At 61.9% G+C, this 53,644-nt stretch carries 62 protein-coding genes and 1 tRNA gene (2 of these 63 running past the window's edge); 25 read left to right on the top strand and 38 right to left on the bottom strand.

Annotated elements, in window-relative coordinates:
* Positions 1–1,169, bottom strand: partial view of an extracellular solute-binding protein gene (locus tag AC0J5Z_RS02520; RefSeq protein ID WP_475037248.1) — the 5' portion only. It extends 124 nt beyond the left edge of the window; the window shows 1,169 of its 1,293 coding nt (coding positions 1–1,169); its start codon is at positions 1,167–1,169; its stop codon lies off the left edge, out of view.
* A 279-nt stretch (positions 1,170–1,448) separates the two neighbouring features.
* On the opposite strand from AC0J5Z_RS02520, the gene AC0J5Z_RS02515 reads away from it, so the two are divergent.
* Genes AC0J5Z_RS02515 through AC0J5Z_RS02505 form a run of 3 tightly spaced genes read left to right on the top strand, consistent with a single transcriptional unit; the run spans position 1,449 to position 4,628 of the window.
* Entirely contained in the window at positions 1,449–1,814 is a 366-nt protein-coding gene (locus AC0J5Z_RS02515) for a metal-sensitive transcriptional regulator (RefSeq protein ID WP_475037247.1), read from the top strand.
* Positions 1,815–1,863: 49 nt separating this feature from the next.
* Complete coding sequence (locus AC0J5Z_RS02510; protein ID WP_475039503.1) at positions 1,864–2,097, top strand: heavy-metal-associated domain-containing protein; 234 nt, start codon at positions 1,864–1,866, stop codon at positions 2,095–2,097.
* An 8-nt stretch (positions 2,098–2,105) separates the two neighbouring features.
* Positions 2,106–4,628: a heavy metal translocating P-type ATPase gene (locus AC0J5Z_RS02505; protein ID WP_475037244.1), complete on the top strand. Its 2,523-nt coding sequence runs from the start codon at positions 2,106–2,108 to the stop codon at positions 4,626–4,628.
* A gap of 29 nt (positions 4,629–4,657) precedes the next feature.
* On the opposite strand, the gene AC0J5Z_RS02500 is transcribed toward AC0J5Z_RS02505, so the two are convergent.
* Entirely contained in the window at positions 4,658–4,930 is a 273-nt protein-coding gene (locus AC0J5Z_RS02500) for a DUF2277 domain-containing protein (protein WP_216924537.1), read from the bottom strand.
* 158 nt (positions 4,931–5,088) lie between these two features.
* On the opposite strand from AC0J5Z_RS02500, the gene AC0J5Z_RS02495 reads away from it, so the two are divergent.
* Positions 5,089–5,352, top strand: coding sequence for a WXG100 family type VII secretion target (locus AC0J5Z_RS02495; protein WP_011776688.1), 264 nt, complete (start codon positions 5,089–5,091; stop codon positions 5,350–5,352).
* Between the two features lie 58 nt (positions 5,353–5,410).
* On the opposite strand, the gene AC0J5Z_RS02490 is transcribed toward AC0J5Z_RS02495, so the two are convergent.
* Complete coding sequence (locus AC0J5Z_RS02490; RefSeq protein WP_475037242.1) at positions 5,411–6,451, bottom strand: EamA family transporter; 1,041 nt, start codon at positions 6,449–6,451, stop codon at positions 5,411–5,413.
* A 71-nt stretch (positions 6,452–6,522) separates the two neighbouring features.
* Between AC0J5Z_RS02490 and AC0J5Z_RS02485 the strand changes: the two genes are divergently transcribed.
* Both AC0J5Z_RS02485 and AC0J5Z_RS02480 read left to right on the top strand, forming a co-directional pair.
* Positions 6,523–7,068, top strand: coding sequence for a CGNR zinc finger domain-containing protein (locus AC0J5Z_RS02485; RefSeq protein WP_475037240.1), 546 nt, complete (start codon positions 6,523–6,525; stop codon positions 7,066–7,068).
* Between the two features lie 20 nt (positions 7,069–7,088).
* Positions 7,089–7,601 carry a hypothetical protein gene (locus tag AC0J5Z_RS02480; RefSeq protein WP_475037238.1) on the top strand — a complete coding sequence of 171 codons (513 nt, stop codon included), beginning with the start codon at positions 7,089–7,091 and terminating at the stop codon, positions 7,599–7,601.
* A 41-nt stretch (positions 7,602–7,642) separates the two neighbouring features.
* Here the strand turns inward: AC0J5Z_RS02480 and AC0J5Z_RS02475 are convergent, their stop codons facing one another.
* The 3 genes from AC0J5Z_RS02475 to AC0J5Z_RS02465 all read right to left on the bottom strand — a co-directional run bounded on the left by AC0J5Z_RS02475 (position 7,643) and on the right by AC0J5Z_RS02465 (position 9,990).
* Positions 7,643–7,987 (bottom strand): hypothetical protein, encoded by a 345-nt coding sequence (locus tag AC0J5Z_RS02475; RefSeq protein WP_475037237.1) that lies wholly within the window; start codon positions 7,985–7,987, stop codon positions 7,643–7,645.
* A gap of 68 nt (positions 7,988–8,055) precedes the next feature.
* A complete protein-coding gene (locus AC0J5Z_RS02470; RefSeq protein ID WP_475037236.1) occupies positions 8,056–8,640 on the bottom strand; it encodes a hypothetical protein in 585 nt (194 codons plus the stop codon).
* Between the two features lie 9 nt (positions 8,641–8,649).
* A complete protein-coding gene (locus tag AC0J5Z_RS02465) occupies positions 8,650–9,990 on the bottom strand; it encodes an MATE family efflux transporter (protein WP_475037235.1) in 1,341 nt (446 codons plus the stop codon).
* 41 nt (positions 9,991–10,031) lie between these two features.
* Here AC0J5Z_RS02465 and AC0J5Z_RS02460 point away from each other — a divergent pair, with 41 nt between their 5' ends.
* The 5 genes from AC0J5Z_RS02460 (at position 10,032) to AC0J5Z_RS02440 (ending at position 12,962) form a co-directional block, all read left to right on the top strand.
* Positions 10,032–10,622 (top strand): antibiotic biosynthesis monooxygenase, encoded by a 591-nt coding sequence (locus AC0J5Z_RS02460; RefSeq protein ID WP_475037234.1) that lies wholly within the window; start codon positions 10,032–10,034, stop codon positions 10,620–10,622.
* A gap of 64 nt (positions 10,623–10,686) precedes the next feature.
* Positions 10,687–11,121, top strand: a complete 435-nt coding sequence (locus AC0J5Z_RS02455; RefSeq protein ID WP_475037233.1) for a DoxX family protein — start codon at positions 10,687–10,689, stop codon at positions 11,119–11,121.
* A 207-nt stretch (positions 11,122–11,328) separates the two neighbouring features.
* On the top strand, positions 11,329–11,658 hold the full coding sequence (locus tag AC0J5Z_RS02450; protein WP_475039501.1) for a PEP-utilizing enzyme: 330 nt from the start codon (positions 11,329–11,331) through the stop codon (positions 11,656–11,658).
* Positions 11,655–11,936, top strand: a complete 282-nt coding sequence (locus tag AC0J5Z_RS02445) for a hypothetical protein (protein WP_475037232.1) — start codon at positions 11,655–11,657, stop codon at positions 11,934–11,936. Before AC0J5Z_RS02450 ends, AC0J5Z_RS02445 begins: the two co-directional genes overlap by 4 nt.
* 48 nt (positions 11,937–11,984) lie before the next feature.
* Positions 11,985–12,962 carry an acyl-CoA thioesterase gene (locus AC0J5Z_RS02440; RefSeq protein ID WP_475037231.1) on the top strand — a complete coding sequence of 326 codons (978 nt, stop codon included), beginning with the start codon at positions 11,985–11,987 and terminating at the stop codon, positions 12,960–12,962.
* A gap of 252 nt (positions 12,963–13,214) precedes the next feature.
* Here AC0J5Z_RS02440 and AC0J5Z_RS02435 read toward each other — a convergent pair whose 3' ends face one another.
* Entirely contained in the window at positions 13,215–13,952 is a 738-nt protein-coding gene (locus tag AC0J5Z_RS02435) for a VOC family protein (RefSeq protein WP_475037230.1), read from the bottom strand.
* Between the two features lie 176 nt (positions 13,953–14,128).
* Between AC0J5Z_RS02435 and AC0J5Z_RS02430 the strand changes: the two genes are divergently transcribed.
* Complete coding sequence (locus tag AC0J5Z_RS02430) at positions 14,129–14,692, top strand: P-loop nucleotide/nucleoside kinase family protein (protein ID WP_475037229.1); 564 nt, start codon at positions 14,129–14,131, stop codon at positions 14,690–14,692.
* 52 nt (positions 14,693–14,744) lie between these two features.
* On the opposite strand, the gene AC0J5Z_RS02425 is transcribed toward AC0J5Z_RS02430, so the two are convergent.
* Together AC0J5Z_RS02425 and dnaB are read right to left on the bottom strand one after the other, a co-directional pair.
* Positions 14,745–15,470: a hypothetical protein gene (locus tag AC0J5Z_RS02425; RefSeq protein WP_475037228.1), complete on the bottom strand. Its 726-nt coding sequence runs from the start codon at positions 15,468–15,470 to the stop codon at positions 14,745–14,747.
* A 93-nt stretch (positions 15,471–15,563) separates the two neighbouring features.
* Positions 15,564–16,952 carry a replicative DNA helicase gene (dnaB, locus tag AC0J5Z_RS02420; protein ID WP_017197290.1) on the bottom strand — a complete coding sequence of 463 codons (1,389 nt, stop codon included), beginning with the start codon at positions 16,950–16,952 and terminating at the stop codon, positions 15,564–15,566.
* A 590-nt stretch (positions 16,953–17,542) separates the two neighbouring features.
* Here dnaB and AC0J5Z_RS02415 point away from each other — a divergent pair.
* A complete protein-coding gene (locus AC0J5Z_RS02415; RefSeq protein ID WP_475039499.1) occupies positions 17,543–18,016 on the top strand; it encodes a hypothetical protein in 474 nt (157 codons plus the stop codon).
* A gap of 7 nt (positions 18,017–18,023) precedes the next feature.
* Positions 18,024–18,599: a hypothetical protein gene (locus AC0J5Z_RS02410; protein WP_475037227.1), complete on the top strand. Its 576-nt coding sequence runs from the start codon at positions 18,024–18,026 to the stop codon at positions 18,597–18,599.
* Between the two features lie 6 nt (positions 18,600–18,605).
* Here AC0J5Z_RS02410 and AC0J5Z_RS02405 read toward each other — a convergent pair whose 3' ends face one another.
* The 4 genes from AC0J5Z_RS02405 to AC0J5Z_RS02390 form a co-directional block, all read right to left on the bottom strand.
* Entirely contained in the window at positions 18,606–18,962 is a 357-nt protein-coding gene (locus tag AC0J5Z_RS02405; RefSeq protein ID WP_475037226.1) for a TFIIB-type zinc ribbon-containing protein, read from the bottom strand.
* Between the two features lie 49 nt (positions 18,963–19,011).
* Positions 19,012–19,638: an FMN reductase gene (locus AC0J5Z_RS02400; protein ID WP_475039497.1), complete on the bottom strand. Its 627-nt coding sequence runs from the start codon at positions 19,636–19,638 to the stop codon at positions 19,012–19,014.
* Positions 19,639–19,728: 90 nt separating this feature from the next.
* Positions 19,729–20,694, bottom strand: a complete 966-nt coding sequence (locus AC0J5Z_RS02395) for an alpha/beta hydrolase (RefSeq protein ID WP_475037225.1) — start codon at positions 20,692–20,694, stop codon at positions 19,729–19,731.
* Positions 20,695–20,953: 259 nt separating this feature from the next.
* Positions 20,954–21,271: a GNAT family N-acetyltransferase gene (locus AC0J5Z_RS02390; RefSeq protein WP_475037224.1), complete on the bottom strand. Its 318-nt coding sequence runs from the start codon at positions 21,269–21,271 to the stop codon at positions 20,954–20,956.
* A gap of 144 nt (positions 21,272–21,415) precedes the next feature.
* Here AC0J5Z_RS02390 and AC0J5Z_RS02385 point away from each other — a divergent pair, with 144 nt between their 5' ends.
* Entirely contained in the window at positions 21,416–22,666 is a 1,251-nt protein-coding gene (locus tag AC0J5Z_RS02385) for a CaiB/BaiF CoA transferase family protein (protein ID WP_475037223.1), read from the top strand.
* Complete coding sequence (locus tag AC0J5Z_RS02380; RefSeq protein WP_475037222.1) at positions 22,663–23,658, top strand: beta/alpha barrel domain-containing protein; 996 nt, start codon at positions 22,663–22,665, stop codon at positions 23,656–23,658. Before AC0J5Z_RS02385 ends, AC0J5Z_RS02380 begins: the two co-directional genes overlap by 4 nt.
* 71 nt (positions 23,659–23,729) lie before the next feature.
* Here AC0J5Z_RS02380 and AC0J5Z_RS02375 read toward each other — a convergent pair whose 3' ends face one another.
* Both AC0J5Z_RS02375 and AC0J5Z_RS02370 read right to left on the bottom strand, forming a co-directional pair.
* A complete protein-coding gene (locus tag AC0J5Z_RS02375) occupies positions 23,730–24,179 on the bottom strand; it encodes an SRPBCC family protein (RefSeq protein WP_475037221.1) in 450 nt (149 codons plus the stop codon).
* 79 nt (positions 24,180–24,258) lie between these two features.
* Positions 24,259–24,552 (bottom strand): DUF4287 domain-containing protein, encoded by a 294-nt coding sequence (locus AC0J5Z_RS02370; protein ID WP_475037219.1) that lies wholly within the window; start codon positions 24,550–24,552, stop codon positions 24,259–24,261.
* Positions 24,553–25,198: 646 nt separating this feature from the next.
* Between AC0J5Z_RS02370 and AC0J5Z_RS02365 the strand changes: the two genes are divergently transcribed.
* Complete coding sequence (locus AC0J5Z_RS02365; protein WP_475037218.1) at positions 25,199–26,044, top strand: hypothetical protein; 846 nt, start codon at positions 25,199–25,201, stop codon at positions 26,042–26,044.
* Between the two features lie 5 nt (positions 26,045–26,049).
* On the opposite strand, the gene AC0J5Z_RS02360 is transcribed toward AC0J5Z_RS02365, so the two are convergent.
* From AC0J5Z_RS02360 to AC0J5Z_RS02345, 4 genes are read right to left on the bottom strand one after another with little or no spacing between them, the layout of a single operon-like run.
* Positions 26,050–26,949, bottom strand: coding sequence for a diacylglycerol/lipid kinase family protein (locus AC0J5Z_RS02360; protein WP_475037216.1), 900 nt, complete (start codon positions 26,947–26,949; stop codon positions 26,050–26,052).
* Between the two features lie 32 nt (positions 26,950–26,981).
* A complete protein-coding gene (locus AC0J5Z_RS02355) occupies positions 26,982–27,737 on the bottom strand; it encodes a class I SAM-dependent methyltransferase (RefSeq protein ID WP_475037214.1) in 756 nt (251 codons plus the stop codon).
* Complete coding sequence (locus AC0J5Z_RS02350) at positions 27,737–28,096, bottom strand: iron chaperone (RefSeq protein WP_475037211.1); 360 nt, start codon at positions 28,094–28,096, stop codon at positions 27,737–27,739. Before AC0J5Z_RS02350 ends, AC0J5Z_RS02355 begins: the two co-directional genes overlap by 1 nt.
* A 25-nt stretch (positions 28,097–28,121) precedes the next feature.
* On the bottom strand, positions 28,122–28,913 hold the full coding sequence (locus AC0J5Z_RS02345) for an IclR family transcriptional regulator (RefSeq protein ID WP_475037209.1): 792 nt from the start codon (positions 28,911–28,913) through the stop codon (positions 28,122–28,124).
* Between the two features lie 58 nt (positions 28,914–28,971).
* Here AC0J5Z_RS02345 and AC0J5Z_RS02340 point away from each other — a divergent pair, with 58 nt between their 5' ends.
* Positions 28,972–29,649 carry an ABC transporter ATP-binding protein gene (locus AC0J5Z_RS02340; RefSeq protein ID WP_475037208.1) on the top strand — a complete coding sequence of 226 codons (678 nt, stop codon included), beginning with the start codon at positions 28,972–28,974 and terminating at the stop codon, positions 29,647–29,649.
* Between the two features lies 1 nt (position 29,650).
* Complete coding sequence (locus AC0J5Z_RS02335) at positions 29,651–31,183, top strand: DUF6297 family protein (RefSeq protein ID WP_475037207.1); 1,533 nt, start codon at positions 29,651–29,653, stop codon at positions 31,181–31,183.
* A gap of 57 nt (positions 31,184–31,240) precedes the next feature.
* Here the strand turns inward: AC0J5Z_RS02335 and AC0J5Z_RS02330 are convergent, their stop codons facing one another.
* The gene (locus tag AC0J5Z_RS02330; RefSeq protein WP_475037206.1) at positions 31,241–32,092 is read right to left on the bottom strand and encodes a PhzF family phenazine biosynthesis protein; all 852 of its coding nucleotides are present in this window, start codon (positions 32,090–32,092) and stop codon (positions 31,241–31,243) included.
* Between the two features lie 73 nt (positions 32,093–32,165).
* Between AC0J5Z_RS02330 and AC0J5Z_RS02325 the strand changes: the two genes are divergently transcribed.
* Positions 32,166–32,588 carry a DUF1801 domain-containing protein gene (locus AC0J5Z_RS02325; RefSeq protein WP_475037204.1) on the top strand — a complete coding sequence of 141 codons (423 nt, stop codon included), beginning with the start codon at positions 32,166–32,168 and terminating at the stop codon, positions 32,586–32,588.
* 137 nt (positions 32,589–32,725) lie between these two features.
* Here AC0J5Z_RS02325 and rplI read toward each other — a convergent pair whose 3' ends face one another.
* The 4 genes from rplI to rpsF all read right to left on the bottom strand — a co-directional run bounded on the left by rplI (position 32,726) and on the right by rpsF (position 34,502).
* Positions 32,726–33,178, bottom strand: a complete 453-nt coding sequence (rplI, locus tag AC0J5Z_RS02320; RefSeq protein WP_011776753.1) for a 50S ribosomal protein L9 — start codon at positions 33,176–33,178, stop codon at positions 32,726–32,728.
* A gap of 18 nt (positions 33,179–33,196) precedes the next feature.
* Complete coding sequence (gene rpsR / locus AC0J5Z_RS02315) at positions 33,197–33,436, bottom strand: 30S ribosomal protein S18 (protein WP_003800144.1); 240 nt, start codon at positions 33,434–33,436, stop codon at positions 33,197–33,199.
* A 128-nt stretch (positions 33,437–33,564) separates the two neighbouring features.
* The gene (locus AC0J5Z_RS02310; RefSeq protein WP_011776754.1) at positions 33,565–34,146 is read right to left on the bottom strand and encodes a single-stranded DNA-binding protein; all 582 of its coding nucleotides are present in this window, start codon (positions 34,144–34,146) and stop codon (positions 33,565–33,567) included.
* Positions 34,147–34,196: 50 nt separating this feature from the next.
* A complete protein-coding gene (gene rpsF, locus AC0J5Z_RS02305; protein ID WP_011776755.1) occupies positions 34,197–34,502 on the bottom strand; it encodes a 30S ribosomal protein S6 in 306 nt (101 codons plus the stop codon).
* 232 nt (positions 34,503–34,734) lie between these two features.
* Between rpsF and AC0J5Z_RS02300 the strand changes: the two genes are divergently transcribed.
* Positions 34,735–35,073, top strand: a complete 339-nt coding sequence (locus AC0J5Z_RS02300) for a YnfA family protein (RefSeq protein ID WP_475037203.1) — start codon at positions 34,735–34,737, stop codon at positions 35,071–35,073.
* Between the two features lie 63 nt (positions 35,074–35,136).
* Here the strand turns inward: AC0J5Z_RS02300 and AC0J5Z_RS02295 are convergent.
* Positions 35,137–35,219, bottom strand: a tRNA-Leu gene (locus tag AC0J5Z_RS02295).
* Between the two features lie 119 nt (positions 35,220–35,338).
* Here AC0J5Z_RS02295 and AC0J5Z_RS02290 point away from each other — a divergent pair.
* Positions 35,339–35,488 (top strand): hypothetical protein, encoded by a 150-nt coding sequence (locus AC0J5Z_RS02290; protein WP_475037202.1) that lies wholly within the window; start codon positions 35,339–35,341, stop codon positions 35,486–35,488.
* Between the two features lie 67 nt (positions 35,489–35,555).
* On the opposite strand, the gene AC0J5Z_RS02285 is transcribed toward AC0J5Z_RS02290, so the two are convergent.
* The 8 genes from AC0J5Z_RS02285 to AC0J5Z_RS02250 all read right to left on the bottom strand — a co-directional run bounded on the left by AC0J5Z_RS02285 (position 35,556) and on the right by AC0J5Z_RS02250 (position 45,035).
* Positions 35,556–36,962 carry an amino acid permease gene (locus tag AC0J5Z_RS02285; RefSeq protein WP_475037201.1) on the bottom strand — a complete coding sequence of 469 codons (1,407 nt, stop codon included), beginning with the start codon at positions 36,960–36,962 and terminating at the stop codon, positions 35,556–35,558.
* Positions 36,963–37,184: 222 nt separating this feature from the next.
* Positions 37,185–38,492 (bottom strand): M18 family aminopeptidase, encoded by a 1,308-nt coding sequence (locus AC0J5Z_RS02280; RefSeq protein ID WP_475037200.1) that lies wholly within the window; start codon positions 38,490–38,492, stop codon positions 37,185–37,187.
* 27 nt (positions 38,493–38,519) lie between these two features.
* Positions 38,520–39,452, bottom strand: a complete 933-nt coding sequence (locus AC0J5Z_RS02275) for an intradiol ring-cleavage dioxygenase (protein ID WP_475037199.1) — start codon at positions 39,450–39,452, stop codon at positions 38,520–38,522.
* A gap of 109 nt (positions 39,453–39,561) precedes the next feature.
* Positions 39,562–40,254 (bottom strand): response regulator, encoded by a 693-nt coding sequence (locus AC0J5Z_RS02270; RefSeq protein WP_475037198.1) that lies wholly within the window; start codon positions 40,252–40,254, stop codon positions 39,562–39,564.
* Positions 40,251–41,540, bottom strand: coding sequence for a histidine kinase (locus tag AC0J5Z_RS02265; RefSeq protein WP_475037196.1), 1,290 nt, complete (start codon positions 41,538–41,540; stop codon positions 40,251–40,253). The genes AC0J5Z_RS02270 and AC0J5Z_RS02265 overlap by 4 nt, the downstream gene beginning before the upstream one ends.
* Positions 41,541–41,567: 27 nt before the next feature.
* Positions 41,568–42,419, bottom strand: coding sequence for an ABC transporter permease (locus AC0J5Z_RS02260; RefSeq protein ID WP_475037195.1), 852 nt, complete (start codon positions 42,417–42,419; stop codon positions 41,568–41,570).
* A 2-nt stretch (positions 42,420–42,421) separates the two neighbouring features.
* Positions 42,422–43,366, bottom strand: coding sequence for an ABC transporter ATP-binding protein (locus AC0J5Z_RS02255; RefSeq protein ID WP_475037194.1), 945 nt, complete (start codon positions 43,364–43,366; stop codon positions 42,422–42,424).
* 166 nt (positions 43,367–43,532) lie between these two features.
* Entirely contained in the window at positions 43,533–45,035 is a 1,503-nt protein-coding gene (locus tag AC0J5Z_RS02250; protein ID WP_475037192.1) for a phosphatase PAP2 family protein, read from the bottom strand.
* A gap of 55 nt (positions 45,036–45,090) precedes the next feature.
* Here AC0J5Z_RS02250 and AC0J5Z_RS02245 point away from each other — a divergent pair, with 55 nt between their 5' ends.
* Positions 45,091–45,795, top strand: a complete 705-nt coding sequence (locus AC0J5Z_RS02245; RefSeq protein ID WP_475037191.1) for a phosphatase PAP2 family protein — start codon at positions 45,091–45,093, stop codon at positions 45,793–45,795.
* Here AC0J5Z_RS02245 and AC0J5Z_RS02240 read toward each other — a convergent pair.
* The 5 genes from AC0J5Z_RS02240 to AC0J5Z_RS02220 form a co-directional block, all read right to left on the bottom strand.
* Positions 45,740–46,927 carry an MFS transporter gene (locus AC0J5Z_RS02240; protein ID WP_475037189.1) on the bottom strand — a complete coding sequence of 396 codons (1,188 nt, stop codon included), beginning with the start codon at positions 46,925–46,927 and terminating at the stop codon, positions 45,740–45,742. The genes AC0J5Z_RS02245 and AC0J5Z_RS02240 overlap by 56 nt on opposite strands.
* The gene (locus tag AC0J5Z_RS02235) at positions 46,924–47,691 is read right to left on the bottom strand and encodes a DeoR/GlpR family DNA-binding transcription regulator (RefSeq protein WP_475037187.1); all 768 of its coding nucleotides are present in this window, start codon (positions 47,689–47,691) and stop codon (positions 46,924–46,926) included. Before AC0J5Z_RS02235 ends, AC0J5Z_RS02240 begins: the two co-directional genes overlap by 4 nt.
* A 496-nt stretch (positions 47,692–48,187) precedes the next feature.
* A complete protein-coding gene (locus AC0J5Z_RS02230; RefSeq protein WP_475037185.1) occupies positions 48,188–49,420 on the bottom strand; it encodes an FG-GAP repeat domain-containing protein in 1,233 nt (410 codons plus the stop codon).
* Positions 49,421–49,625: 205 nt separating this feature from the next.
* On the bottom strand, positions 49,626–50,654 hold the full coding sequence (locus AC0J5Z_RS02225; protein WP_475037184.1) for an FG-GAP repeat domain-containing protein: 1,029 nt from the start codon (positions 50,652–50,654) through the stop codon (positions 49,626–49,628).
* 541 nt (positions 50,655–51,195) lie between these two features.
* Entirely contained in the window at positions 51,196–51,792 is a 597-nt protein-coding gene (locus tag AC0J5Z_RS02220) for a TetR/AcrR family transcriptional regulator (RefSeq protein ID WP_475037183.1), read from the bottom strand.
* 161 nt (positions 51,793–51,953) lie between these two features.
* Between AC0J5Z_RS02220 and AC0J5Z_RS02215 the strand changes: the two genes are divergently transcribed.
* Together AC0J5Z_RS02215 and AC0J5Z_RS02210 are read left to right on the top strand one after the other, a co-directional pair.
* On the top strand, positions 51,954–52,727 hold the full coding sequence (locus AC0J5Z_RS02215) for an SDR family oxidoreductase (protein WP_475037182.1): 774 nt from the start codon (positions 51,954–51,956) through the stop codon (positions 52,725–52,727).
* Between the two features lie 483 nt (positions 52,728–53,210).
* Positions 53,211–53,644, top strand: the 5' portion of a protein-coding gene (locus tag AC0J5Z_RS02210) for an N-acetyltransferase family protein (protein ID WP_475037181.1). Its footprint extends 4 nt past the window's final position; only the first 434 of its 438 coding nucleotides appear in the window; it begins with the start codon at positions 53,211–53,213; its stop codon lies off the right edge, out of view.

The raw sequence follows: 53,644 nt of genomic DNA, 5'->3' as shown, positions 1-53,644 counted from the left end.
GACCAGTTTTCCGTGACCGGGACGAACTTGGTGCCGGCACCCAGGGTGTTGATGAAGGGTTCAACCTGCTTGTTGTTCTCCGCCACTGACTTCTGGACATCGCTGAACGTGGGGAGGTTGCCCATGGAGTCGAACATCTTCTGCTGGTACTTCTTGCTGGCCAACAACTTCACGAAGTCAGTTGCGAGGGTGCGGCGTTCGCTGCTGTTGAAGACACCCAGGTTGTTGCCGCCGGCAAAAGCCGGCGCAATGGAGCCGGCAGTCTTGCCGGGAACCGGAACCACGGCGAACTTGTCCTTGATGGCGCTGGCGGCAACCGCCTTGTAGTTGAAGTCGCCGCCGATGGTCATGGCCGACTTACCGGCGATGAACTGCTGGACGCTGGCGTTCCCACCGAACTCCGCGCAGGTCTGGGCCGGGCAGATGTCGTCCTTAAGGAGGCGCGTGTAGGCTGCGACGCCTTCGCGTGACGCCGGGGAGTCCAAGCCGGAAACGAACGTGTCGCCTTCCTTCGTGGCGATCTCGCCGCCGTTGGCCCACAGGTACGGCATGGCGGAGAACTGCGCGGCGCCACCCACGGAGATACCCAGCAGGTCCGGGTTTGCTGCGCGGACGGCGCGGGCAACGGTTTCTACCTCATCCAGGGTCTTGGGGACCTCAAGGCCAAGCTGCTGCAGGAGGTCCGTGCGGTAGTAGAGGGCGCGAACGCCGACGAACCACGGGACGCCGTAATTCTTGCCGTCGATCTCGGTGGTGTCCAGGATCTTCTCATCCAGGTCCTTGGCCTCGTCCCAGGACTTGATGTCCTCGGTGACATCAGCCAGCCCGCCGGATGCCACGTAGCTCGCCAGGTCCGTGTTGCCGAACTCAGCTACGTCCGGTGCGCTGGAAGGATCGTTGAAGGCGGCCTTGAATCGTTCGGCACGGCTGTCGACGGGAATGTACTGGACATCGATCTTGGCACCACTGTGTGCCGCTTCGAATTCAGTAACGGCTTCCTTGACCACTGCGGACTTGGGATCCTGGTTGACCTCGGAGAAGAGCCAGACGCGGACAGTGCCGGTCTGCTCGTCCGAGCTGGAGGCTGCGTTGTTTGAGGTTGGCGGAGCGCAAGCGGTCAAGGCGAGCGCTGCGATGGCTATGGCCGCTGCGGAGCGTGCGAGTTTCAAGTGTCCTCCATGGAGAAAAGATGGGTTCCGCGGGAATCCCCCTCCGCGGCTATGAGACCAAACACTATGAACGCGCGGGTGTGGGCGGAAGCACATATCCAAAAAGGTTTGCATTGCAAAACAAGAATCCAGTTTTTTGGCATTTTGGTCTATACCTACTGCGATCCTTTGGTCTAGTCCATTCGCTCTTCTCGAAGAGTCTCCGGCGGGCAAGACGGTGACAGAAATACCCCACGGGGGTACTTGACGAAATACCCCCTCTGGGTATATCTTCGACCTATGAGCACGTCAGACCTGAGCATGAGCCATCCGGATGCACCCGTCACCGAGGTGGATCACGGGCACGCCGCACCCCACGGGTACACCAACAACAAGGATGCGTACCTCAGGCGCTTAAAGCGGATTGAGGGGCAGGTCCGCGGCATCGCGCGGATGGTGGAGGACGACAAATACTGCATCGACATCCTCACCCAAGTAGCCGCTGCCACCAAGGCCCTCCATGCGGTCAGCCTGGGACTCGTAGAGGAGCACATCGGCCACTGCGTCGTGGGGGCTGCCTCCGAGCCCAACCCCGAAGCCCGTGCCGAACAGATCGACGCCAAAGTGAAGGAGGCCACCGATGCCATCGGGCGCCTGCTGCGGTAACTCCGCCACCAACCACCACACCATTCAACTCATCACCAAGGAGAACGCCATGAGCCAGACCATCCAGACCAACGTCAACGTTTCGGGTATGACCTGCGGCCACTGCGTCTCAAGCGTGAGCGAAGAAATTGAGTCGCTCAACGGCGTCGAAAATGTGGCAGTGGACCTCAACCCCGGTGGCCTGTCCACCGTGACCATCACATCAACCAACGAGCTGTCGCCGTCGGAAATTGGCGAGGCCGTGGCAGAAGCCGGCTATCTGATGGTAGCCAACGAAGCTTAGGAGTCCTCTTGAGTAGCCAGGAGACTTTCAACCAACCCGCACAGAGGGTCATCGAGTTGGACATCGAGGGCATGACCTGCGCCTCATGCGTCAATCGAGTGGAACGAAAGCTGGGCAAACTCGAGGGTGTAGAGGCCAGCGTCAACCTCCCCCTCGAATCGGCCCACGTCACAGTCCCGGCAACCGTGACAGATCAGCAGATTGTGGACACCGTCAACGCGACGGGTTACAAAGCCACCGTCCGCCAAACCCCAGCGCCGCACACCCGAGAAGCCCGCCCCCAAACCGCCGCCCACGACCACACCGCCCACCCCACGGACGACGAGGGCCACGGACACACCACCACTAAAGAACCCCAGGAGCATAACGACGCTGCACTAACGCCGGAAACCGCACCAAGCGGCGAAGCCGGCGGCGTGCGGCAGCATGCGTCTAAGCGAGGCACGAGCGAGCATGCAGAGCACGGCGGCGGTTTCGCCGCCCAAGCCGACCATGCAGAGCACGGGCACGAAGACCACGCAGAGCACGGGCACACAGACCACATGGCTCACGGCCCAGCTGCCTCAACCCTGCGCCCCCGCCTGATTGTCGCGGCGCTGCTGACCGTTCCGGTGTTCGCAATCTCCATGATCCCCGCCCTGCAGTTCGCCAACTGGGGATGGGTTGCGGGCGCACTGGCCTTACCGGTGGTGAGCTGGGCGGCTTGGCCCTTCCATCGGGCGGCTGCCATCAACGCTCGGCACTTCGCCTCCACCATGGACACGCTCGTTTCCATTGGCGTCATCGCTGCTTACCTCTACTCGGCGTGGCAACTCTTTGTGGATCCTCGCATGACCGAACACCCTGGAATGGAAAACATGTCCGGCGGCGGCCTCTATTTCGAGGTCGCAGCGGTAGTCACGACGTTCCTGCTTCTGGGCCGTTACCTTGAAGCGAACGCGAAGGCCAAAGCCGGCAATGCACTCAAGGCGCTGCTGAACCTGGGCGCCAAGGATGCAACGATCCTGGTGGACGGCGTCGAGCAGAAGATTCCGGCCGATCAACTCCTCGTAGATGACGTCATTGTTGTCCGCCCGGGCGAGAAAATTGCCACCGACGGCGTAGTCACGGACGGTGCTTCCGCCGTCGACGCCTCACTGGTCACCGGCGAATCGGTGCCAGTGGAGGTTGGACCGGGCAGTCTGGTGACGGGCGCTACGATCAACACCTCCGGCCGGCTGCTGGTCAGGGCCACCCGCGTGGGCTCCGACACGACGCTCGCTCAAATGGGGCGCCTGGTCAGCCAGGCGCAGACCGGCAAGGCACCCATTGCGCGGCTCGCTGACAGGATCAGCTCCGTCTTTGTCCCGATCGTGCTGGCCATCGCCTTGCTCACGTTCATCCTTTGGCTGTTCTTCTCGGGCGACCTCAACGCAGCCTTCACCGCCGCCGTTGCTGTCCTGGTGATCGCCTGCCCCTGCGCCTTGGGTTTGGCAACTCCCGTCGGGCTGCTGACAGGGACGGGTCGCGGAGCCCAGCTGGGCATCCTTATCAAGGGCCCCCAGGTTCTTGAGGACACCCGCCATGTGGACACCATCCTGCTGGACAAGACCGGCACTGTGACCAGCGGCAAGCTCGCTGTGGACCACGCTGTGGGCCTCAACGGCTACGTCCCGTCCACCGTCCTAACCCTGGCCGGAGCTGTTGAAGCGGCCTCTGAGCATCCGATCGCGCACGCGATTGCCGCCGCGGCAAAGGACGCCATGCCCGACGCCGGCACTCTGCCTGGTGTTGACGGCTTCAGTTCCGCTCCCGGCGGCGGCGTGAGGGGAACCGTTGTACTGGACGGATCTCCCAAGGCCGTGGTCGTCGGACGTTCCGGCTGGCTCGAGGAGAACGGCATACCGCTCGATTCAAACCAACGGGAAGCGCTGGCGGCAGAGGAAAACGGCGGTGCCACAGCCATTTGGGTTGCCGTGGACGGTAAGGCTGCAGGAATCGTGAGCCTGCGCGACACCATCAAGCCCGGCTCGGCAGCAGCAATAAAGAAGCTGAAGGGCATGGGGATCCGACCCATCCTGCTGACCGGCGACAACGCCGCAGTAGCCGCCCAGGTGGCCGCCGCCGTCGGGATTTCACCGGACGACGTGTTCGCCGGCGTCCTCCCGGAAGGGAAAGTTGAGGCGGTCCGGAAGCTGCAGGCGTCCGGTGCCACGGTTGCCATGGCCGGTGACGGCGTGAACGACGCCGCAGCCTTGGCTCAGTCGGACCTTGGTATCGCGATGGGTTCGGGAACCGACGTTGCTATCGAGGCTTCGGACCTGACCGTGATGGGCAGTGATCTAGGTCAGCTGGTTCAGGCGATTGAACTCTCCCGCAAGACCCTGTCCACCATCAAGACCAACCTGTTCTGGGCGTTCTTCTACAACGCGATTGGCATCCCGGTGGCAGCACTTGGATTCCTGAACCCAATGATCGCCGGCGCAGCAATGGCAGCCAGCTCGGTGCTGGTGGTTGCGAACTCGCTGAGGCTGCGCTCGTTCGGGAAGTAAACCCGACCGGCCGGCGGTTGTGGCCTGGGCTACGCGGTTCCAAAACGGACTGCGGCCCGGGCCTTCGCTTTGGCGGCTTCCTCGTCACGGTTCTTCGCCGGGGCGTGGCTCACCAAGGAGTCCAAGAGATGCTGCGTAATGTGGGCGATCTCGTGGACAGCCTCCGCAAAGGCTTCCTCGTTGGCCTTGGAGGGCTTGGTGGATCCGCTGATTTTGCGCACATATTGCAGGGCAGCAGCCTCCACTTCTGCGCTCGTAGCGTGCGGTTCGAAGTTATGCAGGGTCCTGATATTGCGGCACATAACCCCATGCTAACTATGGGCAGTGCTGCATGGGGAGGGGTGCCCATCGACCGGTTTGCGAATCCCGGGATAGGTTTTAGCTATTGGATCTTCCGGATGAGCCGGAGGCCGCTGGGGATGCCGAAGAGCTCGGGTCCGAACAAATGAAGGAGAATCTCATGGCTATTTGGGGTGCAGATGTTGATCAGCTTCGTCAGCTCGGTAACAAGCTGAAGGCCGGTGCCGAGAACATCGAGCAGCAGCGTTCACAGCTCAAGGGTGCACTTGACGGCACCGACTGGAAGGGCCCGGACGCTGACAAGTTCCGCGGCGAATGGGACAGCCAGCACGCTTCCAACCTGAAGAAGGTTGCAGACGCACTTCGCGAAGCCGGCGATCGCGCTCAGAAGAACGCTGAGCAGCAGCAGCAGGCTTCCAACTAAGACAGTTGGAAAAACCCTGGACGCAGCAGCGTCCAGGGTTTTCGTCGTTAAAGGAAGCTTAGTTGTGGGGCGCCTTCGCGGACCGCCCGGAGGGGACGGGTTCCACGTCGTTCGGGTGATCAAGAACGCGGGCCGCTTCTTGGGCGGTTCGAGCGGCCGTGCGATCTCCCCGCAGCTCATCGACCCGGACCAGGACCACGCCGCCCACAATGAGGAGGCCGCCCAGCAGCTGAATGGGGCCGGGGAGTTCCCCCAGGAGCAGCCATGCCCAGATCACGGCGAACAGCACTTCGGTGAGAGACACGAAGGACGCTACCTTCGAGCCCAGGCTGCGGGCAGCCATGATGCCGGAAACGTACGCGAGGACAGTAGCCAGGATGATGAGCCCGACCGCGGAGACCCACCACGGAGTGGTCCACGGCCCAAGCGTTGTGTCCGCGGTGCTAAAGGTCATGGGCAGCAGTCCCAGCAACCCGACGAGCCACATGACCAGCGCGCCCACTAAGAGACCCCCGGAAGCGAGCACCAGCGGAGGGAGGCTGTCATTCTCCTTGGCTGTGATGAAGAAGTAGATCACCAGGCAGACGGCGGCGGCCATACCCCAAAGGACACCAATGAAGTCCACCTTCACGGCACCTGTCAGATCAAACACCAAAACCAGGCCACCCAAGGAAAGCAGGGCGCCGGAAGCAGTGAGCGCACGGGGCCGCCGTCGGCTGGCGATCCAGAGCCAGAGGACAATCATCACCGGAGCCAGATACTCAAGCAGCAGCGCGACGCCCACGGACAGTCGGGCCACGGCATTGAAGTAGAAGAGCTGGCACCCTGCCACTCCAATGAGCCCGAACAGCAGGATAGTGAGCCAGTTGTCCTTGAGCTGGTGCCATCGGCCGCGAAGAACCACGACACCGGGAATCGCCAGGATCAGCGCGGCACCGGTGAGTCGTACGGCAACAGCAGCGCCGGGTGACCAGCCGGTTTCCAGCATGGACTTGGCGAATGAGCCGGAGGTACCGAAAACGGCGGAAGAAAAGAGTGCGATGCCGAGTCCTGATGCCAGGAAACTCTTTGCATCAGCCTTCGTCGTTGGAGCTGACACAGCAGCCTCCTGTCAGGAGTAAAGTGGGCTTATGGTCATGACAGTACTCCCGAAACATGTAAGGAGTCAAAGTGCTTTTTGCGCCTGACACCGAGGTTGCCCTTCGTAGCGTCGTCAATCTGATCAACACGGCCGCCAACGGCGGGGAGTCACTGGTCACCGTGGAAGACCTTGACTCATTCCTGGACACCGAAGAGTTCACGGGCTCACGGGTGAACTCTGCTGCGGAATTGAGCAGCATCAAGCGTCTCCGCAGCGAACTGGCAGCACTCTGGAGCGCCGACGAGGACACGGCAGCCAAGTCCGTCAACAAGCTCCTCGCCGATGCCAAGGCACTCCCCCAACTCGTGAAACATGACCACTGGGACTGGCACCTCCACGCCACCACCCCGGAAGCGCCACTGGCGGACCGAATGGGAACCGAAGCTGCCATGGCCATCATCGACGTCATCCGAAGCAAGGAGATGGACCGCATGCGCGTGTGCGCCGCAGACGACTGCGACGCCGTGGTGCTGGACCTCAGCCGCAACCGCTCCAAGCTCTACTGCGACACGGGCAACTGCGCCAACCGAGCCCACGTTGCGGCATATCGGGCAAGGAAGGCCGCCGAGGGCTAACGGTCCTGCATAATTGCGGCATGGGGGAACAGAACAACACAGCTGCGGCATCTCACCCGCAAGGACAGCCTGATGCTCCGGCAACGGCATGGGTGCGACCAACCGACTGGCCAGACATGGCCCCCATCAGCCAGCTGGCCATTGCGTACCCCTTCATGGGCGCAATGTGGTTCGTCGTTACGATGTCGACGAGCCCTGGATATGAGTTTCTGGGGACTCTCCTGTTCCTGATGATCGGCCCCATATTCGCGATGGGTTTCGCAGTAGCTCTCGGCCTCCCCCTGCGTCTGAATCGGCGGCTGAGCCGTTGGTGGCTGGGCAATGGATGTGTATACATCATTGTGGCCGCAGCGGGTGCGGGACTTCTGATTTCTGGCTACAACACGTCCGTGCGCCAGATGGGAACTATCGACGGGATTCCCTACGACCTGGTCACCCCGAATCCAGGGCTGCTTATGAGCGGCTGCTTACTTATCACTTTCCTCGCAGTGAACGCAGGATTTCCCCTGTGGTGGCGCCGCCCGCGGACCTAATAAAAAGCGCTTCCCCACCTTAGTGAGGAAGCGCTGGAAGGTTAGCGGCCGGCGTCGGGCGCTTCAGTCTCACTATCCGGAGCACCCGGGCCGCCGTGGCCGGGACGCTTGGAGCTGAGGTTGACGCCGGAGCCTTTGCCGAGGTGGTCGGCGTTCTCCTTGTGGCTCATGGACAGCATGGCCGCCACAACGAGGCTCACGATGAATGCGATGCCGGCTCCCGTGAAGGCGAGGTCGAAACGTGGCGCGCGTGCGCTGCCGCCGGAGGCGAAAATGAGCACGGCAACGAAGGCCAGTACTGCGAAGAACGCGGAGAACATGAGGGGTCCCTTGACCGAGGTCCGCATCTTGCGCGGTTCTCCTGGTGTCTGGTCTGCCACGGTCATTCCTCCAATGATGGCGGTTCGTATCCGCCGGTCAGCAAAAGTTCTACAAAGAGTAGAACGTCCAGCTACTAGTTTACGGCCTCGGGCGAAGCGCCGGGCGCAGCGGTTCGGGAAGGGCCGCCGGTCCCGGTCTTGGCGTCGTGCCGCAGTGTCAGCCCGGAGAGGATCCACAGCACGCCGGAAAGGATGGCCCCACCACCTGCCACACCCAACAGCGCATGTGCGCCCAGCGAAGTGAAGAACGGCAGCATCACGGCAGTGCCCACGGCGATAACACCCGAAATGAGCCAATCACGCGCCACCACGTTCCGCTTTCGGAGACCATGCACGAACTCAAGGAGGCCCAGCACCAGCAGTGCAAACATGGCCGAGAGGGCAACGCCCTCGTCGGATTGAGTGACCAAGGCTCCGGCGCCTCCGAGCGCAACAACCAGCGGAACCGCCACAGGCAAAGCGCGGGACATCCATACAGCCCCTGCTGTGGCCAACAGATACAGCCCCACAGCCCACGCCAGGACGTGCACAGACGGCGAAGCCCAGAAGATGGTGACCGCACCGAACACCAATGCAACCGTGGCGCGGATCAGCACGGGTTTCCAGAGCCCGGCCATGGAGGCAGAAGGAGTCTGGGCAGGAGTTGCTGGGAGAGTCACCCGTCCAGTTTAGTGCGAACCCAGCACCATCCACCGATCGGTCCGCGCACGCAGCCCCAAGGTCACGGCACGGGCCAGCATGTAGCCCAGCGCAAACGCGGCCCACAACCAGAAGAGCCCCGCCTCGCCGTCGGGTTTCGTCTGGTGGATAGCCACCAGCAGCGGCAAATAGACCACCAGGTTTACGACGCCGGCAATCGCCAGGTAGCGCGCGTCGCCGGCGCCGATGAGGACACCGTCCAGGACGAAGACGTAGCCGGCCAGCGGCTGCCCGACCGCGAGGACCCAGAGGGCGATGGTGAGGGCTGATCGGACGCCGGAGTCGGAGGTGAAGAGGTATCCGGCCCACGGTGCCGCGATGGCCAGGAGTACGCCCGTGATCACACCGAATCCGAGGCCCCAGTGGATCATGGTGCGGGTCAGCTCACGGACTCGTGCGGCGTTCCGAGCGCCGAGTTCCTTGCCGATCAAGGCCTGCGCCGCGATCGCCAACGCGTCCAAGGCAAAGGCGAGGAAGGAGAAAATGGTCATGGCCAGTTGGTGCGCGGCCAGGTTCACGGCACCTTGCGCGGTCACTACAAGGACAGTCGCGAGGATGGCGAGACGGAGGCTCAGCGTACGCAGCATGAGCCATGAACCCACTTTGGTCATGGTCCGGACGCCCTGCCAGTCGGGCTTCAGGGACACCCCGTGTTGGCGCGCATTCCGGCCGACCATCACCAAGTACACGGCAGCCATGGCCCACTGCGCGATGCTCGTACCGATGGCCGAACCTGCCACCGACATGTTCAACCCGTATACGAGGAACACATTGAGGGCGACGTTCAAGGCGAAGCCCGCGGTTGCCACGACAAGCGGCGTCCGGGTGTCCTGCAAGCCCCGGAGAACGCCGGTCCCGGCGAAGATCAGGAGCATCGCGGCCAAACCAGGCATGGACCATCGCAGGTAATCGACGGCGAATTGGCGCACGTCTCCGGTCGCCCCCATGAAGCCAACCAGCGGCTCGGCCGCCACGAAACCGACCACAGCAAGCCCCAGCCCGAGCAGCAGCGCCAGCCAGACGCCGTCGCGCCCTGCAGCCAAAGCCTTCCCCAGCTTGCCGTCGCCGATCGCGCGGGCGACTGCCGGCGTCGTCGAATATGCCAGGAAGACCATCAGCCCCACGGCGGTGTGCAGAATGGTGGACGCGAGGCCAACGCCTGCCAGCTGGTCGACGCCCAGGTGCCCCACAATGGCGGAGTCAGCCAGCAGGAACAGCGGTTCGGCGATGAGCGCACCGAAAGCAGGGACGGCCAGGCGCAGGATCTCGCGGGCGTTGGAGCGGGCGGGGGCGGTTGTGGTTTGAGGCACTAAACAAGCCTAGTCCGCCTGAGGCCGGGTACATTTGGGCCGTGTCACATGAGCATCCCGTCACCGTTTCCGTTGCCCGCACAATCCTCCCGGGCTATACCCGCCAAGCCAATGCCTGGGCCCATGCAGGACAGGAACTCGCACGCGAATGGCCTGGATATTTGGGGTCTGGCTGGGTGCGCAATGGGGTGGATTCCACTGAGTGGCACATGCTTTATCGCTTTGCAGACGCCGATTCGCTGCAGGAGTGGGAGGACTCCGAGGAGCGTCGCTGGTGGATCGATAGTGCCAGGGACATGATGGAGACCACCCGGGTGGAGCGCCACACGGGGATCGAAGGATGGTTCTCCCGGCCCGGAGACGTTTCCGTGGTTGTGCCCGAAACCGTGGTGCCGCCGCGCTGGAAGCAAGCCATCAGCATCTTCCTGCCCTTCTTCCCGCTCAGCCTGCTGGCCAACTTCCTGTTGCACCCACTGACCCAGGACTGGCCACTGGTGCTCGCGGTCCTCCTCAACATCGTCATCCTGACGCCGCTGATGACGTACATCTTCCTGCCGATCACCACCAGGCTCCTGCAGCCGTGGCTTCAGGCAAAGCCACGTAGCAAGCGCCGGAGCCAAGCCGGTAACTGAGGTTCTGGTCATAAAAAGCCATGATTAGTTGACACTTCAACTTAACTCCGGAAAGGTTGAAGATATGAACAAGTCCAGCTTGACCACCACAGCCCTGACCATCCTGCGCGTAATCGCAGGATTTCTCTTCGCCGCGCACGGTTGGCAGAAGTTCAACGAATTCACCCTTGCCGGCACGCAGGCATCGTTCGCCCAGATGGGTGTACCCGGCGCTTCCGCGGTAGCCCCGATCGTCGCCACCCTCGAACTGGTGGGCGGCATTGCGCTGATCATCGGCCTCCTCACCCGCGTCTTCGCAGCCCTCCTGGCCGTGAACATGCTCGGCGCACTGTTCCTGGTGCACGCCCCAGCCGGCGTCTTCGTCGGCAACGGCGGGTACGAACTCGTACTGCTCTTCGCCGGCGCCGCCCTGGCTCTGGCACTGGCGGGCGCTGGCAAGATCTCCGCCGATGCCGCACTGTTCGGCCGCCAGGGATCCAAGCTCCGCGTCCTCGCGTAAGCGCCCACCTCCCCCCCCGACGCTCTCGCAGATAACAAGCCCTTCAGCCGATCGCTCTCTCACTTTCTTCAGGAAAGTGAGAGAGCATCGGTCTTTAAGGGCCGGGATGTGAAAGAGCGTGCCAGGCTGCGGGACTTCAGCTGGCTCGGCAGCAGCTTCCGCGATTGGTGCCGGGACAGGGTTTTCTGTAGTAGAAATAGCCTGGTGATGACCATCCTCACCGGCGTCGGCGCCAGCACTGGTACAGCCCGCGGCAATGCCCGGCTCATTCACGGTCCCGACGAGTTCACGCGATTCCAGTCAGGGGATGTTTTGGTCTGCCGCACCACCGACCCCGCGTGGACGCCCCTGTTCGGGATGGCCTCCGCGGTGGTCACGGAGACCGGCGGAGTATTGTCGCACGCCGCGATCGTTGCACGGGAGTTCGGGATCCCGGCCGTACTGGGTGTTCGGGGTGCGCTGAACCTGCTCGCCGACGGAGGCCCGCTGACCATCGACGGGTCTCAGGGAACCGTTACCCTGACGGGCACCGAATGACGCTCCTCACCTTGCACGCCGTCCGCCTGCTTGGGTTCGCCGACACTCAAGCCGTGGCGGCTCCCTTCTCCCAGGACACCGATCTAGTGGAATCCCAACTCATCGACGCCGGTGTGAACGGCTTTGTTTCGCACAGCACCTTCGCGGGGATCAGCGGCTGGTCGCTGTCGAGTCTCGGGAGAATCGAGAACGAGCGGCTGCTGGCCGAAGAACTGGACCGGGTCTGGTTCGAACTCCATGAGGACCTCATCGCGACCCTCGGCATCCAACGCGGGTAGTCAGTCTTAGTCACGTAACAGAAAGCTGCCGACAGTAAGATTCCAAGCATGAGCGATGACGCCGCCAATTCAGTGACCCTCCGCTTCCTCGCGGCCCCTATGGACATCGGACACAGCGGGTCAGTCGACGCCGGTACCGTCCTTGAGTGGGTTGACAAAGCTGCGTACGCGGCAGCTGTCGGCTGGGCGAAGTCTTATTGCGTCACCGCCTATGTGGGTAATATCCACTTCACGGATCCCGTGAATAGCGGCGACATGGTGGAGGTTACCTCCACCATCGTCTACACCGGCCGCTCCTCCATGCACATCCACACGGTGGTCAGCTCCCGCGATCCCAAGGGCGGACCGGAAACGATGCACAGCCAGTGCATGGTGATCTTCGTGGCCGTTGGACCTGACGGCAAGCCAATTCCTGTCCCCCAGTTTGAACCGTCCACGCCTGCAGAGATTGAGCAACGGGACCACGCGCTTGCGCGCATCGAAGTACGCGAGCAGATAGTCAATGCGATGAACGCGCAGGAATATACCGACGCCGGAACCGCCGAGCGTGTCACGCTGCGGTTCATGGCCTCCCCCACTGATGTGAACTGGGGCGGCAAGGTCCACGGCGGCATCGTGATGAAGTGGATCGATGAAGCGGCGTACGTTTGCGCTTCCCGGTATTGCGGCAAGGACACCGTGGCCGTCTTCTCCGGCGGCGTCCGCTTCTACCGGCCGCTGTTGATCGGTCACGTGGTGGAAGTCGAAGCGCGCCTCGTTTACACCGGCGCCAAGGGCATGCACATCGCAGTTCACGTCCGCTCCGGCGACCCGAAGACCCGCGAGATGAACCTGACCACGTACTGCCTCACGGTGATGGTTGCCCGGGATGAAACCGGGACGGCAGTGCCGATTCCCGAATGGGTACCGGTGTCAGATGGGGACAAGAAACTACACGCACACGCCCGCGAACTGCTCGAAATCCGAGGCCGGGCCCCGGGAAACCGGCTCCCGGATCACTTGTTGAAGGCGGCTGGCAACGCCTGATGGATAACTTTCTCGTTGTGGCCGTCATGGTTGCCGTACTCGCCGTTGTCATCGGCGGCATTGTTTGGAGCAACATCCAACAAGGCAGGCGGGCGAAGGAGAAACCACCGGCTCATAGGGGCGCGTACCAATCCCAGCGCGGCCGGGTCTACAAGCAAGGCTCGACAAATCACAACGCAAATCCGAGCAGCGGCGCTGATTAGTACCTCGTGATGCCCGCTGCATGAGGCCCAACAAGGGTGAGCCGCTGAATTACCTTGGCCTCAGCACGCAGAACTCGTTGCCCTCCGGATCCGAGAGGCACCTCCAAGACACTTCGCCCTGGCCGACATCAGCGTCAGCAGCTCCCAGCGCATGAAGCCGGGCCACTTCGGCCGCTTGGTCATCGCCGGGATACGGCAGCAGGTCGAGATGGATACGGTTCTGAAGTGCGTCGGGGTCTGCCGTGCGAAGCAACTCCAAATATGGCCCGACCCCCTTGGACGAACGCAGCCTCGCATGATCATCGTTCACTTCGTGGAGGGTCCAGTCCATCGCCTCGCTCCAGAAGTTGGCCATGGCCCGCGGATCTGTGCAGTTGACCACCACGGTGGCAATGGGACCGGTGTCCTGGTAGATCGGTCGGGGTTCCAAGACGCAGAACAGGTTGCCCTCGGGATCGGCCAGTACAGTCCACGGCACATCTCCCTGGCCTATGTCGGCCGGTGTCGCACCGAGCTCCTTGAGCCGGGCAACCAGCTCCGTTTGATGAGCGGCGGAAGTGGTGGCGAGATCCAGATGCGCACGGTATTTCACGGTCTCCGGGTTCGGAACGGTCACAACGTCAACGCAAACGGCTGAAGGGTCCGGCCAAGTGAAACCCACGGGTTCAACGTTGGTCACACCGGGTCCCTCACTGGAAACACCCCAGCCGAGAGCGTCCGCCCAAAACTTTCCGAGAGCAGAGTCGTCCCGGGCCTTGAAATTCACCTGAACCAGTCGCAGTCCCATGCCGCACTACCCTATACCTGGGCGAAGCCGGATGCCGAAAACTCACCACTGTCCGTGGTGGCAATTCTCCCTGTTGTTCGGCTGAAACAGGGCAGCGGAACCGCACCTTAGTCCTCGGGTTGGCCTAGTGTGGCTTGCATGTCTGCAAGAACCGAACCGAAGATCCAGGCCCCCGTATGGGTGAACTGATCCTGCTGAACGGCCCGCCTGGAATCGGCAAGTCAACTCTCGCTGGCATGTACGCGGATCGTCACCCAGGTGTCCTCAACTTGGATGTCGATCAGGTGCGCTGCCTGATCGGGGGCTGGAAGGAAGATTTCCAAGCCGCCGGAACCTTGGTCCGCCCGATTGCGCTCAGCATGGCTGCCACGCATCTGGGCGCCGGACATTCTGTGATCATGCCGCAGTTCCTCGATGACGCGGATGAAATCTCGTTGTTCCGGGGTGCTGCTGAAGAGGCAGGCGCCGGCTTTAGGGAAATCGTTCTGCTGGACAGCCTTGAGGCCTCCGTTGAGAGGTTCTATTCGCGCACGGACAGCCAGGACCCTTGGCATGCCAGCGTCATCGCCATTGTGGAGCAGTTCGGAGGTTCCCGCCTGTTGGAGTCGATGTACGAGGACCTCACCAGTGGCCTTCAGGCCCGGCCGTCCGCTACCACGATTCCCAGCCGGAGAGGCGAAATTGAGGAGACTTACGAGGTCCTGGTGAGAGCTTTGGCTCCCACCCCTCTCCAGCAGTAGCCATAGGGCTCTACTGGCGGGTGAATCTCCGCCAGTAGAGCCCTTGTTGCAACTACTTGATAAGCGCGGCGGCTTGATCCAGGAGGGCACCGGCGGCTTCCGGCCCACCGGACACACCTTCAGTACCGGATGCAGTGGCAGAGATCAGTACGCCGTCCTTAACCACGTGTGCTGTGTAGATGGCTCCTGCTTTTCCATCGGGCATGACCATGAGCGTTTTGAACGCCGCCGTGCCCGGCACGTTGCCGACGCCTTCGATCTTTTCGGTGGAGGTGGTCATTGTCTGCCCTTCGGCGGAGAACGTCACTTTCTTGCACGCCTCTGCCTGGGATTTGCTCGCGTTCAGGCTCTCTTGCAGCGCAGCAACATCGACGCCTGAGGTAACTGACACGTTGCTGAAGAAACCGCCAATTTTTGTCCTGGCCGTGCCGGCAGTCGTCGAGCCGGCGATTGCCTGGGGAACCCCAAGCGTGCTCAATTCCTTGCAAGCCGCCGGTTCAATGGCTGCCTCGCCGAAGGTGTCCACTAGCGAGTCATACTGGCCCAAGAGCTCCTTACCGGAAAGTACAGCGGGGGTGCTGCCGTCGGCGGCCTTAATCTGCCTGACCAAAGCCACGAGCTCTTCATCGGTGTACTGCTTAGCGGGCGTCGGTGTGGCTGTGGCAGTTTCGCTGGCCGGGGCCGACGCTGGTGCCGCTGCCGGACCACCACCGCATGCCGTAAGAGCCATAACTACCAGTACCGATGCCCCAAGTCCGAGCAGCGAATTCTTCTTCATGTGTTTCCCCAATATGTTCAGTGATGCGCCCGCGGACGCTGACTCAACAACACTACTGTCCCGGTTCTCCCGTAAGGCCAGGCCACACGCTAGCTAGAAGCCGCCGCCACCGGCACCCGTTTCTCCGGCCATGTTGGCAAAGCGCGAGTAGTGGCCCTGGAACGCCACAACGATGTCCTTTGTGGGACCGTTACGGTGTTTGGCAATGAGGATGTCGGCCTCGCCGGCGCGGGGCGATTCCTTGTCGTAAACGTCTTCACGATGGAGCAGGATGACCATGTCGGCGTCCTGCTCAATGGAGCCGGATTCACGGAGGTCCGAGACCATGGGGCGCTTGTCCTGACGCTGCTCGGAACCACGGTTCAGCTGTGACAGCGCAATGACGGGAACCTGCAGCTCCTTGGCAAGCAGCTTGAGGGCACGTGAGAACTCCGAGACTTCCTGCTGGCGGGATTCCACTTTCTTACCGGAGCTCATGAGCTGGAGGTAGTCGAGGATCACAAGCTTGAGGTCGTGCTGCTGCTTCAGGCGGCGGCACTTGGCACGGATCTCCATGAGTGACATGTTGGGGCTGTCGTCGATGAACAGCGGAGCATCGTTCATTCGACCCATGGTGGTAGCGATCTTGGACCACTGCTCGTCCTTGATGGTGCCCTTGCGGAGGTCCTGCAGACCAATGGTCGCTTCTGCCGAGAGAAGACGCATGGCGATCTCGTTCCGGCCCATTTCCAAGGAGAACATGACCGTTGCCAGGTTGTTCTTGATGGCCGCCGAACGGGCAAAGTCCAGGGCGAACGTGGACTTACCAACAGCAGGGCGGGCCGCGATAACGATCATCTGGCCCGGGTGGAGGCCGTGTGTCAGCTCGTCCAACTCGTAGAAACCGGTGGGCACGCCCGTCATGCCTTCCCCGCGGTGACCTGACGCTTCGATCTCGTCCACGGTGGATTCCATAACGTCCTTCAACGCCACGTAGTCCTCCGCAGTGCGCTTTTCAGCCACCGCGTACACCTCGGCCTGGGCCTGGTTGACGAGGTCTTCGACTTCGCCGTCCTGGCCGTAGCCCATCTGGACAATCTTGGTACCGGCGTTAACCAAGCGGCGCAGCACTGCGCGCTCCGCAACGATCTCGGCGTAGTAGCCGGCGTTGGCCGCGGTGGGAACGGTCTGAATCAGTTCGTGGAGGTACGCGGGACCGCCGATCCGGTTGATCTCGCCGCGCTTGGTGAGTTCATCCGAAACGGTGACGGCGTCGGCGGGTTCGCCACGGCCGTAGAGGTCGATGATGGACTCATAGATGGTCTCGTGTGCCGGACGGTAGAAGTCGTGTCCACGGACGATTTCAACGACGTCCGCGATGGCGTCCTTGGAGAGCATCATGCCGCCGAGTACCGACTGTTCAGCAGGGATGTCCTGCGGAGGTTTCCGGCTCGAGTCCGAAGCGCGTGAGCCCTCGATTGAGTCCAAGTGCGTAACTGACAAAGCCGTCCTCCATTTGTGTACCGCTGCAGAGATGTACTTCCCTAGCGGCCCGTAAAGCGCAGTGCGTGGTTACCGGTCCGCCTGGTGCATCTCACAATGACAGGCAGGTCCGACAGAATAGCGGTATCCACAAGTTATCCACAGTCGATTCCGCAGACCCGTCACAAGTAGTGACTTTATGGGAGCCGAAGAAACCCAGCGCGGGATATTCGTGCCCAAAAGGGACACTTCAGACACGTTACAGCAGGCGCCAAACACCCCCTGTGGAAAACCTGTGGAATACCAACCCCACGTTGTGCACAGACTGTGCGTTACCCTGTGGATAGAGAAATTCTTTTGAGGGAAACCACGCTCTGACCTGCGGAAACGTTCCTCACACGCTGTGGACTAAAGAAAGTTTTGGTTGAATTTCATCCACAGCCCAAGTCGCTCCGGAGGCGGTCCGAGCGGGTGAAAACACATCAAACATGCCGCAAATGTGATGCATCTTACAAGGGCTCCCTAATTTGACATAGATCTCTCAGAAGCCTATGCCGGAACTGGAATGTGCTGTGGATAACCAAGTTCTGGCATAAGCTCTAAGCATGGGGATGAACTTTGGTGACCTACTAACGATTGTCCTTCCGCTTCTTGTCCTGGTGGGCCTGCTGTGGGCACTCACGGCGGCCTTCAAGCCGCGCAACACAGGGGTCTCGGACGCTGAGAAGTATCAGCGCGAACTAGCGGCACGTTCCGCTGCGCACCAGGCGTCCCAAGTGCAGGAGGCGCTGGCCCTCCGCGCGCGGATCGAGGCCACCACCAAGCCAAGCCAGAACGAGGCCAGCCAGAGGGAGCAGGCGGAGAACACAAGGACGGCCATCCAGGCACAGGCCGCTCGGTCTCATGCTGGTGGCCAAACGGGACACCAGCCCGCTGTACTTCCCAATGGTCAACTGAACCCGCAACTCGCGTTCGAGCTACAGAACCTGGTCCGTAGCGGGAAAAAGATCGAGGCCATCAAAGTCCTGCGCCAGGCCACCCACTCAGATTTACTTACCGCCAAGAACTACGTAGATCGGCTCTGACAACGCCATGGACTCCATCCTCATCCCGCTCCTGATCCTCATAGCGGTCATTGCGGGCGTGCTCCTGCTTATTCGCTCGTTCACCAAGCGCTCTGCGGAAAGCAAAGCCAGCATCGCCGCGGCGAATGCCCCCAAGGACCCGGTGGAGCTGGCCAAAGAGTCTGCGGCGAAGCTCAACCAGGAACAGCACCGACAGCTTTACTCGCTCATCGCGCAAGGACAGGGCATGGCGGCCATCAAGCTTTACCTGCAGTCGACGGGAGAGGGCCTGCGGGCGTCGCGCAACGCCGTCGGCGCACTGGCGGCGCACCCGCAGCCATTCACGCCGGAGGCCCCGGCCAAAGACCTGCTGGCCGACGATGACGACGAGCCCGAACGCTTCGCCTACAGGTACAGGGCAATCGTCAGCAAGGGCGATGTCACTCGGGAAGTGAGCAGCAACATGCTTAACGACGAGATCTACGGACGAATCCGCACGCTGGCAAAGAGCGGCGACATTGAGGGCGCGGCCCTTGCCTTGACGCGACACTCAGACATCAACATCAAGCAGGCCCGCGAGTTCATTGAGCTCTTGGACGACTAAGAAGGACTAGAAGTCGAACAGGTCGCCCAGGAAGCCTTCCTTCTTCTTGCGCTTACGGCCGTACTGGTCCCGATCGCCACCTTCGCGGCGGTCGTAGTCCCGCCGGTCATAGTCGCGCCTGTCCCTATCGTCATACCGCGGCTGCTGGGGCCGGGATTCGAAGGGGTTGTAGATGGGCGGCGGCGCGATGGGAGGCTGGGACTGCGCGGCGGCAGGCCGCGCAGGGGCGGGTATGGTTTCCGCCGCTACTCGATCAATGATCTTGTCCAGCTCGCCGCGATCCAGCCACACGCCCCTACACTGCGGGCAGTAGTCAATCTCCACTCCGCTTCGTTCGCTCATCACCAGGTCAATGGAATCCACAGGACACTTCATGTTTGCCCCAACGATCGGACCGGGCAATAAGTTCGGCCTATCTGCCTGCTGAGATCCCGGCAAGCAGTTGTTCGAACGGAAGGGACTCAAGTGCGTCGTTCTTACGGTGCGGCTGGGAGCCACTGAGGAGCTGCACAAGCTCACCCGCGGCCCGGTCCACCCGCGACGAGAGGGGTGAGCCGCCGTCGTCGGTGTTTCCCCAGTCCTGGGGCCCCGCAAAGACGCCGGTGGCCGCAATCCTGGTGCGCAAGTAGCTGAACAGGGGACGCATTGCGTAGTCGAGGACCATCTGATGGCGGTCGGTGCCGCCCGTGGCCCCCAGCAGCACGGCCTTGCCGTCCAGCGACTTGGGATCGAGGACGTCGATGAACGACTTGAACAGCCCGCTGTAGGAGGCGCTGAAGACAGGGCTGACGGCGATGATGGCGTCGGAATCCTCGACGCCGGCAATCACCTCCGCGAGGCGCGGTGCGGCGTAGCCCGTGACGAAGTTGTTGGCGATGTCCACGGCGAGGTCCCGCAGTTCGACAACGTCGATCTTCGCGTCATAACCTTCCGCGCGCAGTTGCCGCTCGGCGGAGGCTGCCAGCTGGTCGGCCAACAAGCGGCTCGACGACGGGACACCAAGTCCGGCGGAAAGGACGGTGATGCGGCGGGTTTCCATGGCATTCTCCTGTTGCTCGTTCATCCAGCTTACATGCGTTTGCATCTAAATCAATGAACAGGGGCCTGCTCCGAAGTATTCCCGAAAGGTCTAACGCCTCGCGGCGTGCGTGGACAGGAAGTCGAAGGTCTTGTCCCGCGCCTCGCGTGCCTCGTCGAAGTTCAGGTGGAACTGGTACTCGTGCGGCAGTTCAGGCTCGTGTGTAGCCGGCCAGAAGAGCTCGGTCACCGGGACCCCGGCGTCCTTCAGCCGGTTGCTGTAGGGAACCGACTGCAGCCACGTGAGGCCGTCGCCATTGCCGCCGCTGATGAACGTCGGCGGGAAGTCGTCGGTCACGAAGTCGATGGTGGACATGGTCGCGCCAGCGTAGGTAGCGGACCAATCCTTCGTGCCGGTGTAGGCCCACAGTGACGTCTTGAATCCCCAGGCTACGATTCCACTGAGATCGGCCATAGCCCGAAGGTCATAAACGCCACAGTGCAGGATGGTGGCCGCCAGCTCCGACTTCTGTAGCGCAGGTTGGATTCCCATGAGGTTGGCGTACTCGGGGTTAACAGTGAGCGTGGTCATCTGACTCGCGAGCTGCGCGCCGGCTGAGTCCCCGGCCAAGACGATGCGACTGGTGTCCACGTTCAGCTCGGCCGCGTGGGCCTTGATGTAGGCGAGGGCCTCATTGATGTCCCGCACTGCTGTGGGGTAGGTGGCCTCAGGAGCGATCGGATAACTCATGCCAATGGTGGTGTACCCCTCGGCGGCGAGTATCTGTAGATAGGGATTCACATCGCGCTGGGCCCCGGAAATCCAGGCGCCCCCGTGAATCCAGACCACAGTAGGAAGTGGCGCAGTAGTGCCTGCAGGACTAAAGACATCGAAGGTGGAGCCGGGCTTGTAGACGACGCCAGTTTGGGTTTGCAGCGGTGTATCCGGAACGTAGGGCCTCATCTCGTCGATGGTTGCCTGCGCCCCGCGTTCAAAAACGCTGCGGATCAGTAAGGACGAAGGCCACGGCGTAGCCGAAAGTGCCAGGGCGACGATCAGCACCAGCAAAATCGCCAACTCCAGCTTTCGTTGCCGCGTAGACCGCTTCCGCTGGGTCCTGGACGGCGCTCCCTTTCGGGCTGGCCCACTCTGCCTCGTGCTCGCTTGGATCGATTCCAACGGCCCCATTACACACTCCCCCGGTCGGCACATCTGAGGACCATGCTAAGGCTGAAGGGCGTCCATGGAGGTCAGGGCAGCGGCCGCGCCGCCTGCAGCAGGACCCCTTCGCCGGCGTCGAACGTTACTGTATGAAATCCGGGTCGCCGGGCGCCCGTCAGTCCGCAGCTGCTCCAAGGCGCCGAAAATCGGGCCGCACAGTGACACCGCCTAGGTGGTGACCGGACAACGCAGGCCCGTCGTCATAGTCCCAGTGGTGCGTTTTGGCCCAACCCACCCCGGCGTACCCTCCGCCCGCATTCGCGTCATCTTGCGCTTCGGCAACGACGACGAGACGTGTGCGATCCTCGACCGCGGCGCTAACACTCGCGGCGAATCGCTCAGCGTTAGCGAGTGAAGTGCGTCCAGCATCCAGGTCCGCAGCGAGGATGCCAGGTACGTCGGCTTGGCTGGCGGGGCGAACCACGAAGGTCATGGAGCAAGTCTAGTTTCGGAAACGGCTTGCATTATGAGTTCTAACTCATAATATGGCATCAGTGATGTTGGCTCTCGCCGCAGGCGCGGGATCGCTCTTCATGGTTCCCGCCAACCACCTACCCACCAGGCACGGAAGAAGACAATGCCATACCAAACAATCGCCCCTCTGGACGGCGTCCGTGTCCTGGAACTCGGCAACTACATCGCCGCCCCCACGGCCGGCCGGTTGCTCGCCGACTTCGGAGCTGAGGTCATCAAGGTGGAGCGGCCAGGAACCGGCGACGAACTGCGCAACTGGCGCCTGCACAAGGGCAAGACGTCCATGCTGTACCGCACGCTCAACCGCAACAAGAAGTCCGTGGTCCTGGATCTCCGCACGGAGGCCGGCAAGCAGGCAGTGCTGGAGCTGGTGGCCAAGTGCGACATCCTTCTGGAGAACTTCCGCCCCGGCACCTTGGAAAGATGGGGGCTCGGCCCCGAAGTCCTCAACGAGGCCAACCCTGACCTTATCGTCACCCGCATCTCTGCCTTCGGGCAGACTGGGCCGCTATCCGAGCGGCCAGGTTTTGCCGCCGTCGCCGAGGCTTACGGCGGGTTCCGCAACCTGGTCGGCGATCCGGACCGGGCACCGGTGCGGGTGGGCGTCTCCATCGGAGACTCGATCGCTGGCCTGTACGCCGCCTTCGGCTCCATGATGAGCCTGTACCAGCGTGAAGCACGACGCCGGGACTCGGCGGGCGCTGTTCCGCTCACCGAGCGCATCATCGACGTCGCGCTGAATGAGGCCATGTTCTCCATGATGGAGTCGCTGATTCCTGACTATCAGGCATATGGCGTGGATCGGCAGCGTGTGGGTGGCCGGATGGAGGGCATCGCTCCTTCCAACGCGTACGTGTGCAAGGACGGCGCGAGCATCGTGGTGGCCGGCAACGGTGACTCGATTTATCAGCGGTACATGCGGACTATCGGCCGCCCGGACCTTGCCGAGGATCCCGCTTTGCAGTCCAATGCCGGGCGCTGGGCAAAGCGCGAGGAGTTGGATCAGGCCATCGGTGAATGGGCGGCCACGCTTTCAGGCGCTGAGGCACTCGCCGCCCTCGAAGCCGCCGGTGTTCCTGCCGGGCCCATTTACACCGCGGCCGATATCAGCACGGACAGCCAGTACGCCGCCCGCAACATGATCCAGAAGTTCGACGTTTCCACAGGCGAGGAAATTCTTCCCGGCATCGGCTTCCCGGGCATTGTTCCGGTGATCGGGGACCAGTCCCTGCCCATTCGGAACCTAGGCCCGGACCTGGGCGAAAACACACAAGAAATCCTCGGAGGGCTCCTTCACATGGATGCCGCACAGATCAACGCGGCTTCAGGCCGCGAGGAGGCCTTCCGACCATGAACCGCTTTGAGAGCCCTCTTGCCACGACGCTGGGCAACGCCATCCTGAGGGACGTCACCCTTCGCGACGGACTCCAGCTCACCGGGAAACTGCTCCCCACCGAGCAGAAGATCGAAACCGTGCGGGAACTGCTGCGCTTGGGAGTGCCTGCGATCGAGCTGGGTTCCATGGCCCGCGCGGACTTGGTTCCCACCATGGCCAACACGCTGGAAGTAGTCAGGGCCCTCAGCCCGGAGGAACTGGAAAAGTGCTGGATCTGGGTGGCAACCCCCAGTCACGTCGCGAAAGCGTCAGCCGCAGGTGCGAGGAACTTCCAGTACTGCTTGTCAGCCTCGGATTCGCACAACAAGGCGAACATCGGCCGCACGACGGACGAAAGCCTGGCCGCCCTGCCCGAGGCGGTGGAGTACACCCGCGCAGTGAATGGCCAGATCCAGCTGTGCATTGCCACATCATTCACGTGCCCGTTCGAGGGTTACGTTCCGGAAGAACGCATCCTCTCCATCGCCAACGATCCCCGCGCCGACGGCACCACGGACATCGTCATCTGCGACACCCTCGGCCAAGCCACCCCGGCCCAGGTTTCCCGCCTGATCACGCGGGTGCGGGAGGAGTCCCCTGCGCGTCGGATCGTGTACCACGGCCACGACACCTGGGGCCTGGGCGTTGCGAACACGCTCGCAGCCATCCAAGCGGGTGCTGCCATGGTGGACGGCGCCCTTGGCGGTCTGGGCGGCTGTCCGTTCGCGCCCGGGGCCAGCGGCAACACCTCCAGCGAAGACATCCTTTTTGCAACACGTCCCGAATGGCTGACTCCAGACGTTTTCAGGGATCTCGTGGTGCTTTCGGAAAAGTTGCTGGCCGAACTGGGAGAGCCGAACCGTTCCAAGGCATCCCAAGGAGCTCGTTCCAAGGCTGAGGCTTTTGACTGGGTCATGCCTGGCGCTAATCAGCATTCCGCTCATCAGCCGGCCTCCGCTGGAGGCAACTGACCATGACTGCCGAAGCGCACTGCCGGAGCCTTCGCGCCCCTCCGGTGAGTGTCGACGTCGTCAGTTCCCTTTTAGTTCTTCCGGCCGGCCCCGCCCGCTGCCATGAGTTCCAGTCGCCTAAGGGTCTCGCGGTTTCGCACTGAAATCATGGGATCCCGCAAGGCCTTGGGCACCACTTTTCCTGGTCCACGCACGGCGTCCTCGGCAATGGAGACACGGCATTGGGTGCCCCCGAGGTCCTCCAGTGTGATCAGAATCTTGGCCTCACCCAAGGGCCATCCCCTCGCGAGGAGCTCCAACGCTCGGCCGGGTTCCATGCTGGTCACGCGGGTGCTGTCATCTATAAGGAAAGGCCAGGAGCCTACGGAATGGTGCAGCTTTGCTCCCACTTGCGGCCACTGCCCGTCCACGGCGCGGATTCTCGAGGCACCCACAACCCAGCCGGAATAGAGCCAGCCATCTTCGATGACCTTCCAGATGTCAGCGGCAGGGGACTTGAACAGCTGCGTCACGGTGGACATGGTGTTCCTCTCTGCGTGCGCATCCGGGAATGGCTTGCCATAAGCTAAGCATGCTTAGCTTATGCTCGCCACTATTGCATCAGAGAGCCGGCTTGCTGGCCTTGCCGTCAAGCCAGAGCGTGTCCGACTCGTCGCGGTGAGTTCCGTCCGATCCCACATGCTTGTTGTCGATCTTTGGCCCGTTTTTGATGACGTGCACCAGCGCCATTCCGTGGCCACGGCCTAGATCGTAATCGGCTTTGAGCCATTCAAGGATGGCTCCGGCCTTAACTGAAGGGTCCTTGAAACCCTTGGTCTCCGCGATCTCAACCAGTTGCCGCGGAGTGAGCCCGGTTTTGTCTTCTATTGCGTCGAGATAAGCCTGGAACGACATAAGTGTCACCTTTCGTCTTTGCTTTCATGGACGGAATTCTTAGTACGTGCGGACATCCTACCGGCCAAAACGCAGCAGCTCCCGACCACCATGTAGGCTGAGGTCTTCAATTTGGGGGGGAGTCTATGGCTGGACGGCGCAACGCTCAAACCCGTCCGCGTTCAGGATGCTTTTCCGTGCTTTTTGTCGGAGTTGTCTTTATCGCGTGGTTCGGCTCAATTGTCTGGACCGCCATAGATGAAGGAGCTGTTCCATCCGACTCAGCATTCCAGGCGATTCCACCGCCTAGCGCAGCAGGAGCGATCTCCACTGGGTGTGGATCAGGAGGCTGCTGGCGGGAAATGGTTGTAGAGATCAAACCACCGCAGACTGCAGAGTCGCTGGCGGCTGAGATGGGCCTGTCATCGGAAAGTTGCGAACCGTTGACCTTATGGACGCTGAGAAAGACCTGCACCGGGATCGCCAATGCCGGCGGTGACGGGCTCAGGATCTACATACGGTATTCCCTGGCAATTTCCTAGTACTAGAGGCGCTGCGGACGGCTGTTTGCTCACGCGGGAACTCACTGCCATTTCGTCAGTCCTCGGAAACGAGGACCTACACTGATCGCATGATGAGCCGGACGTGGCGTTCTTTTGCAGTGGGTATGACCGTCGCTTCAGCCCTGTCGCTTGTGGCCGCATGCGACTTGGGCAATTCCGGCTCCCAGCCCACCAGCGGAAATGCTGGACCCATCGTCGTGGAGGTCAACCAATCAAGGGACCAATACGGCAAGCAAGCCATCCAAATACAGCTCACCAACACCACGGATTCAACCCTGACCGTTACCGGTGCCCGGCTGCGCTCCACGCTGTTTGAAGATGACATTTCCTGGAAGCCATCGGGGGGCAGCCTTGAGTTGCCACCCCGCCAGCCTAAAACCCTTCCTGCTGCTTTGCCCGCGGTCTCCTGCGGAAGATCAGAGGGTGAGTCACTTGAAATCACGGGCACGGTTAGCTATTCAGCTCCAGGCAAGGACCCTGTGGACGAGAACATCAACGCCTCAGATCCCTTCGGCGTCCTGGCCAGGAACGCCGATGAGCTATGCATCGCAGCGGAAGCAGCCGCCGTCGCAACAATCGTCTTGGACCCTGGACTTGAGGTGGCTGCGGACGGCCGTACCGCCGTCGTACGCCTTGTCATCACGCCGGCCACGCCGGGAAGGACGGGGCAAAACCTGGTCATTGAGGCGATCGAGGAGACCACGTTACTTGCCCAATCCCCCGCTGCCCCCTGGCCGAGGAATGTCGCCTTGGGTGCGGCCAAGCAAGAGCTGGCACTGACCATCCGGCCCGCCCGTTGTGATCCGCATGCTGTTGCTGAGGACAAGGTGGGTACCCTCTTGCCGCTGAGGGCCGCCATTGGTGACAGGAAGGGCGTGCTGAAGATTGCAGCGCCGAATGACCTGCGCGGCCGGATCTACGACTTCGTCACCACGGCCTGCGCCAGTTAACGGGCCTAACCGAGAGTAGCCAAGGCGCGGGGAGCGCTCTCCACTGTGACCTTGACGTTGGCCTCCACGGATTTCACTTCGCCGTCCATTTGGTACGGCAGCGGTTTGAGCGTGGTGAATTCGTAGCTACTCACACTGGGCTGATCGCCCAAGCCTTGGGTGGTGGCTTTCAGTGCAGTCAGGAGAGTGCGCCATTTAGGCATGTGCGGGAAGACGATCACCTCGAATTTCCCATCCGAGGGGTGGTCCTCCGCTTCGCTCAACGTGGCGTACTTGGCCATTTCATTGATGTTGGCGAAGACAAGACTGTCGAACTTTCGGCGCTTCCCATCAGCCAAGCGGATACCAAAGGGCTCAAACTTTGAGAAGGTCTGAATCACGGTGACCATCTCCTTGAGAGCGCCCTTGCTGCCCTTTTCGAGTTCAGTGGCAACCACCGGGGTGAGGCCGAATCCGATGTAGGAATGCGCGTATTCCAGGGGCTCATTTTCCTTTTGGCCCGTGTGAATGCGAAGCAGGTCAATGTTGTGGACACGGCCCTCCGCAATAGCCTCTTCCAAAGGCTTGGTGCCAATAATCCGGCTATGGTCGTTGGCATTACCCGCCGCCAATACCGCAGAAACGGCCTTCGGATTTTCGGCCTGCATCACACCGTTGACCACCTCGTTGTAGCCGCCATCGCCGCTCACCGAGACCACCAGGACGTCCCCGCCCTTGGCGGCTGCTTCCCGCGCCAAGTCAACAGCGTGGCCAGCGTGCTCAGTGGGCTGGAGGGTGATCTCAGGGTGGTAGCTGAGAAGGTCCCTCAACTTGTCGTGCAGCTGTTGCGCCAACTCAGGTGCGTCCCCGGTGCTGTTGGGATTGAAAATGATGACAATTGACTCAAACGTCCGTGCAGAATCCATATGTGCTCCTCCTAGGTGCGCCCGCTTAACCTCTACCCAATTCGCTGGGCGTCAATCAGGTGCCGGGTGGAGTGAGCGATGAAGGGGCGGCCAGCTCTCATCTGCTCGTCCAACTCCTTGAGTCTGTCACGGTAGCCGTCCACGGAGAAGTCGGGCACCCACCACACACACTTGCGCAGGATCCACACCACCGCACCGACGTCGAAGAACTCCATTCGGCATCTGGCCGTGCGGAGGTCCGTGACGGTCAGGCCGGCAGCTTCCGCGGCCGCTGACTCGGCCTGCGGGTCGCGGCCCTTGCGCTGTCGCGGCAGCGGCCCGAGGAAGTGCTCAATGAGTTCAAACGCCGACGCCGGGCCCACATGTTGGGCGAAATAGTGGCCACCGGGAGCCAACACGCGGTGAATTTCGTTCCAGTCGGGTTGAACGGGGTGCCTGGCTGTGACCAATTCGAAGGACTGGTCAGGGAACGGCAGCGGTGCATCGGTGGTTGCTTCAACCACTTCCACCCCGCGGGGACCGAGTCTTTCAACAGCCCGCTGGGCGTTGGGCGGCCATCCCTCGGTGGCAACCATTCGTTCGGGAAATTTTCCGGCCTCTGAGAGAACCTCTCCCCCGCCGGTATCCAGATCGAGTGCGCTCCCGACGGTGGCAAGACGACCGGCCAGCAATTTCGCGAATCCCCAGGGCGGCCTTTCTTCCGTTGCCCTGCCGTCCAGCCAGTGGAAGCCCCACCCTGTTACGTCGGCTTCGGCAGCCTCGTTCACCAAGACTTCGAAGTCCCTCATCAGTGTCCCGTCCTTTTCTCTGCCGCGAGCTGGGCAGCAACTTTGGCTATCAAATCGAAAGGAATTTCCTTGGCCAGCGGAAATTTCAGGGTCCCCTTGCCTGACAGGTACGGGGCCAGCTCCGCGGCTAGGCCTTCATCACCCCGAGGGACCGGATAGACCGAGATGTGGTGTACCCATGCAGCGAAGTACACCACGTAGTGCCCACCGATGGTGATGGTGGGAATGCCATAGCTGATCATCTCCCCGGCATCCGGCACGGCGGCGTGGATGGTTCGGCGGATTTCCTGCAGGATCTGCTGGGTGGCCTCAGGCTGGGCTGAGATATACGCGTCCACGGTGGGGTGTTTCTCAGGCATGTCTTTCTCCGTAGGGTTTGAGGATTCAGCTCTCGCCGGGGAACCGGCCACCGATCAGCCTGGTCATGTGCTCAGCGGTAGCGAGAAGGGGTTCCACCCAGGCCTCGCACGTCACCAATGGCATCCGAAGTGTTGGTCCACTGATGGTTACGGCTCCCACCAAGCCGGCAGCCGAGTCGAAAACAGGGGCAGAAAGGCCTGACGCCCCGTCTTCCCGCTCGCCCACAGTGATCGCGAACCCGTCCGCGTGGGTCTTCCTTACGGCGGCCTCCAGTTCCTCGGAGCTGGTGATGGTGTAGTCCGTGATTGATTCCAGAGGATCTCGCAAAACAGCTTCCATCAGCTCAGGAGACCAAGCGAGCAGCACCCTGCCGGCTGAACCTGCATGGAGCGGGACGATCTTGCCCAAATGCATCTCGCGTCGGAGCGCGTGATGCGTGTCAGCCATGGCCACGCACACCCTGTAGTGCTGCTCGGCTTTGAAGAAGCACGCTGTCTCGCCGGTGGCGTCGCGCAGGGTCTTGAGCAGCGGACTCAGGATGTCCACAACCTCCATCCCCCGGGTTGCGGGCGCAGCCCAGTACGCCATCCGCATTCCGATGCGGTAGGCGTCGCCCTCGCGGTCAAGGAAGCCCTGGGAGGTCAGATTCGTGACCAGTCGCTGCACCGTGGACGTGGGCATGCCGGTGGACTCGCGGATATCAGCCAACTGAAGCACCGGCTTGGACAAGGAAAAGGCATCCAGGATGGACGTGATCTTGCCCAGGACGAGCAGAGGGTTGCCGTTGGCCTTCGCGGAAGCATCGGATGCTGACATATGCCTCACGCTAAACGGTGCAGCGGGGTCGCGCCAATCCCACGGGTAGGGTTGCACCATGGGGACAGTTTTGGAGGCCGAAGGCCTGTTGGTTGGCTATGCCGGGGCTCCGGTTTGCGGCGAAGTTTCCGCATCGGTGGACGCGGGCGAAGTCTTGGGAATCGTCGGCGTCAACGGCGCCGGAAAGTCCACGGTAGCCCGGACCATCGCGGGGCGGCAGGCCTCCCTGGCCGGCGACGTGAAGGTCCACGGCCTCCTCATCGATCCGGACGCTGTGCCGTTCCGACGGCAAGTCTCCGCCGTTTTCGACGACGATCTCTTCTTCCCGTCCCTTACCGTCCGCGAGCACCTGCTCCTCATCGCCCGCGGGCACTCCCTGGATAACCCCGAAGCGCGCGTTGAGGAAGAACTGGAATTCTTCGGTCTCCAGGGCAGGGCCCACGCCATCCCCGATGCCTTGTCTTCCGGCCAGCGTCGCAGGTTGCTGCTTGCCGCTGGGCTTATCCGCCCGTCATCGCTCCTGATCCTGGACGAGCCGGAACAGCGGCTGGATCCCCGGATGCGGATAGCCATTGGGGAGCGGATCGCAGACCACGCCAAGGATGGCGGCGCAGTGGTGCTGGTAACCCATGATCCCCAATTACTGCTCGCCACGGCCTCCACCTGTTTGGTCATTGACGAGGAAGTGCAAGAGTTCGATCCGGAGCAGGGGGCCTCGATCATTGCCGGGTCCTGACATGCTCACCCTTGAACGTTCGCCGCAGAACCGGGAGCTGGCCGCCGAGATTGTCCGGTTCACCCGCCGGTCTGCCAGACGCTACAAACGCAGCCGGACCTCGTGGGGAGACCGCTTCGTCGATGCCTACAGTTGGGGACTCGGCATCGGTGTCTCACTGACTATTGCGGCTTCGTTCGTCCTGGCGTTGCGCAATGAAATCGCAGACCGGGCATCAACGGCCAACAGCATCATCCGGGCACAAGGGCTGGTCCTGCCGGAATCCCTGCTGTGGACAGCCGTCACGTTCGCAGCCCTCCTCGTCATCAGCAACCTTGCACGGAAGCTGGGACCGCTCACTGTGAACGGAGCCGAGAGCGCTTGGTGGCTTACGCTTCCTATTGACCGCCGCCCCATGGTCCTGCCGCCCTTCGTTCGCAAAGTCGCGCTTACCGCAGCTGGCTCGGCTCTCATCTACCTGCCCTTCAGCATGGTGACCGCTGTTGACCGTACTCCCGCTGAACACGTCTTCGCCTCGCTCACCTTCGGCGGAGCTGGCGCTATCGCAGTTGTTCTGGCGGCCGTGCAACAGCTTGCTTTACTGGGTCCCCGGCTTGGCAAGGCGATTGCGGCCACTGTACTTCTTGCGTGCTCCGTCCTTCCAGCGTCGTCTTCCTCCCCGTGGCCAACAGCGCTGGTGGCAGTCGCCGCCGTCGGACTCTTTGCCTTTGTTGTGCCACGCGCCGGTCAGGTGCGGGGTGACGAGCTGGTTCGCGGCGGCGCCGTCGCCGGTCACGCGGGTGCGTCTTTGTTCATGATGGACGCCAACGAGGTGCTTCGAGCACTTGGTGGGACCCGTAAAAGGGTCGACGGCGGCAGGGCAGCCAGGTTCTACGCCCGGCCTTCGCGCGGCGCGCTTCGTGCGCTGATCCGCGCCGACGTTGTTGCGTTCCTCAGGCTCAATCCCCCACTGGTGCCGCCGATTCTGTGGCTCGCCGCCTGCATCGCCATACTGCTCGTGGAAGGCGGGCTGCCCGAGTTCGCACAGTTGGCGGTGATCGTGATCTCCGGATGCGCCACGGCTTCCGGTACGGGAAGTGTGGCCCGCAAGACGGCGCTGGTTCCTGAGCTCGACGCGCTGCTGCCGCTGCATCCGGCACTCGTAAGGACCAGCCGGGCGCTCATGCCGTGCCTGGCAATGGCTGTGTGGATGTCCGTGCTTAGTGGGCTTTTGGTTATCCTGGGCGCCGCGAATCCTTGGTTGATTGGAATTGGCGCCCTGGCCGGCGTCGGCATGGGTGCCGGGACTCTTCGCGCGGCCACCAGGACCCCTCCGGACTGGACCGCTCCTCCGGTTGAGACCCCGTTCGGCCCGGTTCCACGTGCTCAGCTGGGCTCACTGATGCGTGGGCTGGACGTGACCATCTTGGCCATGATTCCGCTGCTGGTGGCGTTGTACCTGGGTTACGTACCGTGGTCAGTGGTCGTTATCCAAGCGGTTTTCAGTGCAGGCATCTTCCTGGTGGTTGTGCTGACGCGTCCGAAACGCATCTGACTGGCAATAGAGGCTGCTCGGAGGCCTCGTTGCGACTTCTAATGCCAGCCAAGTGGGTTAGAGGAAAACCGTGCCTTCGATGCAGGTGGCAGACGCCCCACCAACCCAGATCTCACCGTCCTCAGCCTTCACGTGAATTCGGCCAGCCCTTCCCAGGACAGTACCTTGAGCGGCTACATACTCAGCCGGTGCCCGGCCGCTGCCGATCAGCCACTGAGCCGCACCGGCGTTGAAACTGCCCGTCACCGGGTCCTCCACCATGGCGTCGCCCGGAATGAAGGTGCGGACTTCAAAGTCGACGGCGGCACCCGGCTCGTGTGGGCCAATCACCCCGACCTTGAGGTCGCCCATGGCAACGAGATCGGGTTCAATGGCCAGGACTTGTTCCGCAGAACCAAGAAGCACGCCGATCCACGTGGGGCCGTTGACCAGCCACGACGCATCCAGCAAGACATCCTCGGGCAGACGCAGGCCCGCAGCGAGCCGCGCCCGGATATCGTCATCTACTGGACCGAAGCGGGTCAGGGGGGGTGCGGCGAAAGCCAGGCGTCCGGCGCCGTGCTTCACCTTAACCAAACCCGCACCGCATTCCTGCACCAGGACACCGTCCGTCTTGGGCACTCCCCCCGCCTGCAACCACGTGTGCGCTGAACCAAGCGTGGGGTGACCGGCGAAGGGGAACTCTTCGCTGCCCGTGAAGATCCGCACCTTGTAGTCCGCTTGGGGGTGCGTGGGAGGGAGTAGGAACGTGGTCTCGGAAAGGTTGGTCCAATTGGCGAAGTGCTGCATCGTCCCTGTGCTGAGGCCTTCAGCATCGACGACGACTGCCAGCGGGTTGCCGAGGTAAGGCACGTCTGAGAAGACGTCTACCTGGTGGAAGGGACGGATGCGCAGGGCTTCTGAAGTCACCGCTGAAGGCTATCATCGGGTGCTGGCCGATTTTTCTGATGACGCACCCGTCCGCGTCTGCGAAACTACCCCTATGGCAGAGAACAAGACCCAGCCCACGGACGTCTCCGTGGAAGAATTCCTGGCCGCCGTGGAGCACCCGAAGCGGCGCGAGGACGGCTTTGAATTGCTGGAGATGATGCGCGACATCACCGGCAAGGAAGCCGTTATGTGGGGGCCGTCGATCGTTGGCTTCGGCAGCTATCACTACAAGTACGACAGCGGCCGCGAAGGCGACGCCGCCGCCGTCGGATTTTCACCGCGCAAGGCCAGCCTGGTGCTCTACGGCCTCACCGAAGGTCCCGACGCAGACCGTCTGCTCCCGGAACTCGGGAAGCACAAGACCAGTGCCGCGTGCCTTTATGTGAACAAGCTGGACGACGTGGACCGGGACACCCTCGCAGAGATGATCCGCACCGGGTACAAGCACGTGATGGAGGAGTTCCACACGCCATAGCTCTCCCGCCGAGATGGCATTTGATGACAATCCGGAGCGTCGGCATTGTCATTAAATGCCACCTCGGCGCACAGAAACGCAAAAAAGACCCCCGCCACCGGGATCCGGTAGCGGGGGCCTTCAGGTGCAGGCAGAGACTACTTTGCTGCAACGACCTCGAGGTCGATGACAGCAGAAACATCCTCGTGCAGGCGAACGTTAGCCGTGTACGAACCAACAGACTTGATGTGGTTCGGCAGTTCAACGTTGCGCTTGTCGATGGCGCCGAGGCCAGCGGCCTCAACAGCAGCAGCGACATCAGCAGGCTTGACGGTGCCGAAGAGACGACCGGACTCGCCGGCCTTCACCTCGAGCTTGACCTTCTTGGAGGACAGAGCCTGGGCCTGTGCCTGTGCAGCTTCAACAGAAGCGTGCGCACGAGCGGCGCGGGCAGCCTTGATGGACTCAACCTGCTTCTCGCCACCCTTGGTCCAGGTCAGAGCGAAGCCGCGGGGCAGCAGGAAGTTACGTGCGTAACCGTCCTTGACCTCCACAACGTCGCCAGCAGCACCGAGACCGGTTACTTCGTGGGTCAGAATGAGCTTTGCCATGTTAGTTAATCCCTTCCCTTAGCCGCGGCCAGCGCCGGAGTAGGGCAGCAGAGCAACTTCGCGGGCGTTCTTGATTGCCTGGGCGATCTTGCGCTGTTCCTGAACGGTAACGCCAGTGACGCGACGAGCGCGGATCTTTCCGCGGTCGGAGATGAACTTGCGCAGCAATGCTACGTCCTTGTAGTCGATGACAGTGATGTCAGCGGCCTTCAAGGGGTTGGACTTTGGTTTGGGCTTACGGAGTTCAGCCTTAGCCATCGTGGAGCTCCTTTTCTATGGAGCCCGTGGATATTGATCCACGGGATGGTGGTGTTCGACGGCGGTTGTCACCATGGTGCCTTGCGGCAGTTCCGGCGAGCGTCCGGCGTCGGACGTTTATTTGGTGTTTAGAAGGGAGGTTCGGAATCCGGGCCGTTGCCCCAGCCGCCAGCGTTGCTGACACCGGGCGTAGCCCAAGGGTCATCCTGCTGTTGTGCGGGCTGGTTGCCGCCCCAGGTTCCACCGGAGTTGCCGCCGCCCTGGTTTCCACCAGGAGCGCCACCTCCGAAGCCACCGGAATTACCGGCGTTACCGCCACCGAAGCCACCCTGGCCACCGCCGGAGCGCTGGGTACGGTTGACCTTGGCGTTTGCGTAACGCAGGCTCGGGCCGATTTCGTCGACCTCAAGCTCGATAACGGTGCGCTTCTCGCCTTCTTTTGTTTCGTAGGAACGGCTCTTCAAACGGCCTGAAACGATGACGCGCATGCCCTTGGTGAGGGACTCGGCCACGTTCTCGGCTGCTTCGCGCCAAACCGATGCGCGGAGGAACAGGGTTTCCCCGTCCTTCCACTCATTGGACTGGCGGTCAAAGGTCCGGGGAGTAGAAGCGATGGTGAAGTTCGCTACTGCTGAGCCAGACGGGGTGAACCGCAGCTCGGGGTCATTGGTGAGATTACCGATGACCGTAATAGTGGTTTCGCCTGCCATCTACTGCCTCCTTGTTCGTTCCTGCGGGGTAAAGATCTGGAAGGGGCTGATTACTCAGCAACAACCTTCTGGTCTTCAGGGCGGATGATCTTGGTGCGCATGATCGTCTCGTTGAGAGACAGCTGGCGATCAAGTTCCTTGGCGGTAGCCGGCGCAGCGGTGAAGTTCACCACGGCGTAGATACCTTCGGACTTCTTCTTGATGTCGTACGCCAGACGGCGACGGCCCCAGATATCAACCTTTTCGATGGTTCCACCATCGGTGGTGATGACATTGAGGAACTTCTGAAGCGACGACTCTACGGTACGCTCTTCGACCTCGGGGTCGATGATTACCATCAATTCGTAAGGACGCATATGTGAACCCACCTCCTTTGGGCTAAGCGGTTACGGTATTTCCGTAACAGGAGGTTCATTTGCGATGCTGCGTTGGCGCTCCCCGGCCGAAAGCACGGCAAGAGGGCGTAACACAGACTTCAATATCTTAGTGCATCTCCTGCACTCAAAGCTATTCGGCGGGATAGTCGGGCGGAACCGGTCAGGTTACGTATGTGGATAACCCGGCGCCGCAGCACGGAATACTGGGGTTATGACCGTCCTGAAATCCATCATTCTCTTCGTTTTGGCCGCCATTGCAGAGATCGGCGGGGCTTGGCTGATCTGGCAATCCGTGCGCGAAGGCAAAGCTTGGTGGTGGGCAGGACTAGGCGTCGTAGCGCTGGGAATCTACGGCTTCTTCGCAGCCTTCCAACCCGACGCCCACTTTGGCCGGGTACTCGCAGCATACGGGGGCGTGTTCATCGCCGGTTCGCTCGCGTGGGGGATGCTCATGGACGGCTTCCGGCCTGACCGCTGGGACGTGATCGGCGCTGCCATCTGCATAGTTGGGGTGGGCGTCATCATGTTCACGCCCCGGCCGGGCGCCTAGCACCGGGAACCGGTCTCAGGAACTACGAAACCCCCGGAAGTTTACCTTCCGGGGGTTTCTTTGTGCGCGGAGGGGGACTTGAACCCCCACCCCCTTTCGAGGACTAGCACCTCAAGCTAGCGCGTCTGCCATTCCGCCACCCGCGCAAGGTGATCAGGAGAAACAGTGTTTCGTTTTTCTCCTCGACAGCGACAAAGACACTAACACGAGGAACGGCAATCCGTGGATTCCTGTTGCCCTGAAAGCCTCGCGCTAGGGTGGGGCCATGGATGCCACACCCCTGAACGCCTTGGTCCTGACCGTTGTCTTTGCGGCGATCGCCCTCTATTTCTTGTACTTCGTCATCCGCGCAGGTGTACGTGACGGCATCCTGCAGGCCGACAAGAAGCGCGCTGAGAAGACACCGTCACTCTAAACCGTAACGGGACAGCCGCCGTCGAGTACTGACGGCGGCTGCCCCGCAACGTAAAAGACGACGCCGGTCAGGAACCAATCTTGGCGCGTTCGGCTTCCCCACCAGGCACCGGAGCGGAAGGCGTGTTGCCTTCACTGCGGTAGCGAAGCACGCCGACGCCAACCACAATCGCGGCCAAGGCCAGCGACAAGAACAGCGATTCGCGAGTGGATTCGATGATGACCATGCCGATAATGAGCGCAACGATCGCGCCGATGGAAATCCACGTCAGGTAAGGGAATAACCACATTCTGAGGTCAAGCTCCTTGGCAGCTGCGCCCATGCGTTTGCGCAGGATGAGTTGCGAGGTCGCGATGACGAGCCACACGAACAGCGCAATGGCACCCGAGGTGTTCACCAGGAACAAGAACACCGTGTCCGGCGCGATGTAGTTGAGGCCGACGGTGATGAATCCAACCACGGTGGAGGCGAGGACTGCAGCAGCCGGAACGCCGCGCTTGGAAATCTTCATCCAGGACTTGGGCGCGTCGCCGCGCTGCGAGAGCGAGAACAGCATGCGGCTTGCGGTGTAGAGGCCGGAGTTCAGGCACGAGAGCACCGAGGTGAGGACGACAATGTCCATGATGGTGCCCGCGCCCGGGATTCCATAGAGCTCGATGACGGCCACGTACGGGCTCTTGGCCACAGAGGCATCGTTCCACGGCAGGAGCGTGACAACGATTGCGATGGAGCCGATGTAGAAGATCAGGATGCGCCACACGGTGGACTTCACTGCCTTCTTGACGGCGTCCACGGGGTTCTCGGATTCGCCGGCTGCGATGGTGGCGATTTCAGCACCGAAGAAGGAGAAGACCACTACGAGGATGCCCGCCAGCACCGCACCCGGACCGCTGGGCATGAAGCCGCCTTGGTCCAGCAGGTTGGTGACGCCAGGCGCGGAAACTCCGGGCATGAAACCCAGGATGGCGACGATGCCGGCAAGCAGGAAGATGACGATTGCGGCGACCTTGATGGACGCGAACCAGAATTCGAACTCGCCGTAGGACTTCACGGAGCCAAGGTTGGTGAGCGTCAGGAGGACCATGAGAATGAGCGCCCAGACCCACTGATCGACGCCGGGAACCCAGCGGTGCATGATGGCTGCACCGGCCGTAGCTTCGATGCCAAGGACGATGATCCAGAACCAGGCGTAGAGCCAGCCGATGCTGAATCCCGCCCAGCGGCCGAGGGCCTTGTCGGCGTAAGTAGAGAACGAGCCCGTCTCAGGGTTGGCTGCAGCCATCTCACCAAGCATGCGCATGACGAGGATGACCACGAGGCCTGCGGCGAGGTAAGCCACGAGGATGCCCGGGCCGGCCTGCTGGATGGCAGCGCCGGAACCCACAAACAGGCCAGCTCCGATGACGCCGGCAATGGCGATCATGGAGAGGTGTCGGGGCTTCAGGGACTTTGAAAGCTGTTGGTCAGCGTGCATGGATCGGCGCCGTCCTTTAGGTTTGAGGTTGGCCGCTGTGGTGTGCCACGGGCCACATGACTAAATCACGCTAGCCTGCGTCGCCGCCCTCAATCCTGTGCAACCGAACATTTTGCCTTCTCCCAAACAGGGAACATGCACAAAATGTACACCTCAAGGCATCCAAGGTTTCCTATAGGGAACTTTTGTAATACCCCTGAAATGAGTGCTTTACGCTGCCGACTAGACGGCAGTACGGAAGAAGAGCTCCACAACCGTGGCCAGGCTCTCGGGATCCTCCACCCCGCAGAGCTCCCGGGCCGAGTGCATGGACAACAACGGAATGCCCACATCCACCGTCCGGATTCCGAGCCTCGTGGCGGTCAGCGGGCCGATGGTGGAGCCACACGGAAGATCGTTGTTTGAAACGTATTCCTGATACGGAACGTCGGATTCATCGCACAACCGAGCCCAGAGGGCGGCACCCATCGCGTCTGTGGCGTAGCGCTGGTTGGCGTTGATCTTTAGCAGCGGACCGCCGTTCAGCACAGGCCTGTTCGCGGGATCATGCTTCTCCCCGTAGTTCGGGTGGACAGCGTGGCCAGCGTCCGCAGAGACACAGAACGACGCCGCCAGGGCCTGCCGCCGCTGGCTCACCGAGGCGCCAAGGCCGTCGGAGATGCGCACCAGGATGTCCTCGAGGATGGGTCCGCAGGCGCCGGAGCGCGAGTTGGAGCCGATCTCCTCATGGTCGAAGGCAGCCAGGACGGCGATCGGGCCAGTTTCCGGCGCCGCTGACGCGTGCGCTATCAACGCCACGAGCCCTGCGTGTGTGGAGGAAAGGTTGTCCAGACGGCCGGAGGCAAAGAACTCACCCTTGGCCCCGAAAACCGCGGGTGCCTGCGTGTCTGCCACCACGACGTCGTACCCGCCTATTTCGGCAGCGTCCACAGAGGTGCCTTCAACGCGGTCGGCGAGCAGCCCCAGGAGGTCTTCACCTGCCGGGTCACCCTGGCCGAAAATGGGGTTCATGTGCTGCTGCTTGGACAGGTGAAGTCCGTTGTCATTGACGCCGCGGTCCAAGTGGATGGCCAACTGCGGGAAACGCAGGAGGGGTCCAGTGGCCGTGAGGTGCTGGGTGCCGTCACGCATGACCAAGCGGCCCGCCAATTGCAGTTCACGGTCCAGCCAGGAGTTGAGGAGCGGTCCGCCGTAAACCTCAACGCCAGCCTGCAACCAACCGAACTTGCCCGTGGTGGGCTTGGGTTTGAGTTTGAACGACGGAGAGTCGGTGTGCGCGCCGAGGATGTTGAAACCGGTGGTCGGGCCGGCATTTTTCGGAGTCACCCATGCGATGAGTGCGCCATCGCGGATCACGTAGAACTTGCCCGCTCCTCCGTCCCACGGCTGCAGTTCATCGAGGCCCGTGAAGCCTGCGGCGTCCAGTCGTCGCGCGGCTTCGTGCACCGCGTGGAAGCTCGATGGAGACGCCGATACATACGCGCCGAGGTCCGTGATGTAGTCAACTGCTGCGGAGGCATTCGAAGGCATGCCCCCGAGTCTAGCCCTCCTGACCGTTCATACGGTCACGTTCAAAGCCGCGGTGTAGCCACCGGCAACGGAACCGGACATAGTCGCCAACTGGTATATGCCTCCATCATCACCAAAGACGTTATCCGAGGTCAAAGTGGTGTTTGGGAAGTTTCGGGCGCTCGATTCATACCCGGCCGTCGCGTAAACCTCCTTGCACGCAGCCTCAGTGAGGGCAATCTGCGAGACGGCCAGCACCTGTCCCGCAGCTGTCGTGTTGCTCATGGATTCGAATACCTCAAAGTGAATATGAGGCCAGCGGCCGTTGTACGCACCCGGGTAGATGGTGCTGAAGGTGAGCTGCCCGTTCGCGTCCGCCTCCTGCACGCCGCGAAGGTAGTTCTCGTTCTCGATCCCCGAATCGTACAGCGAGTACTTGCCGTTCTGATCGCAGTGCCAGGCGTACACGGCTGCCCCGGCTAGAGGCGCGCAGCCGTTCGCGTTGTCCAGAAGTGTCAGGGTAACGGTCAGCGGCACGCCCTCGGCCTTGGTGGTGGAGGTGCCAAAGCTGGACCTGATGTCGCGGCGGACCACCCCTGACGCTTCGAGCACGTTCGGGCCGTTGGAACCGTCACCCGGGTAGGGCCCGAGCGTCTCCTCCGGGATCTCCACTCCGCATTCCGCGAAAGCTCGGGTCACCGTGCTGGTGGCCGACGCGGAAGGCGCCGCGGCCGCCGTCGTGCTTTCCGTAGCGGTGGCGGTAGCGCTGGCAGTGGCAGTGCTCGACGGCGATGCGCTGCCGCCTCCCGTACCTGGCGTGCAGGCCGCGAGGGCTGCGGCGGTACCGGCGCCCAAGAGGACTCCCAAGGTGCGACGCCGGCTCAGGAGCGTGGAGAGATCGAACTCGAGGCCGCGGTCATGGTTGGGGTGCGGCCGGCCGGTGTCCGTTGGTTCCTGGGCGGGCTGTTGAGGAGAAGTCATGCATCCATGAAACGCGCGCAGGCTATGTCCTGTACATGGGAACACTGTGGTTGGACTGTGAATCCCTCCCTTCTTCTCATCAAAGAGGGTCAGGACGCCGCAGGCAGGCTCAGTAATCCGGGTTGCTCGGCACCACGAGCCCGGTTTCGTAGGCGTAGACCACAACCTGCACCCGGTCCCGCAGCTGCAGCTTGCTCAGGATTCGGCGGACGTGGGTCTTCACCGTGGCCTCGGAGAGGAAGAACTTGTGGGCGATCTCAGCGTTGGACAGGCCCTCTGCGATGGTGGTGAGGATCTCAGTTTCCCGCGGTGTGAGTTCGTCCAAGAGCGGATCTCGGTGCGGGCTAGGCGAGTGGCCGGGCACGACGCCGCCACGAACGTACGTTTCCAGCAGGCGCTGCGTGACACGCGGAGCCACCACGGCATCGCCACTGGCCACGACGCGTACCGCGTGGACCAGCTCAGAGGGGGCAACGTCCTTGAGCAGGAATGCAGAGGCCCCGGCCTGCAGCCCGGTGAAGGCGTACTCATCGAGGTCGAACGTGGTCAGGATGATAACCCGCGCATCGGAGTCTGCATCCGAAATTCGTCTCGTCGCCTCGATGCCGTCCATACCGGGCATCCGTACGTCCATCAGTACGACATCCGGCTGCAGGGCATCCACCTGGCGCACGGCCTCGATGCCATCCGAAGCCTCGCCCACAACGTGGAAGTCCTCTTCGCCTTCAAGAATGAGCCGGAAGCCCATCCGAAGCAGTGGCTGATCGTCCACGAGCAGTACTTTGATGTTGTCTTCGGTCATGATTCCCCCTTTTCGCCGTTCCAGCGGAGCTCGGCATGGACTGCCCAGCCTCCCCTTTTTCCTGGACCGGCAGTAACGATTCCAGCATAGATTCCGGCACGTTCATTCATTCCCGCAATGCCTTGTCCGGTCCCCAGGCTGCCCACGGATTCGCTGCTGCCTTCGCGGGTTCCGCGGCCGTCGTCGAGCACGTCAATGGTGACCAAATCGCCGTCGCGGGCCACATGAACGTCAACACGGCTCAGCGACCGCCCGTAGCGCAGGACGTTGGTTAGCGACTCCTGAACAATCCGGTAGACGGTGAGTTCAAAGGCCGGATCAGCCGGGAGTCCTGGACCCGTGTGAGCGTAGTGCAGCGGCAGTCCGGCGGTTCGGAAACCGTCCAGGAGTTTCGCCAGGTTTTGCCCCGATTCAAGGGGCGTGAGCGGTGCCGGCCGGCCGGAGTCGTCCCGCAGGACGCCAAGTACCCGGCGCATATCGGCCAGCGCGGCCCTGCCTGTGCGGGACAGTTCGCCGAGGACGTCGCCTGCTCGGTCCGGATCCTTCTTGACCACCACGGCGGCACCGTCCGAGAGGCTGATCATCACTGTCAGCGAGTGCGCCACGACGTCGTGCATTTCGCGGGCGATCCTGTTTCGCTCTGTGACCTTGCCGAGCTGCGTTGTCCGCGCGGCCCACGCCGCGATTTCTGCTTCATGCTCCCTGCGCTGCCGGACCGAGATGCCGATGCCCGTAGCCAGGAGGTTGGACAGCATGATGGTCACGGCAGTGGCGATGTTGTTGATGAGGTGGAAGTTCTCCGGGACGTCCTGCAAGTTGTCCATCTCGCTGGGACTTGTCCACATAAACAAGTAGAGAAGGCTCAGCGGCAGGCTGGCTGCGGCGAAAACCACCAGCGTCAGCGCACGTTTCCGGAGAGACGCCAAGGCGTACAGCGCAAACCAGAGTCCCGCGGAAACGTTGGAACCCCAGGGATTCAGGATGGTGGCCGCGATTTCCAGAAGGGCGACGGCGAGAACCACGTGAAGCGGGAACTGTCGCCTGAAGATCAGCGCCGTTGCGATCAAGAGCAGTATCGCCACCACGAGCCACTTGCCGTCGATGATCGACGAGATGATGGTAGGCAACGCCAGCAGGACATAGCAAAGGATCACCACCGCATCCATGGCACGGGGACGATTGAAGAAGTATCGCCGGATCCGGCCCCTGCGGCGCTGGGCGATTTCAGCGAAGGACGCGTCGGCCGTGGTGGCCGACGCGTCCTTCATCTGTGGAGCTTCAGTCATGAATTGAGCCTAGACGGCGAACCCGCCTTAGACGTCCCGCTTCTTGAGCAGGATCATCGCCAGGGCTACCGGTACAACCACCCAAGCGCCCAAGACGAGCCCTGCCTGCCACGCTTCGAGCGTGTCAGGGACATGCTCGACGGCGGTCAGCGGACTAATGGTGCTTGTGGGGAGGTACTTGTTGGCTTCCTTGAAGAAGTCGCCGGGGATGAGTTGGAAGGCAATGGGTGCCACGAACAGGAGGCCAACAAGGCTCATGATGCCGCCGGCCGAGTTGCGCACGATGGTTCCGAGGGCCATGCCAATGGCTGCCACCGCTGCCACGTAGATGCTGTTGACCAGGAGAAGCTTGACGGACTGCGAGCTGCCCAGATCCAACTTGAGGTCGTAGTTGTCCACGATGGGGAGCGAAACCAGTCCGGCGATGTAGATGGACACGGCCGTCAGGAGGAAGGAGCTGACCATGACCACGATCAACTTGGCCAGGAACGGCGAGAGCCGCTTGGGAACAGCGGCGAAAGTGGAGCGTGCCATGCCCGTGGTGAATTCGGAGCTCATGAGGAGGACACCCAGGGAGCCGAGGATAAGCTGCGCGAAGGAGATACCCGAGGTGGGGATGCTGACTGCGAGGTCCCCGCCTTGAGCGGCCATGGCGGCGGCTACTTCTGGATCCGCGGCAGCTTGCTCGGCGAACTGTCCTGTTCCCCATGCGGAAAGGGCTGCGAAGCCCACCATGACGAGTGCCGTGGAGGCAAGCAGAATCAGAGTGGACATCAGGGTGCGGAACTTGATGAATTCCGAGTTGAGTACGCGGTGGAATGCCGGTCCGGGACCGACGGAGGTACGGATGGACTTGCGGTCCAAAGTGGTGGTGCTCATGTCTATTTCCCTCCGGCCTGAGCGGGAACCGAGGCCCCGGCGGTGATGTGCGAGTGGTATTCGACCTCGTCCTTGGTCAGTTCCATGTAGGCCTCTTCCAGGCTTGCCTGGAGCGGGGTCAGCTCGAAAACCATGACCTGGTTTTCCAAGGCGGTCCGGGCGATGCCGCGCGGATCAAGCCCTGAAACCTCCAGCAGTTCGCGTTCGTGGACCTCCACGGAGACGCCGGTTCCGGCAAGGAGCTGCATGAGGCGTTCCGGCTGATCGGTGCGAACGCGGGTCCGTGCGTGGCCCTTGCCTGTGATGATCTCGGCGATGGGTGCGTCGGCGATGATCCTGCCGCGGCCGATCACAATCAGGTGGTCTGCCGTCAGTGCCATCTCGCTCATGAGGTGGCTGGACAGGAAGACGGTACGGCCTTCGGAGGCCAGGTACTTGACGAGGTTGCGAACCCAAACCACGCCTTCAGGATCGAGGCCGTTGACGGGCTCATCCAGGATGATGGTCTGCGGATCACCCAACAGCGCAGCGGCAATGCCGAGGCGCTGGCCCATTCCGAGCGAGAATCCCTTGACCTTCTTTTTGGCTACGTCACCCAGGCCGGTCATCTCGATGACTTCACGGACCCGGCTCTTGGGGATGCTGTGTGTCGCCGCCATGGCAAGAAGGTGGTTGTAAGCCGTACGGCTCGTGTGGACGGCCTTGGCGTCCAGGAGCGCACCGATTTCACGCAGCGGCGCCTTATGCTGGGCGAACGGCTCGCCGTTCACGGCCACAGAGCCCGACGTAGGAGCGTCCAGTCCCATGATCATGCGCATAGTGGTTGACTTGCCGGCACCGTTCGGGCCCAGGAAGCCCGTCACCCGTCCGGCTTGGACAGTGAAACTGACACCGCCGACGGCGGTCTTCTCGCCGTAGACCTTCGTCAGGCCTTTTGCTTCGATCATGGAAGCGTTCCCTCCTCGGAGCACATGTGTGTGCAAGTGAGTTTTGAATGTACCTACAACGCTACTCAGGGAGGGGACGTAAATCGCCTGTCTCAGGGATGATTCAGGGTTCGATCAGGGTAGTCCTCGCGGATGACCCGGGCGTTGTACCCCTGGGGCGTTCGGCTCAGTCCACCGGCAGCGGCGAGTACACGGTGAGCTCGCGCGGTTTCACAGTGAACGCGGCACGGCGGACCCCGGGCTTCGGTTCCCCGTCCACCGCCAGGACCAGTGGTTGCCCAATGGCCTCCACGGTGATGGTGGTGGCCTCGGTCAGGTGCGTGACTTTGGAGGCGGCAACGGTGCCGGTCACTACTGCCCACAACAGCCGTGCCCGTGCGAACGGCTCGTCCGCGGTGATCATACGGAGATCGAAAACACCGTCGTCCAGAACCGGCCTGCGAAGCGGCGCATGGTCGCTGGGATAGAACCTGCCCCGGCCCATGTAGAGGATCCAGAGCTTGTGCTTCACCCCATCCACTGTGAGCGTGGTGGGTGAGTTCACTCCAAAGGTACGCAGCGATGCCACAACGCTGGCCAACGGTTTACCCATGGCCGGTTGCAGTCTCTCCCGACGACGAACCAGATTGGGATAGACGCCGACGCTCGCAGTGTTCAACATAGCCAACTCGGTGGTCTCCGGCGCCTCAGGAAGGCCACGTTGCACCACCACGTGCCCAAGATCGACGGATGCTGCATGTCCTTTGGTCACCGCATCAATCGCGTCGTCGATCGAACTGGTGCCGAGGTCGCGGGCGAAGTGATTGAGGGTTCCGCCCGGAAGGACCAGCAGCGGCAGTGAATGCTCGACGGCGGCAGCCGCCGCAGCGCCAACCGTTCCGTCTCCGCCCCAGACCCCGAGTGCAACGGTGCTGGGTCTGGTTGCCACTGCCTCGATCTCAGCCGTTACGTCTTCACCCTCCGCAATTTCGCGTATATAAGCTTTCGGGAATATGACTTTCAACAACTCTGCCGTCTCGGGCGAGTAGGAGCCACCCAGGACGTTGACCGCGATACTCAGCCCTTCGCCGTCGGAAATTGGCGGGGCCTCCGCAGGCGTCCGACGAGGTGTCGGTTCGGGCGGTCGGGCTGGCCACCATGTGCGGGTTAGCAGTGCTGCTCCGGCACCGAGAGCGGAACCGAACACCACATCGGAGGGCCAATGGGCACCCGTGTGCACCCGCGAGTAGGCGACGCCTGCAGCGATGGGGGCAAGCACGGCCCCGAGCGCAGGGGAGACGATGCCGGCGCCTACGGCGAACGCAACGGCGGACGCAGAGTGACCGGACGGCATGGAAGAACTGATGGGCTGGGGGTGCACAAAACGGAAGATGGGCAGGTGTTCAGGCAGTGGACGGGTGCGGGGTAGGACCGTTTTGAAGACCAGGTTTGTGACACCGGAGGCAACGCCCAAGGCAAGGAGTCCGTGGAGGGCTGCCCTGCGGGGCTTCCCCGGAAACGTGGCCATTATGCCCGCGATACCGAACCAGAGTTTGCCTTTGGTAGCTGCGGCAGAGAGATCGCGGAAGAACACGTCGTGGTCACCTTGGGGCTGCCGGGACAAAGCCCGGACCAGGAAATGGTCGAATCTTGCAACTCGTTTGGGGCCTACGCCCAAGAAGCCTCGCATCCCCTCACACTAACGCTTGCCGGTGCCGCCCAGCTGCCGTAGCTACGATGAATGAATGATTCGTGTACTCCATCCGCGTCTGCACCCCAGCTGGCAGCTGGTCACGCCCGGAGTACTCCTGCTGTGCGCCTTCGCGGTGCCCGGCTTACTCCTTATGGCCGGGCAAGGCGAGCCAGCCTTCAACGGCGTTGACACCACATGGCAGGCCTACGCCTTCAGCCTGCACTCGCCCTTCTGGGATGGCGTGAACGTCGTCCTCAACTGGGCCGGGTATGCAGGGATGCTGGCCTTCCACGTGGTGCTCGCGATTTCGCTCCTTATATGGCAGCGACCCTTGGCCGCGGTCTTCGCCGCCTTGAGCGGCATCGCCGTGCTGGCGCTGACGCAACTTGCCAAGGCCGTTGTGGGCAGAGACAGGCCGGAAGCCGCCAAGGTCCTGACCGACACGGGCTCATACCCCTCTGGGCATGTATCAACCACTACGGCCTTCCTGATGGTGCTGACCCTCCTCATTGGGCGTTGGTGGATGGCTCTGATCGCCGTAATTGGTGTCATCGCAATGATGATCAGCCGCACCTATCTGTCGGCCCACTGGTTCAGTGACGTCCTGGGGGGTGCCTGTCTCGCCGCTGGCGTTGTCCTGCTGATGTGGTGGCGTTTTCGGCATATATGCATCACGGAGAATGCCCAGGCCGACGGACGGACTATTTGGGCGGCAAGGGCTTCGCAACGCCCGCGAGCAACAAAGCGAGCAGAATAGGCGCTCCGATGGCCAGCAAAGCCATGTGGATTCCGGTGTGGTCGCCAAGGTAGCCCAGCAGGGGCGGGCCTGCCAGGAACGCGATGTAACCGATGGTGGAAACCACTGACACCCGGGCCGCAGCATGCTTGGGATCGTCCGCCGCGGCCGACATTCCCATGGGGAAGGCCAACGCCGCACCGACGCCCCACAGCGCCGCACCAACTCCAGCCAGGATCACATTGCCGGCGAACACGAACAACGCAAGTCCCAGCGCTGCCGCTGCCATGCTGGCCCGGAGAACGTTCACTCGTCCAAACTTGTCGATCGCCTTTCCGCCCAGGAACCGCATGATTGTCATGGCCAGGACGAAGAGCGCGAACAGCAGCGCGCCCGTGGATTCGGAGGCGCCGAGGCCGTCCACTGCGGCCTTGGCGATCCAGTCGTTGCCGGCACCTTCGGTGAGGGTTGCACCCAGGACCACGACGCCGATCAGCAGGGTCCTGCCATCCCGCCAGGCTGTGGGGCCCTTCTCGGCCGGGACCCCGCCGTCGTGAATTTCCGCGGCCTCGTGCGGCAGGAAGTACCGGGGGACGGTCAGCGCAAGGGCAACGGCGATGGCGGCGATGACCAACAGGTGCTCGGGCAGCCCGACGCCGAGTTGGGAGAGTCCTGCACCGATCAACGCGCCCAGGAAGGCGCCGCCGCTGAACGCGGCGTGGAACTGCGGCATGATGGTGCGCTTGAGCCGGTGTTCAACATCCGCGCCTTCGATGTTTTGCGCGACATCCCACAGGCCGATACCGATGCCGAAGAAGAAGAGGGCGATTGCCGTGGCCGGAACAGAGGCCGCCATGAGCGAGAAGGCTATCGCCGCACCCGCCGCTCCTGCCACGATGCCGGCCACACGAACCGTATTCGCGGTGCCGATCCTGCCCACCACCCAGCCGGCGGACGGCAAGGCCAGCAAAGACCCGACGGCGGTGCAGAGCAACAGGGTGCCCATCTGGCCGGACGTCAGGCTGAGCGCCTCGGTGACGGCAGGGATGCGGGCAGCCCAGCTGGCGAAGACCAAACCGTTCATGCCGAAGATCAGGAACGTCGCTACCGCAGCGGCGTTGACGTTGGTGGTGGTTCTGGTGTTGGTGGTCATGCAATCACAACTTCCACGGAGAGTTTGTTGAGCCGGGCAAGATCTTCGGGGGATGGTTCCTGGTCTGTCACGATGACGGCCACGGTGTCCATGGCTGCAACCAGTGCTACGGCGCTGGCATTCCACTTACTTCTGGAGGCTGCCACAATCACTCGCGCCGCCGATTCCAGTCCGGCCCGCTTCACGGCGGCGTCGTCGAGGTCGTGGGCCAGCAGGCCGTCCTTAAGGTTGAGCGCGCAGGGGGTCACGACGGCGGTGTCGAACCTGAGTGAGCGAACATTGGCTTCAGTCATGGGTCCCCTGAAGGACTGCTCGCCCGGGACAAGGCTGCCTCCTGGGAGGATGAGCTCGGGTGTGCGGCCATCCTTGGTATGCGTTAGTGCCTCCACGCCGTGCAAAGACATGGGCATCACGGTGAGTTCCCGCTTGCTGAGTTGGCGTGCAATCTCCGTGGCAGTGGAGCCACTGTCCAGCCAGACATGCTCGCGGTCCCTGATGAGCCTCTCAACGGCTTTGGCTATGCGGGCCTTGGCGTCGTGGTCTTCCAGTTCGCGCTGCCCATAGCCCGGGTTATCGCCTCGGGCCACCAAGCTACGCGCGCCGCCGTGGACTCGTTTCAGCACGCCGTTGGCAGCCAGGATCTCGAGGTCCCTGCGTATCGTTGCCCCCGACGCCCCTGTAGCGGCGACAAGTTCATCAACGGTGGCTTGTTCGCGTGTGCGCAGCAGCTCGCCGATGGTCCGATGGCGGTCAGCAGTTCCCATGCTTCAACCGTAGCAAGGTCTGCTCACTTAATCACCCCGAGTGATCATTTGCGCATCTATGCCCTCTAGAACGTCGTTTCACGTCGCCGATTTTTTTGGGCGATGATGACGAGCGATCGGTCATGGATGTCTGGTCCCAAAGCAGCCGAACAACGACGCACCATCGACGCCGGCTACCTCGTCTCTCCAAGAGAGGACGCCCCTCTTGCCCGCGATGGATCATCCAGTTGATGTTGGAACCACGCGGGCAATACGGTCGGTCCTGAAGCCCACCGGTCCCCCACCGGTGGGCTTCCTGCGTGCGTCAGGACGCGGCAGGAAGGGCCGTGCCGGCCCTCTGGTCTTCGACCCAAGCCATGCCAGCGCTTCCGACCTTGATGTGAAGAACCGGGTAAGGCACGGGAGCGGGCGAGTCAATCAGCAGAGTCTTGCGATCGTGGCTTTCACCTCCGCTATGCCGTACCCGCATCTACGGCTCGAGCACTTTGACGACGGATCAGATGAGGGTATTGAAAATGTCCCAGCCGTTACCGATGTGGTGTCCGCCGGAGAGCCGTTTGTCCGGTACCCCGCGGTAATGGCGAAGGTACCCATCCTTGTCCACAGCGGTTATGTCATTCCTGGGATAGGCGGAGTCATAAATGCTCCCTGGTCTGAAGTTGATGCTGTCTTTAAAGAACGTTCCGGCGCCGATGACGTCGGTCATTACCTCCCATCCGGGGCCCACCACGGCTGGAGATTTCCATGCGCCGTTCCCGTCGCCTGGGTATTGGTGCAGGACGCCACTGCGGTCGCGGGCGAAGACATCCATCGCACCGTCGCCGTCGGTGTCACCGGACGCGATGATCTTGTCGAAGACCTGCCAGCCCACACCAATCTGTTGAGGCGTCAGCCAACCCCCGTTACCGTCACCGGGATAGAGGAACAGGTCTCCCACGCTGTCCCGGGCCAGGACGTCGTTGTTTCCGTCGCCGTTGAAGTCTCCGCCTGCAATGATGCAATCGAAGATGTTCCAGCCTGCGCCGACTTGTTTTGTGGGCAGCCAGCCTCCGTCACCGTTACCTGGGTAGAGGAACAGACTCCCCGAGGCGTTCCGGGCGAGGACGTCGTTGTGTCCGTCCCCGTCGAAATCACCAGGTGAGAAGACAACGTTGAAGATTGTCCAGCCCGTTCCGACTACCCTTGGCGCATCCCACGAGGACGTGTAGTAGCGTCTTCTTGTCTCAAAGCCCCCGTTCAGCCAGTGGGACTCGTAAGTCCGCGGATACAGGACTAGCTCGCCGCTGTCAGTGCGGCCCAAAAGCTCAAAGTTACCGCGGTCTGTCCAGCCATTGGCACGGTTGGACGCGGCAATGGGAGGGGTAGCTGGGCTGTGGAAGACCTCCGATTCAGAGCACACGCCGTGAACGTTGAAGGAGATGCGGTTACCCCGGTCCCCGGTGGTGAGCTTCAAAATTTCCCCTTGCCGTTCGGCCGGCAGGGGAACACCATTGCTAAGCCACTCCAATACGAAGCCCTGAGGGGCTTCCTCCGTCGGAGGGCAGTCAATCAGGTCGATTCTGGTTTCCGCTATGGTCAGTTCTGAGCCGACGTAAGCCATTCCCTGCAGCGGAGGCACCCACTCCCCCGACTCAGCCTGCGCGGCTGGAGCTATGCTTACCAGCGTTGAACCTGCCAACAACGCCGCGAGAGCCGCCGATCTCAACGCAAACGCACGAAAGTTTCCCATGGTCCCCCCAAGTCCTGCCCCAACAGAAATTTGTGCCGCGTCCAACGCTGAGTGACTATTCGGCTAACGGCTGGTTACAGTGTGCGGGCGAACCGCTGGTAGGGCAATGGGGGAAGGCAACCATCAGAAAGAACACCTGAAACTCGGCAAGGCGGTGGGAATGGCAGATTCGCTTCCCAACGGCGACAGTGCCGCTAGCCAAGCGCTAAATGAGTGAGGTGAAAATATCCCAGCCGTTGCCGATTTGTTGAGTGCCGAATCGTCCGCCGTATTTGAGGAGGTCGCCGTCCTGGTTGATCGCAATGACATTGTTGCCTGGTAGGGGGTGCCCTCCGTTTACCGCGACGTCCAGGTTGTGCTCGTAGCTGCCTGCCCCGCTGATTTCGGACATGACTGCCCACCCGGGACCCCACACTGAGGGCTGCTTCCAGTTCCCTTGACCGTCCGTGGGATATTCGTGGAGGTAGTCGCTGCGATCACGGCCGTAGATGTCCACGCCGCCGTCGCCGGCTATGTCTCCTGGGGCAACGATTTTGTCGAAGATCTGCCATCCCGAGCCAACTTGGGTGGGCTCGAGCCAGCCGCCTTCGCCGTTACCGGGATAGAGGCGCAGGTTTCCCTGACGATCCCGGGCGAGGACATCATTTATGCCGTCCCCGTCAAAATCGCCTGGGCCAACGATTGAGTCGAAGATGTTCCAGCCCGTGCCGACGACCGATCTTTCCAGCCATCCGCCGTCGCCGTCCCCTGGGTAGAGGTAGAGGTCGCCCACGGAATCCCGGGCAAGGATGTCGTTTTTGCCGTCCCCGTCGAAATCCCCTGGCGAGAACACAATGTTAAAGACGTACCAACCTGTCCCTACAACTCGCGGTTCATCCCAGCTTGAAGGTTCGAAGCTCGGGCAGTTTCCTTCGAAGCACCAACCGTTCTTCCTGAAGGGGTAGGTCCTCGGGTACAGGACCAGTTCCCCATCGTCCGTGCGGCCAAGCAATTCGAAGTTTCCGCGGCCGGTCCAACCCATGGCCCGGTTGGACGCAGAAATGGGAGAAGTTTCAACGCTGTGCAGCTGAATCCCCTGCGATTCGTCCTCAGGGGTTTTGGGGCATCCTTCTTTCTCCGGCGAGGTGGGATACACGTTGAAGGAAAGACGGTTACCGCGGTCTTCGGGTAGAACCTTCAGAGAATCCTGCTGACGCTCCGCTGGAAGCGGGGTGCCATTGCTGAGCCACTCCATAACGTATCCGTCGGGGGCATCCTCGGTCCTATCGCATCGACCGAATGCTCCGGGAGCGCCCATCCGTAGTTCCGAGCCGACGAAGGGCATCCCAATCAGGGGGACGTTTCCCTCCCAGCCGAGATGGTGGAGCGGTTGCGGGCCTGCTGCCTCTGTCGGCCCAGCAACAATACCCGTTAATCCGATCGCGATTACTGCAGCAACGGCCCTCCGCCATGACGCGCTTCTCTGAACCATGCTTCCCCCTGGTGCGTGAACATCCGCTGGATGCAACTCGAATCCGCTCGTGCGCGCGAGGCATAGGCGGCAATTCTCAGAGCATACGCGTTCACTCGCGGCTACGAGGTATAACCGGATCCCTGGGCGGACTCCCTACAGGCCAGCCAAGCCGATGCGAAGCCTGTTGGACAGCGGCCAACACTGGCAGTATGCCTGGCCCTAGGGCCACGTTTTCGGTTCCTTGCTGATGTTGAGCACCGTACAGCCCTCGGGCACCAGGAACATCCCGTCCGGAGGCCAGTGTTTATGCCTGTGTCGTTTGTCAGGCTCCGATGGCACTGATGGCGTAGTGGGCGATGCGGAGGAGGTCTTCTTTGCTGGCGCCGTCGCGGGCTTGCTGGCTCATTCCTTGTAGGGTCGCTCCGACGAAGGCTGCCATTGCATGGGTGTCGGTGGATTGAGGGATCCGGCCTGCTTCGCGGTCCTTGGTCAGTGCTTCTGCCATGGCGAGGATGTTGTCGTTGCGCATTTTGGACAGCCGTTCTGCGACGTGGCGGTTCGCGGAGGTCACCGCGACGGCGGAGCTGATCACCAGACAGCCTCCCGGGAACGTTGTTGACGGGTAGTGGTCGGCGGCTTCTATCAGCAGCCGACGCATGAGTTTCAGTCCGGAGTCTTCTTCTGCGAAGGCGATGGACATGAAGCTTCCGTGGGTTGCGTTGTAGTGGTCCACAACGGAGAAGAAGAGGTCCTCCTTGGAGCCGAAGGCCTTATACAGGCTGGGCGGATTGATGCCCATGGCTTTTGTGAGCTCCGCCAGGGAGGTGCCCTCGTACCCGCTGTCCCAGAAGACCAAAGTGGCTGCTTCCAGGGCGTCGTCGATATTGAATTTCCGGCCTTGGCCTGCTTTTCCTGACATCGTCGTCCTCTCGTCGTTCCTCTCAAGAAGAGCCCCCAGCAGCCGGCATCTATTCCGGCTGCCTCCACGAGAGTGGTTTTTCATGCTGTGGCCAGCGCCACACATAAGTTTTCGACAATCTTTCTTGTAGTGATCGCTAAACGTATGTAAGTATCTCATTCATGACCGAAACACACAAAGACCACATCGCCGTTGTGACCGGAGCCAGCCGAGGGATCGGCGCAGCAATCTCCTCCCGCCTTGCCACCGGAGGCTTGACTGTAGCTGTCCACTACGGACACGACGGGAAGGCGGCTGCGGAAGTGGCGGCCTCCATCGAAGCTGCGGGAGGAAAGGCGTTCCCTTTCCAGGCAGACCTTGGAGCCGATACCGCTGCACAGGATTTTTGGGCCGCCTACGACAAAGCCGCCGCCGAAGCGGGAGTCTTGAACCAGCCAATTCACGTCCTCGTGAACAATGCCGGGGTCACCCTGCGCGGGGCCATTGAAGACTTCAGCCGGGAAGATTTCCTAACCCAGCAGGCCATCAACGTCAACGCACCCTACTTCATCGTCAAGGAAGGACTGACCCGAATCGCTAACGGGGGCCGCATCATCAACATCTCCTCCGGCGTCACCCGCATAGCATTCCCCGAAATCATCGGTTACGCCCTCACCAAGGGCGCCATTGAAGCCTTCACCCTGACCCTCGCCAAGCATCTCGGGCCCAGGGAAATCACCGTGAACTCGGTCGCCCCGGGCGTCGTGGACACCGACATCAACGCTGGCTGGCTCCGCGACAATGAAGAAGCCCAGGCCGGGGTAGCTGCCAGCAGCGCACTGGGTCGCGTTGGCCAGCCCGACGATATCGCAAGCATCGTAGCTTTCCTTGCCTCCGACGAAGCACGCTGGATCACCGGGCAGAAAATCGACGCCACCGGCGGCACCAACCTCTAACTCACCGCACCATCTGGACGCTCAATTCGCGGCATTGACGACTTCGGTGGCTCCCATCGAGCACCCGATCAACGGGTATGAGGTAGCACTGCCTGCCAGATCAATCTGGCAATCCAGCACAAACGACACCTCGGAAGATGCACAAGCCTTGATGCGCGGTGCGAGAGGGCGCTTCCTGACTCATGCTCCATCGTCTCAAACTGACAGGCCCTCCAACCAGCACAATCCCGGTGAGCAATTCGCACCGTCATCCCTGGCCCCGTGGTTAACGCGCGGGATACGTCCTAAATAGGGAAAGCCCCTCAGAAGGGGCTTTCATCCGGAATGAACTGTGATGCTTGGATTGGTCAGCGGTGATGCGCTCCTCCTCTCCGGGCTTGTCGCCCATGCCGGCTTCAGTAGCCAAGACTTTAACAACTCTTCCCGGCTTTCGTCCACCACCACCCCGTGGCGCCATGGGCCCTGCGTGATTGGATGAGAAGCATGGCAATCATTGAGGCCGGCACCGCGGAACAGTTCGAGGACCTTGTAGCGCTCGACCAGATCGCGCAACGAAACACTGACAGGCGGCAGGAAATCCGGAACTGGCTTGAGTCCGGTTCGATCAGAGTGGCCGTCCAGAACGGCTCCCCGGTCGGCTACACGGTGGTGGAGCCTTCGTTTTTCGGCAATGACTTCCTAGTACTCATCGTGGTCGGAGAGCAACATCGGAAGACCGGCATCGGTCACTTATTGATGAGTGACCTCGAGATCACGGAACGGGACACAAAGCTCTTCACTTCGACCAATCTGTCGAACCAGATCATGCAACGCCTACTCGCAAGCCGCGGATGGGTCTCCTCTGGAATGGTCTTCGGACTGGACGAAGGCGACCCCGAGCTGTTCTATCGATTCCAACAGGCACCTCTTAAGCAGAG

It is taken from the genome of Paenarthrobacter sp. TRD_SC_7 (assembly GCF_056156245.1).
This window is presented reverse-complemented; position numbering and strand designations above follow the sequence as displayed.

Excerpts from the sequence above, each read along its gene's own strand:
- AC0J5Z_RS02290 (WP_475037202.1), top strand. The coding sequence starts at position 35,339 with ATGGATGCCACACCCCTGAACGCCTTGGTCCTGACCGTTGTCTTTGCG.
- AC0J5Z_RS02340 (WP_475037208.1), top strand. The coding sequence starts at position 28,972 with ATGGGGACAGTTTTGGAGGCCGAAGGCCTGTTGGTTGGCTATGCCGGG.
- AC0J5Z_RS02255 (WP_475037194.1), bottom strand. The coding sequence starts at position 43,366 with ATGATCGAAGCAAAAGGCCTGACGAAGGTCTACGGCGAGAAGACCGCC.
- AC0J5Z_RS02355 (WP_475037214.1), bottom strand. The coding sequence starts at position 27,737 with ATGAGGGACTTCGAAGTCTTGGTGAACGAGGCTGCCGAAGCCGACGTA.
- AC0J5Z_RS02275 (WP_475037199.1), bottom strand. The coding sequence starts at position 39,452 with ATGACTTCTCCTCAACAGCCCGCCCAGGAACCAACGGACACCGGCCGG.
- AC0J5Z_RS02350 (WP_475037211.1), bottom strand. The coding sequence starts at position 28,096 with ATGCCTGAGAAACACCCCACCGTGGACGCGTATATCTCAGCCCAGCCT.
- AC0J5Z_RS02265 (WP_475037196.1), bottom strand. The coding sequence starts at position 41,540 with ATGACTGAAGCTCCACAGATGAAGGACGCGTCGGCCACCACGGCCGAC.
- AC0J5Z_RS02300 (WP_475037203.1), top strand. The coding sequence starts at position 34,735 with ATGACCGTCCTGAAATCCATCATTCTCTTCGTTTTGGCCGCCATTGCA.
- AC0J5Z_RS02235 (WP_475037187.1), bottom strand. The coding sequence starts at position 47,691 with ATGGGAACTGCTGACCGCCATCGGACCATCGGCGAGCTGCTGCGCACA.
- AC0J5Z_RS02230 (WP_475037185.1), bottom strand. The coding sequence starts at position 49,420 with ATGGGAAACTTTCGTGCGTTTGCGTTGAGATCGGCGGCTCTCGCGGCG.
- AC0J5Z_RS02450 (WP_475039501.1), top strand. The coding sequence starts at position 11,329 with ATGACCATCCTCACCGGCGTCGGCGCCAGCACTGGTACAGCCCGCGGC.
- AC0J5Z_RS02435 (WP_475037230.1), bottom strand. The coding sequence starts at position 13,952 with ATGGGACTGCGACTGGTTCAGGTGAATTTCAAGGCCCGGGACGACTCT.
- AC0J5Z_RS02480 (WP_475037238.1), top strand. The coding sequence starts at position 7,089 with ATGGGGGAACAGAACAACACAGCTGCGGCATCTCACCCGCAAGGACAG.
- AC0J5Z_RS02225 (WP_475037184.1), bottom strand. The coding sequence starts at position 50,654 with ATGGAGTGGCTCAGCAATGGCACCCCGCTTCCAGCGGAGCGTCAGCAG.
- AC0J5Z_RS02285 (WP_475037201.1), bottom strand. The coding sequence starts at position 36,962 with ATGCACGCTGACCAACAGCTTTCAAAGTCCCTGAAGCCCCGACACCTC.
- AC0J5Z_RS02445 (WP_475037232.1), top strand. The coding sequence starts at position 11,655 with ATGACGCTCCTCACCTTGCACGCCGTCCGCCTGCTTGGGTTCGCCGAC.
- AC0J5Z_RS02370 (WP_475037219.1), bottom strand. The coding sequence starts at position 24,552 with ATGTCGTTCCAGGCTTATCTCGACGCAATAGAAGACAAAACCGGGCTC.
- rpsF (WP_011776755.1), bottom strand. The coding sequence starts at position 34,502 with ATGCGTCCTTACGAATTGATGGTAATCATCGACCCCGAGGTCGAAGAG.
- AC0J5Z_RS02410 (WP_475037227.1), top strand. The coding sequence starts at position 18,024 with ATGGACTCCATCCTCATCCCGCTCCTGATCCTCATAGCGGTCATTGCG.
- AC0J5Z_RS02250 (WP_475037192.1), bottom strand. The coding sequence starts at position 45,035 with ATGCGAGGCTTCTTGGGCGTAGGCCCCAAACGAGTTGCAAGATTCGAC.
- AC0J5Z_RS02360 (WP_475037216.1), bottom strand. The coding sequence starts at position 26,949 with ATGGATTCTGCACGGACGTTTGAGTCAATTGTCATCATTTTCAATCCC.
- AC0J5Z_RS02270 (WP_475037198.1), bottom strand. The coding sequence starts at position 40,254 with ATGACCGAAGACAACATCAAAGTACTGCTCGTGGACGATCAGCCACTG.
- AC0J5Z_RS02335 (WP_475037207.1), top strand. The coding sequence starts at position 29,651 with ATGCTCACCCTTGAACGTTCGCCGCAGAACCGGGAGCTGGCCGCCGAG.
- rpsR (WP_003800144.1), bottom strand. The coding sequence starts at position 33,436 with ATGGCTAAGGCTGAACTCCGTAAGCCCAAACCAAAGTCCAACCCCTTG.
- AC0J5Z_RS02390 (WP_475037224.1), bottom strand. The coding sequence starts at position 21,271 with ATGACCTTCGTGGTTCGCCCCGCCAGCCAAGCCGACGTACCTGGCATC.
- AC0J5Z_RS02510 (WP_475039503.1), top strand. The coding sequence starts at position 1,864 with ATGAGCCAGACCATCCAGACCAACGTCAACGTTTCGGGTATGACCTGC.
- AC0J5Z_RS02365 (WP_475037218.1), top strand. The coding sequence starts at position 25,199 with ATGACCGTCGCTTCAGCCCTGTCGCTTGTGGCCGCATGCGACTTGGGC.
- AC0J5Z_RS02415 (WP_475039499.1), top strand. The coding sequence starts at position 17,543 with ATGAACTTTGGTGACCTACTAACGATTGTCCTTCCGCTTCTTGTCCTG.
- AC0J5Z_RS02325 (WP_475037204.1), top strand. The coding sequence starts at position 32,166 with ATGGCAGAGAACAAGACCCAGCCCACGGACGTCTCCGTGGAAGAATTC.
- rplI (WP_011776753.1), bottom strand. The coding sequence starts at position 33,178 with ATGGCAAAGCTCATTCTGACCCACGAAGTAACCGGTCTCGGTGCTGCT.
- AC0J5Z_RS02500 (WP_216924537.1), bottom strand. The coding sequence starts at position 4,930 with ATGTGCCGCAATATCAGGACCCTGCATAACTTCGAACCGCACGCTACG.
- AC0J5Z_RS02260 (WP_475037195.1), bottom strand. The coding sequence starts at position 42,419 with ATGAGCACCACCACTTTGGACCGCAAGTCCATCCGTACCTCCGTCGGT.
- AC0J5Z_RS02475 (WP_475037237.1), bottom strand. The coding sequence starts at position 7,987 with ATGACCGTGGCAGACCAGACACCAGGAGAACCGCGCAAGATGCGGACC.
- AC0J5Z_RS02240 (WP_475037189.1), bottom strand. The coding sequence starts at position 46,927 with ATGACCACCAACACCAGAACCACCACCAACGTCAACGCCGCTGCGGTA.
- AC0J5Z_RS02345 (WP_475037209.1), bottom strand. The coding sequence starts at position 28,913 with ATGTCAGCATCCGATGCTTCCGCGAAGGCCAACGGCAACCCTCTGCTC.
- AC0J5Z_RS02385 (WP_475037223.1), top strand. The coding sequence starts at position 21,416 with ATGCCATACCAAACAATCGCCCCTCTGGACGGCGTCCGTGTCCTGGAA.
- AC0J5Z_RS02215 (WP_475037182.1), top strand. The coding sequence starts at position 51,954 with ATGACCGAAACACACAAAGACCACATCGCCGTTGTGACCGGAGCCAGC.
- AC0J5Z_RS02515 (WP_475037247.1), top strand. The coding sequence starts at position 1,449 with ATGAGCACGTCAGACCTGAGCATGAGCCATCCGGATGCACCCGTCACC.
- AC0J5Z_RS02280 (WP_475037200.1), bottom strand. The coding sequence starts at position 38,492 with ATGCCTTCGAATGCCTCCGCAGCAGTTGACTACATCACGGACCTCGGC.
- AC0J5Z_RS02425 (WP_475037228.1), bottom strand. The coding sequence starts at position 15,470 with ATGAAGAAGAATTCGCTGCTCGGACTTGGGGCATCGGTACTGGTAGTT.
- AC0J5Z_RS02430 (WP_475037229.1), top strand. The coding sequence starts at position 14,129 with ATGGGTGAACTGATCCTGCTGAACGGCCCGCCTGGAATCGGCAAGTCA.
- AC0J5Z_RS02245 (WP_475037191.1), top strand. The coding sequence starts at position 45,091 with ATGATTCGTGTACTCCATCCGCGTCTGCACCCCAGCTGGCAGCTGGTC.
- AC0J5Z_RS02375 (WP_475037221.1), bottom strand. The coding sequence starts at position 24,179 with ATGTCCACCGTGACGCAGCTGTTCAAGTCCCCTGCCGCTGACATCTGG.
- AC0J5Z_RS02495 (WP_011776688.1), top strand. The coding sequence starts at position 5,089 with ATGGCTATTTGGGGTGCAGATGTTGATCAGCTTCGTCAGCTCGGTAAC.
- AC0J5Z_RS02310 (WP_011776754.1), bottom strand. The coding sequence starts at position 34,146 with ATGGCAGGCGAAACCACTATTACGGTCATCGGTAATCTCACCAATGAC.
- AC0J5Z_RS02400 (WP_475039497.1), bottom strand. The coding sequence starts at position 19,638 with ATGGAAACCCGCCGCATCACCGTCCTTTCCGCCGGACTTGGTGTCCCG.
- AC0J5Z_RS02455 (WP_475037233.1), top strand. The coding sequence starts at position 10,687 with ATGAACAAGTCCAGCTTGACCACCACAGCCCTGACCATCCTGCGCGTA.
- AC0J5Z_RS02440 (WP_475037231.1), top strand. The coding sequence starts at position 11,985 with ATGAGCGATGACGCCGCCAATTCAGTGACCCTCCGCTTCCTCGCGGCC.
- AC0J5Z_RS02220 (WP_475037183.1), bottom strand. The coding sequence starts at position 51,792 with ATGTCAGGAAAAGCAGGCCAAGGCCGGAAATTCAATATCGACGACGCC.
- AC0J5Z_RS02380 (WP_475037222.1), top strand. The coding sequence starts at position 22,663 with ATGAACCGCTTTGAGAGCCCTCTTGCCACGACGCTGGGCAACGCCATC.